At 66.4% G+C, this 57350-nt stretch carries 50 protein-coding genes and 1 tRNA gene (1 of these 51 running past the window's edge); 20 read left to right on the top strand and 31 right to left on the bottom strand.

Annotation, left to right across the window (positions count from 1 at the left end):
- Positions 1–433 precede the first annotated feature (433 nt).
- The 4 genes from AAF604_15345 to AAF604_15360 all read left to right on the top strand — a co-directional run bounded on the left by AAF604_15345 (position 434) and on the right by AAF604_15360 (position 6252).
- Positions 434–1558, top strand: a complete 1125-nt coding sequence (locus AAF604_15345; protein ID MEM7051044.1) for an aminopeptidase — start codon at positions 434–436, stop codon at positions 1556–1558.
- A 103-nt stretch (positions 1559–1661) separates the two neighbouring features.
- Complete coding sequence (locus AAF604_15350; GenBank protein MEM7051045.1) at positions 1662–2057, top strand: BlaI/MecI/CopY family transcriptional regulator; 396 nt, start codon at positions 1662–1664, stop codon at positions 2055–2057.
- Positions 2054–4318 carry an ankyrin repeat domain-containing protein gene (locus AAF604_15355; GenBank protein MEM7051046.1) on the top strand — a complete coding sequence of 755 codons (2265 nt, stop codon included), beginning with the start codon at positions 2054–2056 and terminating at the stop codon, positions 4316–4318. The genes AAF604_15350 and AAF604_15355 overlap by 4 nt, the downstream gene beginning before the upstream one ends.
- A 161-nt stretch (positions 4319–4479) precedes the next feature.
- Complete coding sequence (locus AAF604_15360; GenBank protein MEM7051047.1) at positions 4480–6252, top strand: serine hydrolase; 1773 nt, start codon at positions 4480–4482, stop codon at positions 6250–6252.
- Here AAF604_15360 and AAF604_15365 read toward each other — a convergent pair.
- Positions 6232–7674, bottom strand: coding sequence for a sulfatase-like hydrolase/transferase (locus tag AAF604_15365; GenBank protein ID MEM7051048.1), 1443 nt, complete (start codon positions 7672–7674; stop codon positions 6232–6234). The two genes, AAF604_15360 and AAF604_15365, sit on opposite strands and share 21 nt — an antisense overlap.
- A gap of 130 nt (positions 7675–7804) precedes the next feature.
- Here AAF604_15365 and AAF604_15370 point away from each other — a divergent pair, with 130 nt between their 5' ends.
- From AAF604_15370 to AAF604_15380, 3 genes are all read left to right on the top strand, one after another.
- A complete protein-coding gene (locus AAF604_15370; GenBank protein MEM7051049.1) occupies positions 7805–8797 on the top strand; it encodes an MBL fold metallo-hydrolase in 993 nt (330 codons plus the stop codon).
- Positions 8798–8960: 163 nt separating this feature from the next.
- Positions 8961–9389: a hypothetical protein gene (locus AAF604_15375; protein ID MEM7051050.1), complete on the top strand. Its 429-nt coding sequence runs from the start codon at positions 8961–8963 to the stop codon at positions 9387–9389.
- A complete protein-coding gene (locus AAF604_15380) occupies positions 9386–9607 on the top strand; it encodes a helix-turn-helix transcriptional regulator (GenBank protein ID MEM7051051.1) in 222 nt (73 codons plus the stop codon). Before AAF604_15375 ends, AAF604_15380 begins: the two co-directional genes overlap by 4 nt.
- A 41-nt stretch (positions 9608–9648) precedes the next feature.
- On the opposite strand, the gene AAF604_15385 is transcribed toward AAF604_15380, so the two are convergent.
- Positions 9649–10704 carry a CARDB domain-containing protein gene (locus AAF604_15385; GenBank protein ID MEM7051052.1) on the bottom strand — a complete coding sequence of 352 codons (1056 nt, stop codon included), beginning with the start codon at positions 10702–10704 and terminating at the stop codon, positions 9649–9651.
- On the opposite strand from AAF604_15385, the gene AAF604_15390 reads away from it, so the two are divergent.
- A complete protein-coding gene (locus tag AAF604_15390; GenBank protein MEM7051053.1) occupies positions 10597–11814 on the top strand; it encodes a hypothetical protein in 1218 nt (405 codons plus the stop codon). The two genes, AAF604_15385 and AAF604_15390, sit on opposite strands and share 108 nt — an antisense overlap.
- On the opposite strand, the gene AAF604_15395 is transcribed toward AAF604_15390, so the two are convergent.
- The 3 genes from AAF604_15395 to AAF604_15405 form a co-directional block, all read right to left on the bottom strand.
- Positions 11808–12770, bottom strand: a complete 963-nt coding sequence (locus tag AAF604_15395) for a hypothetical protein (protein ID MEM7051054.1) — start codon at positions 12768–12770, stop codon at positions 11808–11810. The two genes, AAF604_15390 and AAF604_15395, sit on opposite strands and share 7 nt — an antisense overlap.
- Positions 12771–13370: 600 nt before the next feature.
- Positions 13371–16919: an ABC transporter permease subunit gene (locus AAF604_15400; protein MEM7051055.1), complete on the bottom strand. Its 3549-nt coding sequence runs from the start codon at positions 16917–16919 to the stop codon at positions 13371–13373.
- A complete protein-coding gene (locus AAF604_15405; protein MEM7051056.1) occupies positions 16916–17830 on the bottom strand; it encodes an ABC transporter ATP-binding protein in 915 nt (304 codons plus the stop codon). The genes AAF604_15400 and AAF604_15405 overlap by 4 nt, the downstream gene beginning before the upstream one ends.
- Positions 17831–18142: 312 nt before the next feature.
- Here AAF604_15405 and AAF604_15410 point away from each other — a divergent pair, with 312 nt between their 5' ends.
- Complete coding sequence (locus AAF604_15410) at positions 18143–19585, top strand: hypothetical protein (GenBank protein ID MEM7051057.1); 1443 nt, start codon at positions 18143–18145, stop codon at positions 19583–19585.
- 21 nt (positions 19586–19606) lie between these two features.
- Here the strand turns inward: AAF604_15410 and AAF604_15415 are convergent, their stop codons facing one another.
- The 4 genes from AAF604_15415 to AAF604_15430 form a co-directional block, all read right to left on the bottom strand.
- A complete protein-coding gene (locus AAF604_15415) occupies positions 19607–20296 on the bottom strand; it encodes an aspartate/glutamate racemase family protein (protein MEM7051058.1) in 690 nt (229 codons plus the stop codon).
- 26 nt (positions 20297–20322) lie between these two features.
- Positions 20323–22431, bottom strand: a complete 2109-nt coding sequence (locus tag AAF604_15420) for a M3 family metallopeptidase (protein ID MEM7051059.1) — start codon at positions 22429–22431, stop codon at positions 20323–20325.
- 241 nt (positions 22432–22672) lie between these two features.
- The gene (locus AAF604_15425; protein ID MEM7051060.1) at positions 22673–23125 is read right to left on the bottom strand and encodes a TA system VapC family ribonuclease toxin; all 453 of its coding nucleotides are present in this window, start codon (positions 23123–23125) and stop codon (positions 22673–22675) included.
- On the bottom strand, positions 23122–23394 hold the full coding sequence (locus tag AAF604_15430) for an antitoxin (GenBank protein MEM7051061.1): 273 nt from the start codon (positions 23392–23394) through the stop codon (positions 23122–23124). Before AAF604_15430 ends, AAF604_15425 begins: the two co-directional genes overlap by 4 nt.
- Positions 23395–23499: 105 nt before the next feature.
- On the opposite strand from AAF604_15430, the gene AAF604_15435 reads away from it, so the two are divergent.
- Positions 23500–24885 carry a M28 family peptidase gene (locus AAF604_15435; protein MEM7051062.1) on the top strand — a complete coding sequence of 462 codons (1386 nt, stop codon included), beginning with the start codon at positions 23500–23502 and terminating at the stop codon, positions 24883–24885.
- Positions 24886–24928: 43 nt separating this feature from the next.
- On the opposite strand, the gene AAF604_15440 is transcribed toward AAF604_15435, so the two are convergent.
- The 9 genes from AAF604_15440 to AAF604_15480 all read right to left on the bottom strand — a co-directional run bounded on the left by AAF604_15440 (position 24929) and on the right by AAF604_15480 (position 34550).
- The gene (locus AAF604_15440; protein ID MEM7051063.1) at positions 24929–26260 is read right to left on the bottom strand and encodes a hypothetical protein; all 1332 of its coding nucleotides are present in this window, start codon (positions 26258–26260) and stop codon (positions 24929–24931) included.
- A gap of 104 nt (positions 26261–26364) precedes the next feature.
- Positions 26365–26628, bottom strand: a complete 264-nt coding sequence (locus AAF604_15445; protein MEM7051064.1) for a hypothetical protein — start codon at positions 26626–26628, stop codon at positions 26365–26367.
- A gap of 388 nt (positions 26629–27016) precedes the next feature.
- Positions 27017–29650: a CHAT domain-containing protein gene (locus AAF604_15450; protein MEM7051065.1), complete on the bottom strand. Its 2634-nt coding sequence runs from the start codon at positions 29648–29650 to the stop codon at positions 27017–27019.
- A gap of 211 nt (positions 29651–29861) precedes the next feature.
- Positions 29862–30527 carry a hypothetical protein gene (locus AAF604_15455; GenBank protein MEM7051066.1) on the bottom strand — a complete coding sequence of 222 codons (666 nt, stop codon included), beginning with the start codon at positions 30525–30527 and terminating at the stop codon, positions 29862–29864.
- Between the two features lie 68 nt (positions 30528–30595).
- Complete coding sequence (locus AAF604_15460; GenBank protein MEM7051067.1) at positions 30596–31333, bottom strand: hypothetical protein; 738 nt, start codon at positions 31331–31333, stop codon at positions 30596–30598.
- 359 nt (positions 31334–31692) lie between these two features.
- Entirely contained in the window at positions 31693–32196 is a 504-nt protein-coding gene (locus tag AAF604_15465; GenBank protein MEM7051068.1) for an RNA polymerase sigma factor, read from the bottom strand.
- Between the two features lie 309 nt (positions 32197–32505).
- The gene (locus AAF604_15470) at positions 32506–33402 is read right to left on the bottom strand and encodes a 5'/3'-nucleotidase SurE (GenBank protein MEM7051069.1); all 897 of its coding nucleotides are present in this window, start codon (positions 33400–33402) and stop codon (positions 32506–32508) included.
- A 78-nt stretch (positions 33403–33480) separates the two neighbouring features.
- Positions 33481–34365: a helix-turn-helix transcriptional regulator gene (locus tag AAF604_15475; protein MEM7051070.1), complete on the bottom strand. Its 885-nt coding sequence runs from the start codon at positions 34363–34365 to the stop codon at positions 33481–33483.
- Positions 34366–34474: 109 nt separating this feature from the next.
- Positions 34475–34550: transfer RNA gene (locus AAF604_15480), tRNA-Phe, on the bottom strand.
- A 130-nt stretch (positions 34551–34680) separates the two neighbouring features.
- Here AAF604_15480 and AAF604_15485 point away from each other — a divergent pair.
- Together AAF604_15485 and purH are read left to right on the top strand one after the other, a co-directional pair.
- Positions 34681–35457, top strand: coding sequence for a hypothetical protein (locus AAF604_15485; protein MEM7051071.1), 777 nt, complete (start codon positions 34681–34683; stop codon positions 35455–35457).
- 105 nt (positions 35458–35562) lie between these two features.
- On the top strand, positions 35563–37116 hold the full coding sequence (gene purH, locus AAF604_15490) for a bifunctional phosphoribosylaminoimidazolecarboxamide formyltransferase/IMP cyclohydrolase (GenBank protein MEM7051072.1): 1554 nt from the start codon (positions 35563–35565) through the stop codon (positions 37114–37116).
- Positions 37117–37227: 111 nt separating this feature from the next.
- On the opposite strand, the gene AAF604_15495 is transcribed toward purH, so the two are convergent.
- The 4 genes from AAF604_15495 to AAF604_15510 form a co-directional block, all read right to left on the bottom strand.
- Complete coding sequence (locus AAF604_15495; protein ID MEM7051073.1) at positions 37228–37710, bottom strand: SRPBCC domain-containing protein; 483 nt, start codon at positions 37708–37710, stop codon at positions 37228–37230.
- Positions 37707–38042 carry a metalloregulator ArsR/SmtB family transcription factor gene (locus AAF604_15500; GenBank protein ID MEM7051074.1) on the bottom strand — a complete coding sequence of 112 codons (336 nt, stop codon included), beginning with the start codon at positions 38040–38042 and terminating at the stop codon, positions 37707–37709. The genes AAF604_15495 and AAF604_15500 overlap by 4 nt, the downstream gene beginning before the upstream one ends.
- 273 nt (positions 38043–38315) lie before the next feature.
- Positions 38316–38957, bottom strand: coding sequence for a response regulator transcription factor (locus AAF604_15505; GenBank protein MEM7051075.1), 642 nt, complete (start codon positions 38955–38957; stop codon positions 38316–38318).
- Positions 38954–40063, bottom strand: a complete 1110-nt coding sequence (locus AAF604_15510) for a sensor histidine kinase (GenBank protein ID MEM7051076.1) — start codon at positions 40061–40063, stop codon at positions 38954–38956. The genes AAF604_15505 and AAF604_15510 overlap by 4 nt, the downstream gene beginning before the upstream one ends.
- A gap of 196 nt (positions 40064–40259) precedes the next feature.
- On the opposite strand from AAF604_15510, the gene AAF604_15515 reads away from it, so the two are divergent.
- Both AAF604_15515 and AAF604_15520 read left to right on the top strand, forming a co-directional pair.
- Positions 40260–40853 carry a hypothetical protein gene (locus AAF604_15515; GenBank protein MEM7051077.1) on the top strand — a complete coding sequence of 198 codons (594 nt, stop codon included), beginning with the start codon at positions 40260–40262 and terminating at the stop codon, positions 40851–40853.
- On the top strand, positions 40850–41722 hold the full coding sequence (locus AAF604_15520; protein ID MEM7051078.1) for a hypothetical protein: 873 nt from the start codon (positions 40850–40852) through the stop codon (positions 41720–41722). Before AAF604_15515 ends, AAF604_15520 begins: the two co-directional genes overlap by 4 nt.
- Positions 41723–41785: 63 nt before the next feature.
- Here AAF604_15520 and AAF604_15525 read toward each other — a convergent pair whose 3' ends face one another.
- From AAF604_15525 to AAF604_15545, 5 genes are all read right to left on the bottom strand, one after another.
- Positions 41786–42445, bottom strand: coding sequence for a GNAT family N-acetyltransferase (locus AAF604_15525; GenBank protein ID MEM7051079.1), 660 nt, complete (start codon positions 42443–42445; stop codon positions 41786–41788).
- On the bottom strand, positions 42442–43242 hold the full coding sequence (locus tag AAF604_15530) for a lysophospholipid acyltransferase family protein (protein ID MEM7051080.1): 801 nt from the start codon (positions 43240–43242) through the stop codon (positions 42442–42444). Before AAF604_15530 ends, AAF604_15525 begins: the two co-directional genes overlap by 4 nt.
- Before the next feature lie 229 nt (positions 43243–43471).
- Positions 43472–45235 (bottom strand): hypothetical protein, encoded by a 1764-nt coding sequence (locus tag AAF604_15535; GenBank protein ID MEM7051081.1) that lies wholly within the window; start codon positions 45233–45235, stop codon positions 43472–43474.
- 28 nt (positions 45236–45263) lie between these two features.
- Complete coding sequence (locus tag AAF604_15540) at positions 45264–45779, bottom strand: hypothetical protein (protein MEM7051082.1); 516 nt, start codon at positions 45777–45779, stop codon at positions 45264–45266.
- 62 nt (positions 45780–45841) lie between these two features.
- Positions 45842–46447, bottom strand: coding sequence for a sigma-70 family RNA polymerase sigma factor (locus tag AAF604_15545; GenBank protein MEM7051083.1), 606 nt, complete (start codon positions 46445–46447; stop codon positions 45842–45844).
- Positions 46448–46653: 206 nt separating this feature from the next.
- Between AAF604_15545 and AAF604_15550 the strand changes: the two genes are divergently transcribed.
- Positions 46654–47208: a chalcone isomerase family protein gene (locus tag AAF604_15550; protein MEM7051084.1), complete on the top strand. Its 555-nt coding sequence runs from the start codon at positions 46654–46656 to the stop codon at positions 47206–47208.
- A gap of 182 nt (positions 47209–47390) precedes the next feature.
- On the opposite strand, the gene AAF604_15555 is transcribed toward AAF604_15550, so the two are convergent.
- A complete protein-coding gene (locus AAF604_15555; GenBank protein ID MEM7051085.1) occupies positions 47391–49034 on the bottom strand; it encodes a hypothetical protein in 1644 nt (547 codons plus the stop codon).
- 7 nt (positions 49035–49041) lie between these two features.
- Complete coding sequence (locus AAF604_15560) at positions 49042–49845, bottom strand: undecaprenyl-diphosphate phosphatase (protein ID MEM7051086.1); 804 nt, start codon at positions 49843–49845, stop codon at positions 49042–49044.
- A 176-nt stretch (positions 49846–50021) separates the two neighbouring features.
- Between AAF604_15560 and rfbB the strand changes: the two genes are divergently transcribed.
- Genes rfbB through AAF604_15575 form a run of 3 tightly spaced genes read left to right on the top strand, consistent with a single transcriptional unit; the run spans position 50022 to position 53121 of the window.
- Positions 50022–51095, top strand: coding sequence for a dTDP-glucose 4,6-dehydratase (rfbB, locus tag AAF604_15565; GenBank protein ID MEM7051087.1), 1074 nt, complete (start codon positions 50022–50024; stop codon positions 51093–51095).
- Positions 51092–51667 carry a dTDP-4-dehydrorhamnose 3,5-epimerase gene (gene rfbC / locus AAF604_15570; GenBank protein MEM7051088.1) on the top strand — a complete coding sequence of 192 codons (576 nt, stop codon included), beginning with the start codon at positions 51092–51094 and terminating at the stop codon, positions 51665–51667. Before rfbB ends, rfbC begins: the two co-directional genes overlap by 4 nt.
- Positions 51664–53121 carry a DUF4301 family protein gene (locus AAF604_15575; GenBank protein MEM7051089.1) on the top strand — a complete coding sequence of 486 codons (1458 nt, stop codon included), beginning with the start codon at positions 51664–51666 and terminating at the stop codon, positions 53119–53121. The genes rfbC and AAF604_15575 overlap by 4 nt, the downstream gene beginning before the upstream one ends.
- A gap of 59 nt (positions 53122–53180) precedes the next feature.
- Here the strand turns inward: AAF604_15575 and glnA (AAF604_15580) are convergent, their stop codons facing one another.
- Complete coding sequence (gene glnA / locus AAF604_15580; protein ID MEM7051090.1) at positions 53181–54593, bottom strand: type I glutamate--ammonia ligase; 1413 nt, start codon at positions 54591–54593, stop codon at positions 53181–53183.
- 56 nt (positions 54594–54649) lie between these two features.
- Positions 54650–55978, bottom strand: coding sequence for a type I glutamate--ammonia ligase (glnA, locus tag AAF604_15585; GenBank protein MEM7051091.1), 1329 nt, complete (start codon positions 55976–55978; stop codon positions 54650–54652).
- A 275-nt stretch (positions 55979–56253) separates the two neighbouring features.
- On the opposite strand from glnA (AAF604_15585), the gene AAF604_15590 reads away from it, so the two are divergent.
- Positions 56254–56970 carry a TVP38/TMEM64 family protein gene (locus AAF604_15590; GenBank protein ID MEM7051092.1) on the top strand — a complete coding sequence of 239 codons (717 nt, stop codon included), beginning with the start codon at positions 56254–56256 and terminating at the stop codon, positions 56968–56970.
- Positions 56963–57350: the beginning of a mercuric reductase gene (locus AAF604_15595; GenBank protein MEM7051093.1), read on the top strand. It continues 1127 nt past the right edge of the window; only the first 388 of its 1515 coding nucleotides appear in the window; the start codon lies at positions 56963–56965; its stop codon lies beyond the right edge, outside the window. Before AAF604_15590 ends, AAF604_15595 begins: the two co-directional genes overlap by 8 nt.

Here is a 57350-nt window from a genome sequence, read left to right on the forward strand (position 1 = left end):
AGGGGGGCTAAAGGCGCCCCCCTCAGGCGCACGCACATGTCGTGCGCCTTCACCCCCGACCTCGGCGGCTTTGCCGCCGCCTCGCCCCTCGGGCTCGGGAGCTCTCTAGGACCAAAGATGTCCCGAGTCAAGACTTCTTCAGCAACCTGCTAGCTGTCTATTTCGAGAGGGGCTACGGGCCCCTGACTGCGCGTCCCGGGCTGAGCGCCCCTCTCCGGCCCAGGAAGCGTGGTTCTTGGGCCTCCTCTCCCGTCGCGGCGACTGAGCCGCCGCCGGGCCGGGAGCGCCCAGCCCTCTCGGGCCCGGAAGCAGGTTGCCGATAAGGTCCTCAGCAACCTGCTAGCAAGAGCACCGGCCGCGACGCCTTGCGGCCCGCCAAGGCTTGCAATAACCTGCCCGCTGCCCCATCCGCTCGAGCCCGACAGGAGACCCCATGACCGATCCGCGCTACCAGCAGCTGGCCAAGAACCTCGTCCACTACTCCTGTGCCCTCGAGCCCGGCGAGAAGGTCCTGATCGAGGCGATCGACATCCCCGAAGCCTTCACCCTCGAGCTCATCCGGACCGTCGGCGCGGCCGGCGCCATCCCCGTCGTCACCCTCAAGAGTCAGGCCGTCTGGCGAGCCCTGATGCTGGCCGCCAGCGCGGAGCAAATGCAGCTCATCGGCGAGACCGAGGCCCATCGCATGAAGCAGGTCCAGGCCTACATCGGGGTGCGCGGCAATCCCAACATCGCCGAATGGTCCGACGTGCCGAAGGACAAGATGAACCTTTACAACGACCTGTGCTGGCGGCCGGTGCACCTCGACATTCGCATCAAGGAGCATCGCTGGGTCGTGCTGCGCTGGCCGAGCCCGTCGATGGCACAGCTCGCCAACTGCTCGACGGAAGCTTTCGAGGACTTCTACTTCCGGGTCTGCAACCTCGACTACAGCCGCATGGCCAAGGCGATGGAGCCGCTGGTCGAGCTGATGGAACGCACCGACCGGGTGCGCCTGGTGGCCCCGGGGACGGACCTGCGCTTCAGCATCCGGGACATTCCCGCCATTCCGTGCGATGGCCGCGCCAACATCCCCGATGGCGAGGTGTTCACGGCCCCGGTGCGCGACAGCATCGCAGGCACCATCCAGTTCAACTCCCCGACCATCTACCAGGGCGTGGCTCACAACGACATCCGCCTGGAGTTCGAAAACGGCAGGATCGTCGCCGCCAGCAGCAACGACACCGCCCACCTCGAGCAGGTTCTCGACACCGACGAGGGATCGCGTTACGTCGGTGAATTCGCCATCGGCTTCAATCCCCACATCACCACCCCGATGCGCGACATCCTGTTCGACGAGAAGATCGCCGGCAGCATCCATCTCACCCCCGGCAACGCCTACGAAGAGGCATTCAACGGCAACCGCAGCCAGATCCACTGGGACTTGGTGTTGCGGATGGATCCGCAGGTGGGCGGCGGCGAGATCTGGTTCGACGACCGCCTGATCCGCAAGGACGGCCAGTTCGTCATCGACGAGCTCCTCGACCTCAACCCGGACCGTCTCCTAGCAGGCTGCTGAGAAGCCGCGTGGCGGCTTGTTGGGAAAGGAGGTCCTGTTTGGGTCCCCTTGCTATGAAACAAGCATGGTGCTATTTTCGTAGCACAACAGAGGAGGACGCCCGATGAGCGAACCGATCTACGACCAGTTGAGCCGCCGAGAGAGACAGATCATGGACATCCTGCTCGAGCTGCGCGAGGCCTCCGCCGAAACCGTCCGCGGCCGCCTCCCCGAGGCGCCGAGCTACTCGGCGGTGCGGGCGATGCTGGTCAAGCTCGAGGAGAAGGGCGTCATCGACCACATCGAGCGCGACCTGCGCTACGTCTATCGCCCGGCGGTGTCGCGCCGAGCGGCGCAGCGCTCGGCCGCTTCCCGCCTGCTGAGGGTCTTCTACGACAGCTCCCTGGCCCAGGCCGTCCGTGGGCTGCTCGACACCAGCGCCGATCGCCTCTCCGACGAAGAGCTCGATCAGGTCGCCCGCATGATCGATCGAGAACGCCAGCGCCGGAGGTCCGAATGAGCCTCATCCACCAACTCGGTCAGCTCTTCGCGGCCGAGCCCCTCGTCCGACTGCCGTTTCAAGCGTCCCTGCTCTTGATCGCCGCCTTCGCCGCGGCCTCGCTGCTGCGTCGACGCTCGGCGAGCACCCGCCACGGCCTTTGGCTCGCCACCGTTCTCGGTCTGTTGCTGCTGCCGGCAGCCACCCTCTGGTCACCATCCCTCGAGCTCGCGGTGCTACCGCCGGCGCAACCCAGCAAACCGATCGAGTGGGCGCCCGTCGAGCCACAAGCTCCACCGCCGCCCCGCGAAGCCGCCGGCGTCCGGACACCGGCACCCGAGGCCACGACGGCCAAAGGGCCAACGCGCCGGCCGGCCGGCGTCACCCTCGAGCAGGCCGCCCTCGCCCTCTACGGCGCCGGCGCCCTGGCGGTGGTTTTCTCCTTCGTCTTCGGCCTGGGCAGCGCCCGCCGCCTGGTGCGCCAGGCCAAAACGCCGGCAGCGGAGGCGGAGCTGGCGCTGCTCTTCGCCCAGCTCGCTGGACCGCGGGCGCGGGTCCGTTTGCTGATCAGCGAGCACCTCGAGGTGCCGATCACGGTGGGTCTCTGGCGACCCGCCATCCTCCTGCCAGCGGAAGCCGGGAGGTGGACGAAAGCGGCCCAGCGGCAGGCCCTGATCCACGAGCTGGCCCATATCGAACGGCGTGACTGGCTGGCCCAGGTGGTGGCGACCGTCGCCTGCGCCGCCTACTGGTTTCACCCCCTGGTCTGGCTCGCGGCGCGCCGCCTGAGCCTCGAGGCGGAGCACGCCGCCGACGATCGCGTTCTGCTCGGCGGTGCCGAGCCGACCCGCTACGCCGATCAGCTCGTCGCCCTGGCGCGGCGCCTTCGTCCCACCCCCGTCACCACCCTACCGATGGCCCGCCGCAGCCAACTTCCGGTGCGCGTGCGCTCCATCTTGGACTCGAAACAGAGGAGAACTCCCATGAATGAGCTCCGCAAGATCGCTCTCTCTTTGTTGTGCGTCGCCGTCGTCGGCCTGCTCGCCGGAGTGCGAGTCACCCCGGCGATCGCTTCCAGCGACGATTCCGGAATACTGCAAGCGGTGGCGTCCGGCGACGTCGCCGCCGCCGAAGCCCTGCTCGCCGAGGGAGCCGACGTCAACCTGCGGGTCGCCGGCCAGGGCACGCCGCTGATCGTCGCCGCCGTCGGCGGCAGCGAGGCCATGGTCGCCATGCTGCTCGATGCCGGCGCCGATGTCGGTCTCACCGAGACCGCCGGACCCCGCGGTCCGTGGCTGCAGCGCTCCGCCCTCACCACCGCCGCCGCCGCCGGCCATCTGGCGGTCGTCGACATGCTCCTCGAGGCCGGTGCCGAGGTCGATCTGGCGCCCCGCGGCGACGCCACCGCCCTGATCGAGTCGATCCGCTCGGGGCACCCGGACGTCGCCTATCGCTTGCTCGACGCCGGTGCCGATCCGGACAAGCGCATCGCCGGCGACGGCAGCCCCCTGATCGCCGCCGCCGCCCTCGGAGACCGAGATCTGGTCGCAGAGCTCCTGCGCCGCGGCGCCAAGCCCAACGGGAACGTGGCCGGCGACGGCAATCCCCTGATTCAAGCCGCTCGCCAGGGCAACTCCGAGGTCGTCGAGCTGCTGATCGCCTCCGGCGCCGAGGTCGAAGGTCTCAGTGACGGCGACGGCAGCCCCCTGATCCAAGCCGCGGCGCGCGGCGATCGCGCCCTCGTCGAGCAGCTCCTCGACGCCGGCGCCGACCCCAACCAGGCCGCCGAAGGCGACGGCAACCCGCTGATCCGGGCCGCGGCCGCCGGCGATATCGAGCTCGCCGAGGCGCTCCTCGATCGCGGTGCCGACATCGACCGCGGAGTCGACGGTGACGGCAATGCCATGATCCAGGCGGCGGCGCGCGGCGACCTCGCCATGCTCGAGGCACTGATCGCCCGCGGCGCCAACGTCAACCGCGGGGTGCGCGGCGACGGCAGTCCCTTGATCGCCGCCGCCGCCCGCGGTCACGTCGACGCCCTCGAGCTGCTGATCCGCTCCGGGGCCGAGGTCGACCAGGTGGTCAAGGGAGACGAAAACGCCCTGATCCAAGCCTCCGCCAGGGGTCATCTGGAGGCGGTTCAGTTTCTCCACTCGGCCGGCGCCGACGTCAACGCCCGAGTGCGCGCCGACGGCGAGATTCGCACCCCCCTCAACCGCGCCGAGCTCTTCGGCCACCAGGAGGTCGCGGCTTACCTCCGCTCGGCGGGAGCCCGTCCGTAAGGCCCACGCCCTCAACCCGAAGTCTCCAAATGCGTAAGCTTGTTCAGCGGTGGTGCGAGGGGGAGCCTCGTCCACCGCTGAGCTCCGCTTCGCTCACAGCTCGGTTCGCCGCCCGCCCGGTAGGGCGGGGTCGGCGAGGCACCACCGCTGGAGGACTTGCCATGGCCCGATGGCTGATCGCCGCGTTCCTGCTTTTCCCGTCCCTTCCTACACTGGCGTCGGACCGCGTACCCGGCGATCGCTGGATGGCCTACGCCAACCCCGCCGAGGCGGGCTTCGACGTCGCCGCCCTGGCCGCTGCCGAGGAACGCTGGCGGGAGCTCTCGTCGTCGGCCTTCATGGTGATCGCCGACGGTGCCGTGGTCGCCTCCTGGGGCGAGACCGATCGCCGCTTCATGTGCCACTCGGTGCGCAAGAGCTTCCTTTCGGCGCTCTACGGCATCTACTGGGATCGCGACCAGATGGAGCTCAACAAGACCCTCGCCGACGTCGGTATCGACGACCTCGGCGACGGCCTCCTGGAGAGCGAAAAACAGGCCCGGATCCTGGATCTGCTGAAAGCTCGCTCGGGCGTTTTCCACCCTGCCGCCTATGCCGGCCGCACCGACTCCCGGCCGCGCGGCAGCGAAGGTCCCGGACGCTACTTCGCCTACAACAACTGGGACTTCAACACCCTCGCGACGATCCTCGAGAAGGAGACCGGTGACACCGTCTTCGAAGCCTTCGACGAGCACTTCGCCAGGCCCCTCGCGATGGAAGACTGGCGCCTCAGCGACGGCTACTTCCACTACGAGCGAGACAAGTCCGAGCACCCCGCCTACCCCTTCCGCATGTCGGCCCGGGATGCCGCCCGCTTCGGGCTGCTGTTCGCCCGCGACGGACGCTGGGGGGATGAGCAGATCCTGTCGCGCCAGTGGGTGCGGCGCAGCACCGCCCTCTACTCGAAGGACAACGAGCAGTTCGGCTACGGCTTCATGTGGTGGGTGGCCCTCGAGCCGCGTTTCGCCGAGCACGGCTTCGTCGCCGCCCGCGGCGTCGGCCGCCAGATGATCGTGGCGCTGCCGGACATCGACATGGTGATCGTCAACCGGGCCAACACCTATCGCGGCGAGGGCACCGAGTACCAGGAGCTGCTCGACCTGATGGAGATGGTGATCGCGGCGCGCCGCGGCGAGGCCGCCGACAATCCGCGGCTGGTACCCCTCGGCGCGGCGAGCAAGGCGCTCGAATCAGCCCCCGGGCAGAGCTCCCTGGTCGCCGAGCTGGTCGGCGAGTACGCCTTCCCGCCGGCGCCCCTCGGTTTGCCGGAGCGCACCCGCGTCGAGGCCCGCAATCAGGACGGCCGGCTGATCATGCACTCCCCCGCCGCCGGCACCTTCGAGCACTTCCCGCAAGGCGGAGACTGGCTCCTCGAGGAAGACAGCTACGATCGCTACCGAGTGATCCGCGACGCTTCCGGGAAGATCGCCGGCGTCGCCGACGCCGACACCATCCTGCAGGGCGCCGTGATGGCGTCGGTACGCGGCGACGGCGCCACCGAGCGCCGCCTGAAGGCCCTGATCGCCGACGAGGAAGGCCTCGGGGTCGAGCTCGGCCGCACGCTCCTCGCCCTCTTCGAGCGCCCCAAGAAGACCGAGAAGGCGATTCGCGCCCTGATTACCGACCAGCGCCGGGGCGAGATCGAAGGGCGCATCAACGGCTTCGGCTACCGCTATCTCCAAGCCGACGCCCACCACAAGGCACGCCGAGTCTTCGAGCTCAATACCCGCCTGTTCCCGCAGGCCTACAACACTTGGGACAGCCTGGGTGAAGCCTGCATGATCCTCGGCGAGAAAGAAGAAGCGATCGCCAACTACCAGAAGTCCCTCGAGCTCAACCCGGAGAACGACAACGCCCGCGACCAGATCGCCAAGCTAAGGTCCGGCGACGGCTGAGCCCTCGTCGGCCAGCACGGGCCAGGCGAGGGCGGGATCGTCGTGTTGTTCCATCCAGGCGCGGAGCTGTTTCTCCAGACGCTCCGCCGTCGCCCGATGGGCCGGATCCCGGATCAAGTTGTCGCCTTCTCGCGGATCCGCCTCGAGGTTGTAGAGCTCGCGCCCGCGGGCCTCGTCGCGAAACAGGATCAGCTTGTGGCGCGGCGTGCGCACGGCACGAAAGACCCAGGGGAGGAAGCGTTCGGTAGCCTCGTCGGACCACTCCGCAAAGGCCTCCGAAAACCCTTCCACCCGCGGCTGTCGCAAGGCCGGCAGGGCATTGCGCCCGGGCCAATGGGTCGGGATCTCCGCCCCCGACAGGGCGACCATCGTCGGCGGCAGGTCGAGGCCCGAAAGGGCGGCCTGGGAGGTGCCCTGGAACCCCGCCTGGGATGGCGCACGCACGATCAGCGGCACCCGTAGGGAACCCTCATAGGGCACCACCTTGCCGGCGGCCCCACGCGAGCCGATGCCGCGCTCTCCCATCATGAAGCCGTTGTCGCCGAAAAACACCACCACCGTCGACTCGGCGAGGCCGGCCTCGTCGAGGGCCGCCAACACCCTTCCGACCTGCTCATCGAGGGCCGAAACGGCTTCGTAGTAGTGCAGCCAGTCGTTCATCTCGACATCCGTCGGGAAGCCCGCGGGCAATAGCTCGGCGATGGTCTTGGCGGCATAGAGCGCTTCGATGTGGGGCGGATTCGGCGCGAAGGGCCCGTGCGGCGCGGTGAAGGCCAGCCACAGCATGAAGGGCCCTTTCTGAGCCTGCTCACCGGTCAGAAAATCGATCGCCGAGTCGGCGAAGACCTCCTGGGTGAAGCCGGCGACCAGCTTGCGCTCGCGACTCTCGCCGTGGCAAAGGCGAGCCCCCTTGAATTTTTCGCCGCCGGTCGGCAACCACACCCGCGTCTGCGAAAACCCAACCTTCCAGGGGTCCGAAGCGAGGTGCCACTTGCCCACCAAAACGGTCTCGTAGCCTTGACCTCGGAGCAGCGACGGCACCGTCGGGAGGTCGCTGAAGGAATCGGGCCGGCGAGCCCGTGGCGCCTGGTTCTGATGGGCATAGGCCCCGTGCTGATGGGAGAGCAGGCCGGTGAGCAGCGAAGCGCGCACCGGCAAGCACTGCGAGACGCTGGTGGTCGCCTGCGGGAAATAGATGCCCTGCCGGGCCAGGCGGTCGAGATGGGGGGTATGCACCGCCGGGTTTCCCGCCGCCCCCAGGGCATCCCAACGGTGGTCATCGGAAGTGATGAAGAGGATGTTCGGCCGCTCGCTGGCAACCCGGTCCTCCCCTGCGTCCGCCTCGGCCCAGCCTCCCGAGTACACACAGGCGACGACCATCGCCCACACCGCCCAACCACGGGATCGCTCGCTCTGCACCATCGAATCACCTCCTGGACTTAGCCCGTCCTGCCATCGAGATTCCGCCCGGTGGTACGGCTTCGGAGAGGCCCTTGTCTAGGCCTCCAAGGCCCCGGCCTTCCCAGGCGGGGCTGATACCCTGGCTTCGGCGATGCAACGTTTTCAGCTGCCTTTTCCAATCCGCCGACTCGGCTCGCTCGTCGGTCTCGCCCTGGGTGCCGTCGCGCTGCTCGGCGGCTGCGCGATCCATCCTCCGGATCACCAGAACCAACAGGTCGTCAATCGCGGCGAGGGCAAAGACGAGTGGTGGCGATCGTTGCCGCGCCCCGCCTGGCAAGCCTTCGAGAAGATCGACCAGTCCCAGGACTGGTTCGAGGTCTATCGCGTGCGGCCGGGGGTGTTGGCGATCTACGAGCCGGGCCAGTTCGAGGAGGTCATCTCCTACCTCGTCCTCGGCGATGAGCGGGCCCTGCTCTTCGACACCGGCCTCGGCATCGGCGACATGGCTCGCCTGGTCGGCGAGCTGACGGACCTGCCGCTGACGGTGGTCAACTCCCACAGCCACTACGATCACATCGGCGGCAACCACGCCTTCGACACGGTGCTCAGCCCGGCCACCGACTACACCATCGCGCGCGCCGAAGGCCTGGCCCACGAGGAGGTCGCGGAGTTCGTCGGCCCCGGCTGGATCTGGAAGTCGACGCCGACCGGATTCGCGCCGGAGAGCTACGCCATTCGGCCCTTCTCCATCCGCCGAACCCTGACCGACGGCGAGCGCCTCGACCTCGGCGGCCGGGTTTTGGAGGTCCTCCTGACGCCCGGCCATGCGCCGGACGCGCTCTGTCTCCTGGACCGCGCCAACGGCTTGCTGTTCGTCGGCGACACCTTCTACCTCGCCCCCCTCTACACCCACCTCGAGGGCTCCGATTTCGACCGCTACCTCGAGACCACGCGCCGCCTCGCCACCCTCGAGCCGCAGGTCGAGTGGCTGCTGCCGGGGCACAACGTGCCGCTGGTGGAGAGTCACTACCTACTGCGCCTGCGCGACGCCTTCGAGCGCATCGCCGGCGGCATGGAGCCGAGCGTCATCAGCGATGGCAACCGCGAGTTTCGCTTCGACGGCTTCTCGGTGATCACGAAGTAGGGCCTTCGACGCGCTTGATTCAACCGCTTCCGACGCAGTGCGTCAGCCTTCGGGACGGGCGCCCGACGCTGAGACCATAAGACAAGCGTACTTGACAAGAAAGCCACTGCTCCATATCCTCCTTGATGTCAATGACACTTGACTTCAGAAGGAGTCGGAAGCAATGACCGAAGACCAAAAATCCTCTTGGTCGGACTGTGGCAGCACAACCACGGATCGCCGCAACGGCCGGGTCGTCAACCTCTGGATGTTCGCCTGGTTGCTTCCCTGGCTCGCCCTCAGCGTCGCAATCGAGAAAGAGTGGATCACTCACGGTTGGTGGGCGGCGGTCGCCGCCATCGCCACTGGCTTGGTGGGCCTGGGGACGGTGATGGCCTATCGACGTTTTCTGCGCGAGGCGGACGAGCTGCGCCGCAAGGTCGAGCTCGATGCCCTCGCCATCGCCATGGGCATCGGCCTGGTCGTCGGGATCACCAGCTGGCCTCTGGCGCGCGCTGGCCTCACCGATCTCGCCGAGGTCCCCAATCTGATCGTCGTGATGATGGTGACCTACAGCATCGCCGTCCTCGTGGGCATGCGGCGCTACTCGTGAAAAACCGCCTCAAGGTACTGCGGGCCGAGCGCAACTGGACCCAAGCCCGCCTGGCCCAGGAGCTCGGCGTCTCGCGCCAAACGGTCAACGCCATCGAAACCGGCAAGTTCGACCCCAGCCTGCCCCTGGCCTTCCGCATCGCCCGCCTCTTCGAGCTCGCCATCGAGGAGATCTTCGAGGATCGAGAGCCGAACCAACAGCGGTCGCTCGAGCGTTGAGCACTCGCTCGAGCGACCGAAGAGCTGAGGAACCAGCGTCCCTAAGGCGCGGTTCCCAAACCGGGGCAGATACCTACATTCCCACAAACGTCCGGGTGCCACCCCGGAGGTAGGCTCGCCGAATCGGGACAACGAGGCTGGTGAAATCCCCAACCGTTGGGATGATTACCGCTAGGCACGCAGGTTGAGCCATCCGCCCTGACCCCTCTGCAAATCCACTGCGCGCCAGCGGATGGCGGGAAAACCGGATTGCTGTGCTCCAAGCACAGGGTTGCTCCAACCTCGTTGTTGGGCGCACCGGAGGTGCAAGGCAAACAGAGCGCCTCTTCAGCAAAATCCACAGTCACAAAGAAAGAGTTGTTCTCTTCCCTCGATTCCGCGACTTCCTCTGTCGGATCCATGGTCACGACCAGAGAATAGAGACCCGGGGCCCAGCCCACGAAGGAAAACTCTTCTTCGCGACTCGTCATCGCTTCGAGAGCATCCACCGGAACGAGCTCATTGACCACATAGTTTCCTGTCGGGTCCAAGACTGCCAGCCGAACCTTCGTCTCCGATGCCGCCAGCGAACCACTGTTGACAGTGTCGAACGTCACCGTGACTCGTTCCCTTTCAACAGGGTGCTGCGGGCTGAAATCCAAATCTCGAATCCGGAAATCGATACCGGAAGTCGAAGCAGACACACCGATGAACGAGATTTCCTTATAGTTGTTGTCTTCTCGACCTTCGAGCAACTCGTCGTGAGAATCGACAGTCACCTCGATCCGATTCGAGCCAAGGGCGACGCCGAATCCGGAGTCGAGCGAACGGACCACGAAGCTACGCTCCGCTCCCGAAGCCAGACTGCCCACCCATAGAACTGACTCGCGAGTCACTCCACCTCCGCTGAAGCGGAGTCTGAAGCGGGTGTTCGGAGCGACTGCAGGACCCAGGTTTCTCACCCGAAGGGTCGCATCCACCGACTCACCGGCTTCCGGAGAAGCAGGGCTATGGCTGAGCTCTGTGATCACCAGGTCGGGATCCAGAGGACTCCCCTCGCAAGGAGTGATAAGGGTTCCGGAAACAGCACGGTGACAAGGCGGGAAGAGCCATTCCACATGGTGAAGAGGCACTTCTTCTTCGTTCACGAATGGCAGCTGGTTCCCAGCGTCATCCGTGCAAACTGCCCACCTCTCACCATCGGTACACATCCTGCGTTTCCATCCCCAAGGGGAACCGATCCTGGGATAACGTTCGGAACACTCCGTGGCATATCCATCATCGACCTGAACACACTCAACGATCGGAATTCCGTCAACTCGAAATCCGACGACGAAACAGTGCGTCAGATTCCGCGGTTCACGTCCAATGCACTCCCAGCAGAGATCGAACCCGCCAATGCCCTGCTGGCAGCGGCATTCGTCCGTCACGCATCGCGGTGGCGGAGGTGGAGGCGGGGGCGGCGGAGGTTCGCCACCACCGGCCACTCGTGTTTCACATCGATCGAGATGTCGATTGAACACTTGCGGATGAGGGCACTCGCAGACTCTCTTGGCTCGATTGTAAACCTGCCCCAACCGACAAGGCAACCGAGCCTCCGGAGTGAACGTCAGAACAGAGTCGCGGGGAAGCAGAGAGTTCCAGTCGATCGTGAGATCCTTGATCGGCTGAGGAACAAAGAGAAGGCTGAGCTTCGCCTCGAATGCACCGGTCACCCTGTAGCCGCCAGCTCGAAGGCCGGTCCAGGTATGGTCCACTTTGACGGTGCAATGATTCGGTCTTCCCCGAAATCTGGGCCCTGGCCTCACGGCGAAACAGACGTCGGAATCGTTCGGCTGAGTCAATCCATCCAGCAGCTCGAAGAAATCTCGATAGATGTCGCTAAGGACACCACTCTCCTCGGGCTCGCTCTTCATCGGTTCAACAAAACTATGGCTGGCACTGACCAAGAAAGCCCCGAGCTCCGGAGGATTGAGGAACACGATAAAGGGATAGATTCCCTCCAACGGTATGCTGGCCGAAGCTCTCTGATAGACGTCCCATTTTCCGTTCGTCTTGCCGTCGAAACCAAAGATCCCGTTGTCGAACGACTCGATCGGGCCCTCGGTGATCTGCATCACATACTGCGAGCGTGCAGTAGGGGGAGCGAAGAGCCACAACAAGACGACGAGCAACCCGATGGCCGGATGCGCAAACTTGGCGATTCGATGACCGAGGCGCATTACTGAAGCCCGTCCCAAGGGAGGTCCAGAGCCAAGCCTTGCCGAGCGATCTCGAGGAACTGTGCAGCGCCGACATCGGTGAGGTAAACCCGTGACACTCGCGAGCTGTGATGCCATTTCACCAGGAACTCGAGCAGACCCGAGCGCAGGGGCTCACCAAGCGAATCCACGATTGCCCTCGCGGCTGCATCGTCAATGTCCGTCGTCGCTCGCCGAGCCGCTGAGAGCGACTGCAACCAAGAGTCCTCGTCCAGAAGAACACTCCGCTCACCAAGGAAATCAGCTCTAAGAGCGACAATCGGAACCTCGACGGCCCCCCTGAAAGCTGCCGCATGGTCTTCGAGCTCTCGCTCGAGCACCAGCTCGAGTTCCGCCTGCAAGCTCATCAGCTCAGGTCCCGACAGACCATCCCGAGAGGGCTCAATGAGCCGAGCGAAGTACCCCTTCCTTTCCGCGTCGTCGGCTTCCAGATAGGCATCCGCAAACCGGATGATGGCGCCACTCAATGGGAAGAGATCGGGCCGCTTCGCAACATCGGCCGAGATGACCACCGACGTCAGGAGAGAGCCACCATCGACAGGCTGGATATGCTCCACCGTAAGCCCGTACGCAATCTCGGCTCCATCGAGAGCCGAAGCGAGGTCCTCAACTCGAGTCTCGCGAACAAGAGCAGCAATCTCCTGCTCCCGCGCCAACGCCACGGTCCCTCGTTCACTGCCAAGCCACCACTCAGGGTTCTCGGTTCTCCAGGAACGGACCTCCTCATGCTGCCAATCGGTCAAGGATCGTCCGTAGAGCGCATCGCGGGTACGCCGCAAGTCGTCCTCAGATTGAGGAGGCTCGCTTGGCGAGCTGTCCCCTCGCAGGTCCTCCGGAATTTCATAGTCCGAATCGAGCTGTCCCGAGGCGCTGGCCGAGAGTACTGAGAGCAGAAGAGCTGCCGCCAATACAGAAGTCTTCACAGTCGGATCTCCTATTCGTGATGAACCTGAACTGACGACCAACAAGTTGGTCGCCACCTTCAGTTCCAGCCCATCGACCGGGCACTGAAGGTGACCGACCTACACTGGTGAGGCGAGCAGCTTGATCTCGAAGGAGTCCCCAGAACGACAACCGCTACCTACTCAGGTCAGGCCGACCAGCATGAGTCTCGAGAACAGGCAGGTCGTTCGCAAGTTGTGGCACCTTGCGTGGCTATCGCAAGGCGCCCCGTGCCGACGCCGATTCCGCGAGCGGAGGCGAAAACGCTGGGCGAAGAGGGATTCGACGAAGCTCGAAGTCTTACCAGAGCGGGACCAAGACTTGCGAAGAATGGTTTTCGCCTTGCCTAGCCAGGGCATCGACCAAGGGTCTGAGTCTGACGGTCGGCTTCGTCGAAGTCGGTGGCTGGAGCGGCTCGATCGTGGCTCCGGGCATCTATCCGGTGACCTGCTTCCACAACGCCACCCACCAGGGCCGCACCTACTCGGCCGTCACCAGATCTTGTTCTCGACCCCAACCTTCTGAGCTTTCGAGGCCGGCGGGCCCGCAGCCACCAGGGCCCGCCGGTCGCCCACCAAACCTCAGAGGTCGATCATCGCCTTCGACCGCTGGAGCTGCAGCACCCGCGCCTCGGGATCGACCACCAACCGCTGCGGCTCGAAGGGTACGGTCCAGGACAGACGACGCCGTTCGCCGGCGCCGAGCTCGACCGCCGTCCGACCCTCGCGGAAGCCCTCCTCGGCGAAGCGTTCACCGACCTCGGCAGCGACCTCGACGGTGGCACGGCCGGTACCGACGTTCTCGAGCACGGCCTGCACCTGCCAGCTCCCGTCCTGAGCCACCACCTCGACCTCCTGGAGACGGTACTCGGGCAGCACCACCTCGAAAAACCACTGGTCGACGAGCGCCCGAAAGGCTTGCCTGTCGGCGGCATAGGGCTCCAAGAAGGCGAGGTAGTCGTGCAGGGCCGGATAGTCGCCGCTTTCGTGGTAGCGCTCCACGAAGGCGCGAATGCCGGCGAAGGAAGCTTCCGGACCGAGATGGTCGTGCAGCATCCAGAGCGCCCAGCCGCCCTTCTCGAAGATCACCGTCTCGTCGCCGGGCCAGTGCTCTTCCGTCTCCACCAGAGGCCGCTCCGAGTCGAGGCGCCGGTTTCTGACATAGCGCTCTTCGAAACGCTTGGCGGTCTCGATGCGCCCCTGCGGACCCCGGATGTCTTCGAGCAGAACCAACGCCGAGAAGTGCGCCATGCCCTCGATCAAGACGTCGGCCCCGGGTCCCTCCCCCGGCACCAGCAGGTTGAACCACCATTGGTGAGCGGCTTCGTGGGCCGTCACCAGAGAGGCCAAGCGGGAGTGGGGGTCGCTCTTGGTGAGAAAGCCGAGGCTCTCCGAGAACGGAATGTTGGTGGGAAAGCCCTGCGCGTTCTGAAGGTAGGCCGGGTACTCGCTGATCCGCAGCTCTTCCCAAGGGTAGGGGAAGAACCACTGCGAGAACTTTTCCCGCGCCTGCGCCAGGGTGTGCAGCATCTCGTCGACGTTGGCGTCGTGGGTCGGGTGATAGAAGATCGCCGCGCCGCCCTGCCGTCGCACCTCCCAGCGCCCGGCGATCAGGTTGAGGGTGCGCACCGGATAGTCGCTCTCCCACACCACCGTCGTCTGGCCATCCTCGGAGCGCGCCGCGGTCTTCACGCCCACCGAGTTGACCGTGTACTCGCTCGGCGCCGTCACCTCGACCCGGGTGGTGAAGGCCCGCGAGTTGCCGGAGATGGGCTCGAGCTCTTGACGCCAGAAGTCCTTCGGGACTTCGGCCGGCTCCGGCCGATTCTCACGATCGACCCCGATCCAAGACAGGTAGCCGGGTAAAGGGATGAAGTCCGTTCCGCGCACCGACAGCAGCACGCCGGACGGCAGAACGAACTGAGAGGCTCCGCCGCCGTTGCGGGAGACACCTCGCGGGAACACCGAGCGGAAAGAGAAGTCCAAACGCCCTTCGCCCCCGGGCTCCAGAGGCTGCGGCGGTGTCAAGACGTGCAGACCGGAGCGATCTTCGGAGGCAATCTCCTCGCCGTTCCAACGCCAAGCGATGTTCTCGAAGGACTGGCCGACGGTGAAGGCCAGCCGCTCCATCGCCTGCGGAGTGTCGTTGACCAGCGAATAGAACCCCTGCATGTCGACGGACCGACCCGCCGGATCGAGGTCGAGGTCGAGGTCGACATGGGAGACCGCCGGCGGCCGGTAGTCCTTCCAGGTGGCGTAGTTCTGGCGCCAGTACTGCTTGGCGAGCTTCTCCGCCTGCGGGCCCTGGTAGCCATTGCGAATCTCGTAGGCGAGCACGCCCGACGCCAACACGGGCAGGAGCGCAACAGGAGCCAGCCGCAGCACCCGCCGCCCGAGGGCCCGCGCGCGGCGCCGTTGCGCCACCTGGACGACGTCCGTCTGGCGGCGAGCGAAGAGCTCGACGGCGAGGGCGGTGAAGAGCAGCGCCAGGGAGACCATCAGCAAGCGGTTGAGCAACAGGCCCCGACCGTGGAATGCGAAGGGACCGAGATCGGTCCAGGGAATGGTGCCCCAGAGATCCCAATTGGTGAGCCAGGTCATCTTGCCGCTGACGTGGGCGAAGACGCTCGCCACCAGTGCCGAGATGCCGGCCGCGTAGGTCAAGTAGCGATTGCGCAGCAGGGCGAACAGCAGCACCACGAAGGCGTTCCAGACCAAGTAGGTGGGAAGGAGCACCGGCCCCCACACCACCAGCAGAGGCCAGAGCTCGAAGTGACCCCCTTCCTGAAAAGCGAGTATCGTGGCGCTGACCGCCAGGCAGCCGAGGATCAAGGCGACGGCGACCACGGCACCAGCCAGAGACCGTCCAACGAGCAGCGCAGCGGTGCCGACGGGCGAGCTGTAGAGCAGGGCGTCGAAGCGCGTCGTCTGGTCCCGCACCATCGCCTCGGTGGTGAAGAACAGCAGCACCAGGGCGAGCAGGAACCCCAGCATCTCGAGGGCGCCGACGGCGAGATTGCCGGCGGTCACCAACAGCGGCGCCCCCAACGGACCGCTGCGGCCGATGCCCTCTTCGAGCATCAAGGACATCACCAGCGGTAGCACCACGAAGACACCCGGCTGAGCGACCAGCTCGCGCAGCTCGCCGACCAGCACGCGCCACATCGAGCGCATGAATCCGGGAGCCGAAACGGTCATCCGCAGATCGGCCAGGGGCTGCTCCGAGATCTTCGGCGCCACCCCCTCAGAAGACCGCCGCCACCAGCGCAAAGAGAATCGCCGAGGGACCGCCACCGCCCCGTGACGGCGGCAATGGCGGATCGCAGCGACCACCGCCAGCAGCGGCACCGCCATCACCCACAGGCGATTGAGCCAGAAGGTGCTGTCGTAGGCGACGGCAGTGGTGTTGTAGAACTCTGCACCGCGATCCACCGTCAGGAGCGAGCCGCGCAGCCAGCGGAAGGCGGACGGGTCGAGCACCTGCAGCCAGCGGTCGACGGATGCCGGCAGCCAACTCGGATTGAAGCTCCAAAAGAAGAACAGACCGCTGAGGAACATCGCCGAAGGCACCAGAAAGGCCACCAAAGGCCGGCGAGTGCGCTCGCCGACGGCAAAGGAAAGAACCGCCACGAACCAGATCTGAGGAACCGCGAACAGCAGGGCCGGCACCAGGTAATTGGCCAAAGAGAAAGGTCCCCGCAGATCTTCACCATGGCCGAGCTGCAGAATCGCCATCGCGAAGGCCACCTGCAGGGTCAAGGCCAAGGCGAGGGCCGCCAGCGCCCCTCCGAGCTTGCCGAGGATGTACTCGCTGGCCCTCAGGGGCGTGCTGTGCAGAAGCTCCGAGAGCTTGGCCTCGTCGTCCCGCACCACCGCCAGCCCCGACAGGATGCCGGAGAACAGCAGATAGCCGAGAAAACCGGTGACGATGAAGAGGTAGGAAAGGGCGTACTGCGAGTTCATGAAGGGCTTGACCCCGCCGATCGCCGACGAGCCCGTACCCAACATCGCCGAGGTGTTGAGGCTGGCGGTGAGGAAGAAAACGAGCAGAAGCAGAATCCAGAAGATCGGTGCCGACAGGTGACGGCGCAGATCCTGCCTCAGGACGGCGAACAGGCGCTGGCCGCTCACGACGAAGCCTCCACCCGCCGGGGACCCGCCGTCTCGGCCTGCTCGGCCTGGCGCATGAGCACGAAGTAGGCGTCTTCGAGGGTCGCCTCGACCGGCTCGAAGCCCTCCGGAGGCTGCCCCGTGGGGAGATGCAAGCGCACCACGTTGCGCCCTTCGACGAGATGGGTTCGAGTCACCCGGAAGCGCTGTGCCAGCTCTTCGAGACGAGCCGCCGGCACCATCCCCTCGAAAACCCGCCCAGCGAGATCCTGCCGCGCTTGACCGGGAGTGGTTTGGAGCACCAGCCGGCCCTGCCGAATAACCGCCAGCCGCGGGCAGAGGACGGCGACGTCCTCGACGATGTGAGTCGACAGCAGCACCGTGCGCTCCTCGGCGAGCTCCGAGAGCAGGCGATAGAAGCGCACCCGCTCTTCCGGATCGAGTCCCGCCGTCGGCTCGTCGACGATCACCAGGTCCGGATCACCGGCGATCGCCTGGGCGATGCCGAGGCGCTGTCGCATGCCGCCGGAGTAGCCTTTGACCTTGCGCTCGGCGGCGTGGGTGAGATTGACCCGGGCCAACAGCTCGGTGCAGAGCTTCGCCAGGCCGGCCGGGGCCTCGACCCCTTTGAGGCGCAGCAGGTGGAGGAGCATCGCCTCACCGCTGAGGTGAGGATAAAAACCGAAATCCTGGGGCAGGTAGCCAAGGCGCGGCCAGATCAGCTCGGGACGGCCGGTGACCTCGACGCCATCCCAGAAAACCTGGCCGGAGGTGGGCTCGAGAAGACCGGCCAAGATCCTCATCAATGTGGTCTTGCCGGAGCCATTGGGACCGAGCAAACCGAACATCCCGCGCGGCAACTCCAGTCGAATTCCCTTCAGAGCCGTCACGGATCCTGGATACACCTTCACCAGATCTCGAATCTCGAGCATGAGTCCTCCCCTCGCAATGTCTGATTTGCCTTGAGCGGTACCCGGCGACCAGCGCCGAAATATCGATCTCTACCTGACAGACGTCGGCCCTGGAGGGGTATTACCGCCCGATTCGGGAGATTGCCCGCGAGCGGCCGAAAAAGTATTCTTGCGCAACGACTGAAGGCGAAATCGACCGGCGCCGGGGGAGGAACCACGCCATCGTGGTCACTCAAGCGAACCCAGGCGTCCCGCGGGCTGGCGGCAAATCACCAAGAGGTGGTCCGTCTGGCCTGGTACAGGATGGATCGACGAGCCACCAGGAGGAGCATCATGTCCAAACCCGTGATCTATGTTCCAGGACTTCCCGCCAGCCACCTTCACGAGCGCGCCACCGAGAAGCGGATCTTCCTCTCTCTCGGCTTCAACAATCCACAGCTCGAAGGTCCGAATGACCTCGGCGCCCACGATCCGGTGCGTGCCGGCGAACCGATCCGCCGGGTGGCCAAGTTCCTCTTCTTCGACCTCGCCAAGCAGGCCGAGTCGCTCTACGACTTACTGGGGCGCTTCGGCATCAAGGCGACCCCCTTCGGATGGGACTGGCGACGACCGGTTTGGGACCTGGCCCGGCCCGACAGCGTGCAGCGGAAGCTCGCCGCCAAGCTCGCCGAGCTGCACCCACCGTCGGGACCGCAGGTGACGGTGATCGTGCACTCGACCGGAGGCCTGGTACTGCGAGCCCTGCTCGAGCGGCAGCCCGATCTCTGCCGCCATATCGAGCGCGTCATCGCCTTCGGAGTGCCGTGGGCCGGCACCCTCAAGTCCCTGCGCTTCATCAACGGCCAGTCGGGCTTCGCCGGCATCGTTCCAGCGTCCCGAACCCAGAAAGTCCTGACCCGCTCGTGGGCCGCCTTCGACCTCCTTCCGCCGGATCCGACGCACCTGATCGACGGCAACGGTCCGCTGGCACTGACCTTTCGGCGAACGGCCCAGGGTGACCAACCGGCCAGCGCGCTGGTCGATCGAGACTGGATCAACAGCCTGCCTTCGGAGCTGCGAGCGGCGGCCGAGGAGCGCGCGGTTCGGGCTCACGGTCACCTGGGCGCGCGACGCCCGCAGATCGACACCGCCGGTGAGCCCCTCGAGATCGTCAACGTCGTCGGCTGGGGCGCGGATACGGACGTCAGCGCGGAGCTCATCGGCCAGGGCACCGGTGCCCGCCTGGAGATTCGTTCATCGAAAGGCGACGCCACCCACGACGGCGGCGACAAGACAGTGCCGCGGCGCTCCGCCGCCTGGCTCGCCTCCGGCGACCCGGTGAACGTCCGCACCTACCACGTTCCGGTCGGTCGCCTCCCCTCGACTCGCAACCAGCCCCACAGCAGCCTGTGGAGCAATCCCGGCGGCATCAACCTGCTCGAGCACCTGTGCGGCAATCAGCCAAGTCTCGCCCCCTTCTGCTACGCCGCCATCGATGGTGACGACGCCGTCGCCGGCCAACCTTCGGTGCGGGTGCGCCTGGTCGCCCTGGCAGCCGACGGCTCGCCCCTGCCGGGCGCCAAGGTACGCACCCGCGGCCTGATCGGCGGCGACTTCGGGCAAGACTTCCGGCCGGCCTTCGACGGCCGCCACATGATCACCCTCGAGCGGCAGAAGATCCCCCGCGTCGGCAACCCACCAGCGCCGTCGCGGGTGCGCCGCCTGCGCCTCCAGATCGGCTGGCAGGAAAACGGCCGGGACCGCTGGCAGGAGCGGCGCTTCCTGATTCCGGCCTAGCCCGACCTGATCACCAGGTTTCTAGGCGAGAGCCCAGTCGAGGGCCGCTTCGGCGTGCAGTCGAGCGGTATCGAAGAGCGGCAGGGACAAGTCGTCGGGACTGACCAGAAGGGTGATCTCGGTGCAGCCGGCGATGATCCCTTCGGCACCGCCCCGGGCGAGCCGGGCGATGACCTCGAGGTAGGCCTGCCGCGACTCTCGGCGCACTTTGCCGAGGCAGAGCTCGTCGTAGATCACCCGATGGATGAGCTCCCGGTCGGCGGCTTCGGGAACCATCACCTCGAGACCCCGAGCCGCCAAGCGGTCGCGATAGAAGGCCTGCTCCATGGTGAATCGGGTTCCCAGCAGCCCGACCCGTCGCAGTCCAGCCGCCTCGACCCGGTCGGCGGTGGCATCGGCGAGATGGAGCAGCGGAATCGAGATCTGCGCCGCCACCGCATCGGCGACCCGATGCATGGTGTTGGTGCAGAGAAGAAGAATCTCCGCCCCCGCCGCCTCGACTCGCGCTGCCGCAGCCGCCAGCAGCTCCCCGGCCTCTCGCCAGCGCCCGGCCACCTGCAGCCGCTCGACATCGTGAAAGTCGACGCTCACCAACACCAGGGAGGCGGAGTGGAGCCCTCCCAAGCGCGCCTTCACGCCTTGATTCAGAACCCGATAGTAGAGCTCCGTGCTCTCCCAGCTCATGCCGCCGAGGAGCCCGATGGTCTTCATGCCCTGGCGCTCCTGGCGGCCCTGACTCAGCCGGCGCTCGGCGCCGGGAAGCCGCGGTCGCGCATCAGCGCATCGATGCTGGCATCGCGACCACGGAACAGGCGATAGGCCTCCGCCGGGTCGATCGCGTTGCGCACCGCAAACAGGTGCTCCACCAGCTTCGCAGCCATCTCCGGATCGTAAAAACCGCCCGGTGCCTCGGCGAAGGCCTCGGCCGCATCCGCCGTCAGGACGTCGGCCCACATATAGCCGTAGTAGCCCGCCGAGTATCCCTCACCGGAAAAGACGTGGCCGAAGTGCGGCGACCGATGGCGCATCACGATCTCGTCGGGCATGCCGAGGGCCTGCAGCGTCTCGCGCTCGAAGGCATCGGCATCGAGGCCCGTCGGATCGGTGGTGTGGAAAGCCAGATCGACCAACGACGAGGCCAGATACTCGGTGGTGGCGAAACCCTGGTTGAAGGTCGCCGCCCGCTTGATCTTGGCCACCAGCTCGGCCGGAATGGGCTCGCCGGTCTCGGCGTGAACCAGATAGTTGTCGATCACCGCATCGGTCAACAACCAGCGCTCCAAGAGCTGGGACTGGAACTCGGTGTAGTCGCGCACGCCGCCGTTGAGGGTCGGGTAGGCGACGTTCGAAGAGAGGGCGTGGAGGGCGTGGCCGAACTCGTGGAAGTAGGTCTCGGCATCGTCCCAGGAAAGCAACACCGGCTCTCCTGGAGCGCCGGCGATGAAGTTCGAGTTGTTCGACGACAGCACCGTGACCTTGCCGTCGAAGGTCTCGTGACTGCGATAGCTGTTGGCCCAAGCTCCGGAACGCTTGCCCGAGCGGGCGAAGGGATCGAGGTACCAAAGACCGATGTGGTCGCCGCTCTCCCGGTCGGTCACCTCCCAGACCTTGACCTCGGGATGGAACACCGGCACGGAACCCTCCGCCACCGGCGTGAAAGCGAAGCCGAAGAGCTCACCGGCGACATAGAACATCGCCTCCCGCAGCTTGTCGAGCTGCAGATACTGCTTGACCTCGTCGGAGTCGAGGTCATAGCGGTCTTGGCGCACCTTCTCGGCGTAATAGCGGTAGTCCCAGGGCTCGATCGTGATGTCGGCTCCCGCCGCATCGGCGATCGCCTGCATGTCCGCCACCTCTTCCTCGACCCGCGCCAGGGCCGCCGGCCAGACCGCCTCGAGCAGAGCGCGAGCCTGCTCCGGAGTCTTCGCCATGCGGTTTTCGAGGCGCCAGGCGGCGTAGTTGTCGTAGCCCAACAGGCCGACGCGCTCATCCCGCAGCTCGAGGATCTTGGCGATCAGCGCGTTGTTGTCGTGATCGTCGCCGTTGTCGCCGCGGCTGTAGTAGGTGCGCCAGACCTGCTCCCGCAGATCGCGACGATCGGAGAAGGTGAGAAACGGATCCATCGACGAGCGGGTGTTCAGGATGGCGTAGCGCCCGGCCTCGCCTCGGCTCTCGGCCGCAGCGGCGGCCGCCTTCACCAGCGAGGCCGGCAAACCGCTCAGGTCCGCCTCGTCGAGATAGAGCACGTAGCCCTCTTCGTCCGCCAGTACATTGTTCGAGAAGCGGGTGTGAAGCTCGGCGAGCTCTGTTTGAATCGCCGCGAAGCGCTTTTTCGCAGCGCCTTTCAGGGTGGCACCGTTGCGCGCGAAGCTGTCATAGACCAGCTCCACCAACCGCCGCTGATCGGGCCGCAGATCGGACTCTTCGAGCCCTTCGTAGATCGCCGCCACGCGCTCGAAGAGATTCTGGTTCTGAATGATCGCCGAGCGGTGCTGGGACTGCTTGGGCGCCACCCGAGACTGGATCTCGCGCAGCTCCGGTGAGGACAGGTTCGAGCGCCAGACTCCGAAGTAGGCGCCGACCCGACCGAGCGTCTCGCCGGAGCGTTCGAGGGCTTCGATGGTGTTCTCGAAGGTCGCTGCCTCGGAGCTGTTGGCAATCGCCTCGATCTCTTCCAGGTTCTCGGCCATGGCGGCATCGAAAGCGGGCTCGAAGTCGTCCAGCTCGACTTCATCGAAGGCGGGCACACCGCCGTAGGGACCGGTCCATTCCGCTAGGAGTGGATTCGACGAGGAGTCCTTCAACGCATCTCCTTGGTGTGAGCTCTGCTCGGCACAGCCGAGCATCGAGGTGAGTAGACAAGCGCTGACGAGACCGGCGAGTTTACGTCGTTCCACGGCATTCTCCTGCAGTCTGGGCGGAAGGTGAATGGACCTGAGCTGCTGTCAGAGGCTAACAGCTTCCGGCTGGCGTAGGAGCCAACTCAGCGAGCAATGCCTCGAAGTACGTGACGGGAGGCGCTCGAGTTTGGTAGCGGCGGACAAAACACCGCCTTCGGCGGCCGGGCGACGGTCGCTCAGGATCGGGCTAGCGCTCCCCCGTCGCCCCCTGCGACCGCAGAGGATTGAGCCAACGCACCCCGGCGAAGCGGCCGAAGTCAGGATCCGCCGTGTGGACCACCCCCCGGCAGCGCCGGGCGATGGCAGCGATCTGAGCATCGGTGGTCAGGTTGCCGCCGGTGCCGGCCGCCTCGAGCCAGGCCAAGGCCCGGCGCAGATCGGCTGCCTCGGCCGGCAGGAAGACGCTCACGGAGCGCTCGAGCCAACGCTGCACATGATGCTGCGCCTCGCCGATGGTGAGCGGCCGGGCGAAGACCCGCTGGCTGGTCGCCAGCCGCACGAAGGCGAAGACCACCACCGCACACAGCCCCACCGGCTGTCGACCCGAAAGACAGCTCTGCCACCAACGCGCCGCAGCGCCATGGAAGGGACCGTCGGCGTCATAGGCATAGAGCAACAAATTGGCGTCGGGAACGATCACTCGCCATCCCCGCGCAGTCGGCGAGTGAGAGCGAGAAAGCGCTCTTCTTCGAGCTCACCGGCGAGGTCGCTCAAGCGGGCGGGATCGAGACCTGCCCGCAAACCCATCGGTCGGGCCTCGACGACGAAGGCGTCTTCGTCATCTCGCGGACCCCGCAAACCGCGACGCAGAGCGTCGTTGAGGGCCTGCTTGAAGCTCACCTTGCTCTGCGCCATCGTTTCCCGGAGACGCTGGGCGACATCTTCTTCGAGGGTCACGGTCGTTCTCATGATTGTCATCATGTCATCAAATTTACTGACCATCAAGTAATCACAGAGCGCGCGCGACTCCTCTCGATCCTGGTAAGGTGTTCTGGGGGCCATGGAGAGCAATCCATGCATCGTTCGAAGTTCCTTTCCGGTTTCGTTGTCGTTCTGACCCTCGGCCTGGCAGGCGGCGCGACCGCATCGGCCGAGCGCCTCGCCGTGCTCGATATCGATGGCATCGGCCACCAGCGCCTCGAGGACCTCAAACAAGAAGACGGAATTCGCTGGTGGGTAGAGCTCGATCAAGAGCTCTTGGTCGCCGTCGAGGGTGACGATCTGCGGGTGTCGAGCAAGGCGTCCTTCGACATCGAGGGGCCGCTGTTCCTGGTGCGCACCGGTCACGGCCACCAGCTCGACGACCTCGCCGGTACCCAGCGTCTGACCTCCGGCGGCGGCTGGGCGGTGGTCAGTGCCGCCGGTCGCGGCGAGTTGGAGGCTCATCTGCTCCATGAAGGCCACGCCGGCTGCGCCCGCCATCCGGGCGTTTTTCCACTTCGCCCCAACACGGTGCTCGCCCGCCAAGCCGCCAACGATCCACCGCGACTGGGAACGGTCTTCGATCCCGGCCTGCAAGACCTGGTCGATGAGGTCGATGCCGATCGCTGGTTCAACGATGCCTCGACCCTCGCTGCCTTCAACCGCTGGACCCGCGGTGGTGAGATCTTGCAGGCGCGGGACTGGCTGGTCGATCAGTTCGAGGCCGTCGCCGGTTTGGCTGTCACTACCGAAAGCTTCGCCGTCGGTGCCGACACCGGTTTCAACGTCATTGCGACTCTGCCGGGCACCAGCCAGCCAGACGACTGGCTGATCATCGGCGCCCACTACGATTCCGTCAGCCAGAACCCGAGCTCGGCCGCCCCCGGCGCCGAGGACAACGCCTCGGGCTGCTCCGGCGTGCTCCAACTGGCGCGCATCCTGAGCCGCCGCTCTCCCGCCGCGACGCTGATCTTCATCTGCTATGCGGGCGAAGAGCAGGGCCTCTTCGGCAGCACCGATCACGCCTCCAAGCTGGTCAACAGCGGCAACAACTCGAAGGTGCAGGGCGTCTTGATCATGGACATGATCGGCTTCACCGCCGACAGCGATCTCGACAGCCTGCTCGAGGCCAACAGCGGCAGCCAATCGTTGATCCAGCTCTTCGCCGACGCCGGCAATGCCTTCAGCGATCTCCGGATCGTGACCTCCCTGAACCCCTTCGGCTCAGACCACGTCCCCTACCTCAACCGCGGCATGAGAGCTCTGCTGGTGATCGAGAACGACTGGGACCAGTACCCCGGCTACCACCGCACCTCGGATTTGCCAGCCAACCTCGACCGCGACATGGGGGGCGAGACCCTCAAGATGAACGTCGCCGCCATCGCCCACCTCGCGGGAGTGAACGCGACCAGCACGACGATCTTCGAGGACGGCTTCGAGAGCGGCAACCTCGGCGCCTGGACCGAGAGTGCGCCCTAGGGCCAGCAGGGTTTGTAGGCAGGCCGTAGAGACGGCCGAAACGCTAGGCCGACTGCTGGAAGGCGAGCTGGGGATCTCGCCGGGCGCGCTCGAGATACTGCGTCAAGTCGGCCAGCAGGCCCGTGGTGACGGCCTCTTCTTGCGCCGCTTGCTGGAGTAGCAGCAGCGCCGCGAGCGCTTCGCGATGAACCGCCTGCACCTCGAAGATGCCGCGGATCTCCTCGGCGACCTCCACCACCTCACGCCGCCGACCTTGGCGCATCAGCACCGCCGCCAGCTCGAGGGAGACCAGGGCGGCATCGAAGGCTTTGCCTTCCGCGACGAAACCATCGCGGGTGGCGCGAAAACCTTCGGTCGCCTCGGCGAGCCGGTCGAAGCCGGCCGCGACCTTGGATTCGAGCCAGCTGAGGCGAAGTTGGGTCCACGGTTCCGGAAACTCCCGGTAGCGATGGCGGACCGCCGCGAGACCTTCTCGGGCTTCACCAAACTGCCCACCTTCGGCGAGATAGAACAGGCGATTGTGAATCGCGCAGAGGGAAAGGAACGGCTCCTGCAAGCCCTCGAGACAGCGCTCCGCCCTCTCGACGGCCGCGATCGCGCCTTCGAGATCACCGGTTTCCTTGTAGACGGTGCTCGCCGACAGCAGCGTCCGCGCCACACTCACCGGATCTTCGGCGAGCTGATAGAGCACTGCAGAACGACTGAAGAGAGCCTCACTGGCGGAGAACCGACGCTGATCACAGGCCAGAATCGCCTCCAGCCAGTCGAGCTCGGCGAGGGCGAGGGAATCGACCAGCTGCTGCTGACGGGCCATGGCGCGAGCGGCATCGAGTCGGCGCCGTGCCTGCCGAAGCTCCCCATCGGCTCGCAGCGCATTACCGAGATGGGCCAGGGAAAGCACCATCAACTCTCCCTGGAATGGCGCCGGAATGCGGAGGGAAACCTCATAGGCGAGCTCTGAGAAATGACGGGCCTCGGCCGCGGCCCCCGGCAGGGCCGCCCGACAGTCGCGCAGCAGAGCCTCCGCCAGAAACGGACTGCGGAAGCGTCTTCGGGCCCGCTGGACGCGACCCAAGCGATCTCCCGGACCGAGCCGAAGCAACGTCTGGTAGTCCTCCCTCGACCGCTGACGTTCGTCGGACAGCTCCCGATGAAGGTCCGCCGAACGGCGGCGGACGCGAGCAAAAACATCGTCCATCGCGGCACCGTCGTCGGCGACCTCGGTCGGCTCGCGTTGGAATCGCAACAGTTCCTCGCGACAGGTCGGACAGATCTGAGAGAGGTGGCTCAGCACCCACTGAGTCACGCTCTCCGCATCGACCTTGCCAGAATCAAGGGCGCGCAAGATTTCGGCGGTGATATGGATATCCGTCACAAGTCCTCCCGATCGGTGTCCCCTGATATTGGGTGTGAGGAACTTCGAGTTTTCGTGACAAAAAGATCGCGCCGGCGCACCTCGAGCGACGCACCGGCGCTGTTTCAACGGGCCGCCACACCTCCCCCAGGATCCATCTGACCTCCACCGTCATCTCCTTCATGGGTCGGCTCGCCGTTCCCCGTCGTCTCCTCCGGAGTCGAGCTCGAGCCCGCCCCGAAGGACTCCAGGAGGTTCGACCAGAACAAGGCGAGACGACTCGACGGTGTCCTCGCTTCGAGCTCCGGAGCGCCGTAGAGCGAAAGCCCCAACGACGCCATGCAGACAATCAAGACGAGGAGAACGAGGTTGCGTGCACTTCTTCGCATAGTCCACTCCCCCTATGGACGGGTCGAAATGGGGGCTTCGATGCCCCTATCGCCCGCCGCCACTTAGAAGAGTGCCTCAAAGCGTAACGATTGCGTCAAGAAGCAAAAAAATCATCGGCCAACGACAGGCCGAGGGCGGCTTCTCGAGGCGATCCCATCTCGCGGAAGCCCCGATCCGCTTGCAGGCAGCTAGCAGGTTGCTGAGAAGCCTGCGACCGAGCACGCAAGGGCTCGGCGGCGAAGCCGCAAGACGGGGTGAGCCCCTGCGCGAGCCGCCGAAACCGCACTTTTTCGGGCCGGACCGCGCAGGCGAGGAGGCGCTCAGCCCCTTTGATAAACGGCAAGCAGCGCTGAAAAGCTCGCGAAGCGCGACTTTCTCAGCAGCCTGCTAGCGCAGCCAGCGGCGGCCGAGCAAGTAGGCGAGCAGCAGCACGAAGAGGAGAATCGTAATCATGATCGATCTCTGGTGACAGGCCCACCAACGGCGAGCCGGCGGTTGCTCGAAGGGCACGAACTCACCGTCTCCAAGCACCATGATGCCGGCCCAGGCCTCGACCGGCAGCCCCTCGCGACGCAGCGCATCCTGGGTCTTGCCGAGGGCCTGGGCAACGGAGACGCCTTGCACCAGCTCGCGATAGAAAGAGGTAAAGAAATACTCCGCATGCGCATCCTGCAGGGACCAGTAACTACCGATGACCACACGCGCTCCCGCCTCGAAGAAGGCGCGCGCCAGGCCGAGGGGCCCCTCCCCCTGCAGGATGCGTCCGGTCGCACCGCGGCAGGCCGACAAGACCACCATGTGCTGATCGAGATCGAGATCGACGATCTCGGGAATCGAGAGCCGCCCATCGTCGTCACCGGTCCCGGAGGTCAAGAGCACCGCCGAGCGCTCCGGCTGATCGCGATCGGTCATCGCATGGGTGGCGAAGTGAAGGATCTGGAAGTCCGAAGGCGGCGTTTGCTTCAGCCGCCCTTCGGTGGCCTCGGCTCCCATCCAGGCGCGGCTGCCACCACCCAGCACGCAGACGATCTCGCGACCCTCCCGCCGAGCATGGGGCAACGGACCGAGGTCCTTGCGCGCCAACACGCGCTCGAGCCTTTCCACCTGGACCGGCTCATCGCTGAGATCGGCAACCTGTAGCGGCACCGGATCGGCAAAGACCAGGGCTGGCGTCGCGAAGGGCGGCTCGGCCCGGGCTCGAGTCTGGCGCTGCTCGAACCAAAGGGTCGCCGAGGGCACCACCGAGAGGCTGAAGCGCTCGGTGATGGATCGCCCGTCGCCGAGCTCGACGAGGGCGAAGGGGAAGCGGTGGAGATTGCCATCGGGCACGATGGTGAGCTTGGTCACCTCCGGCGGCAAGGCCGCGATCGGCCCTGCGAAAAGCGACTCGGTCAGCGCCGAGAGAGGTCGCGGCAGCAATGGGTCGGCCGGCAAGTTGCGCTCGAAGAGATTGAGGAACATCCTCACTTGGTCCTCCACCTCGTCGCCGGACGGCAGACGGAAGATCTCGACGCTTTTTGGACGCAGAACCAAAGCCCAGGAGCCGCCGGCGAAGGATCCGTTGGCATAGCGATCCCGCGCCATCTGGAAGGTGAGCAGTGCTTCATCCGGCGCCATTCGCGCCTGCACCTGCCGGAGGTCCGGAATCAGTGCTTCCCAAGAGTCGTCCTGGCGGCGAGCCACGGGCCCCAACAGCTCCAGCAGATTCCGCGCCCTGACCCGTTCGGCGAGAACGAAAGCCTCCTCGACCGCCGCCGACGGCTCCAGCTCGGAGGTCGCCTGTGCGAGGAGGCGACCACTGACGGTGGCGTAAAGGCGACGCCAGACAGCGAACACTTCGGCTCGGCTGCCGCGGCTCTGCTGTTGCCGTCGAAGCTCTTCGATCTCCTGCAGATAGGCCTGCGACTTCGTCAGGGCATCCTCGAGGCCGCCCATTCTTGGTTCTTCCCAAACGACCTCGAGGGCATCCTCCAGCATGTTCAAGCGCACGCTGCCGCGCTGCCCGGCGAGCAAGGCCTCCACCTCGGCAGTACTGGCCTCGCCAGCCCTCGCCGCCAGCAGCGAGCTTCGGCAGTAGAGCGCCTCGGTCCTCGGCCGGTCGGCGGCGAGCTCGAGGCAACGCTCGAAGTCGGCTCGTCCGTCCTCCTTGCCACGCAAGCGCCCGAGCTCATTCCAAGCCAACATCTCGAGACCGACGGATCCGGTCGCTTCGGCCAGCTCGACGATGCGCGCGAGCTTGGCTTCGAGATCGCCGATTTCTCCCTGCAGCACCCGGAACACCACCTGGTCGTAGAGACTGCGAGCCTCGGTGCTGAGAGCGCCGTGCTCGCGCGCCCAATCGGCGAGCTCGCGCAGCACACCTTGCGCCGCCGCGTAGCGCCCCATCTCACCCAGCGCCTTGGCCAGAACGCTCAGGCTGGTGCGATAGACGTCGCGATCCAGGCCCGTCCGCGGCGCGACCGCGCGGATCCGCTCACAGGTTTCCTGCACACCCCTAAGGTCCTCACCGAGGCGGAATTGGCGCTCCGCCCGGAGTAAATCGAGCCGCAGGCAAGGCACGTCCGTCGAGCCGGCCTCGGGACACCTTTCTCCCAGAAAGCTCGCCAGCTGGCGCTCCCGCTGCTCCGCCTGGTCGAACCGACCGCGCGCCAGCTCGAGGCGCGCCAAGACGATGTGGCAGGAAACCACTCCCTCGAGATCATCGGCGGCGCGGAACTCCGGCAGCAGGTCCAGGATGGCCGCGATCGTCCCAGCCCGGTCCGATCCATAGGTCAACAAGGCACGAAAGTACCGAGTCCATCGTGAGCTCGGCTCGGCGGCGAGTCGTGTGAGATAGAGCCGGCGGGCCTCCGGCCCGGAACGGGAGGCGCGGAACAGGCAGATCAAGCGCTCGCGACCGCCGGCCGCGTGGGCGTCACAGGAGGCCAAGGCATCGACCGCCGACGGCGCTTCGGCCTCGGCGGCCGCGGGCCTCGAGACCACCGAGGAGGCGGCGACCGCCAGGACCAGCCATCCGACCATGGTCGCGACTCGGAGACGACGCCAGGCGCCGAGCAAGCTGCGTCGGGCCGGCCTGCGCCCGCCCTGCGCCGCGGCGACGGACCGGCGCCCCTCGCCCTCCGAGGCGGCGTCCGCGAACCAGCTCCCGTCCCTCCCTGTCACTCCCATTCAGCTCCCTTCCCGCCTCGGCGAGAGTCGTTCGGTTCGTCCTTGGCGAGCCCTGGCGATCGGCCTAACTCACCTCCGAGGGCTGCCCTCCGAAGCGCTCCAACAGCTCGCCGAGGCGCGGCTCCGCATAACCCTTGAGCGGCCTGTAGTCGGGGTCTTCCTCGACCCTCTTGGCCTCGGCGAGAAAGCGCCTTTTGTCGTCGACAGCGCCGTCTCGCCAGCAGGCTTCGGCACGCAGCAGCCAGTAGGCGAGGATGAGGTCCTGATCGCTCTTGGAGACCGCCCCCAGGTCCTGCTCCTCGAGCCTCTCGATCAGCGGTCGCAGGTCTTCCCCTCCACACAGCGCAATCTCGAGATCGGCCAGCAAGAGTCGGCGAGTCTGGTCCTCGGCCAAGGCGTACTTCATCTTCGCCGCCTGAGAGAGCTGCTCCCGAGCTGCGTCGTGCCTCTCGCCACGCGCCAACATGCGAGCCCTCGCGACCTGACATCGGAAGGACTCCTGGGGATGGCGTTCTTGGTAGCCCGCACCGATGGCATAGAGCTGTTCCGAGAGCAGAAACTTCTCGATTCGATAGCAGTGATCGGCGACGTGCAAGAGGCACTCGAGGTGAAGGTCCGACGCCTCCACCACGACATGGGGCTCTTCCTCGTCAATCGTCACCCGCGCCGGTTTTCCGGTCGATTGGTGCGTTCCGGTCTTGTTATCGGTAGTGTCCTCGAGATTCGTCATCGCAGCTCCCTTCCCTGATTCAACCGATGAGACCGCCCTGCAAGTCCATCCCTCCACAGAGCCGATCCCTACTTCGAAAGACCTTCGACGGTCTCCCCCTGGTTCTCACAGCAGGGAGAAGGTCCGAAGGTGAGATAAAACGTCGGCGATTCGATCACTTCACCAGCGGGCGTCTCCGCGACGACCCGCCACAAGAGCATCTCTCCGAGCACCAGCGCAGGAAGCTCGTCGAGACCCACGGTCAGCCGTGGCACCGTCAAACCGGACTCGCTGATCACCGGCGCGAGGTCCTCGCGCTTGATCCAAACGCTGTAGAGAGAGCCCTCGGGAGCCCCCTCCCAACACAGCACGAAGGGCTGATGCAGCGGCATCGTCTCGCCGTCGAGAGGTGAGGAGATCTCGGGCTCCTCGCCGCGACTGACCACGTGATCAGGCCCCGGGCGCAGGTCATCCTGCGAGAAGAAGATGCCACTCAGAACCAGAACCAATCCCGCGGCGAGGGCCGCCGGCTTCAACCACTTCCGCCAACCCGGCCGAACCGGCTGCTGCGCCGCCTTGATCGCCTGCAGGTGGCCGGCGCAGCGCGGACATCTCAGAAGATGAGCCAAGACCTCGCGGGTTTCCTCGGGCGTTGTTTCGAGACGAGCCAGGCGCCAGAGAGTCTCGGCCCCAGGGCAAGAGGAAGCGACGCCCCCCTCTTCGCTCTCGGCACCGAGATCTAGCTTCGGATAGCGGTCATCGAGGCACTCGTGAAGGAAGTGTCGATAGGCCCGAGTCAGATCTTGCTGGGAAAGTCGCTTCGACATGGATTACAACGTCCTTCGTGAGATTAGTGAGCGCCGGGGCCTGCGGGATCGGAGAAACCACTTCTTGGGTCTTTCGGCCGGGGACCGAGGCGGCTGGGCCTTGCGTAAGCCCGATTGCGAAGTTCTTGACGTCTGGCGGCCAGGATTCCCTCGGGTCGATATCTCTCCGAGCTCCGGGAAAGCCCGTCGAACGGAGTGTGGCGCCCAGGGCGCAGAGTGCCCGACCTCGCCGGCAACCGGACCGCCGATCGGAGTCCGGAAGGCGAGGTTCCGCGGCGGCGCCGAGCGGCCCCGAGGGCACCGCAAGGCAGCGTCCGCCGTCGACCGACGGCACGCCGTAAAGCCTCGATAGGTAGCTCTCATGAGGGGCCGAAACCCTTCTCATGAAGACACTCCCGAAGCAGCTTTCGACCCGCCGTCAGGCGATTGTCGACCACCCGCTGGCCGAGACCGAGAACCTGGCGAATCTCCCTCTGTTTGAAGCCCAGGATGTCGAGCTGCAGGACGTCGACCAGCTTGGGCCGACGCTGTGCGATCGCTGCCAGACATTCGTGGATCGCCCGGCCCAGGTCGCCCCGGGTCGGCGGCACGCGAATGCCCGGCGGCTCGATCGCGGGATCCAGCTCGGCTTCCCATCGACCCTTGCGCCGCCGGTCGATGACTTCGTTCTTGACCGTGGTGATGAGGTAGGCATCCGGGAGACGGCGGCGCTCGCGATCGTCGGAGTAGCGGCGGTGGATGCGCAGCCACGAGCTCTGCACCACATCTTCACGGTCGGATTCGGCGACCCCGAGCTTGGGCAGCAACCAGCGACCGATTCCGGTGAGCCGGCGGTAGGTCGAGCCGGCGGAGAGATCCGTCACGGCACCCGAACCTCTCTTTGGAGGTGCGGTGGACCGACCTTCCTTTTCAGCCCGGCTCGATGGCGCAGTCCGCGACTCCTCGCCACTTGCCCTCCCCAGGGTCATCCGTCAGAGCCTCCTCACCACTACTAACGGCGGAGAGCACCGAATCCCTATTCACGAATGCCGCAAGACAGTCGCAACCAGGGTTGGGCGCCGGCAGAGCGATCGCCTCTCTGATCTTCGAATGACCCGAAAATACCGCATGGCTCGGTCCAGAGGGGATCCCGAACCGAGCCGCCGGGCCCACGATCCGACCGGGGAACCGGCTCATCGCTGCTGAGCCGCGGTCCGCCAAGCCGGCAGCTCGGGATCGTCCCGCAGCCAGTCGAGCAGGCGAGCGCCGTCGACCTCGTCGACGCGCATCGGCACGACCACGATCTTGCCGTCCGAGTGCAAACTCTCGTCGGCCAGCGGCGACAACGACACCTCCCGCTCCACCATCGCGGCGACCTTCCAGATACCGGAGGCCTCGTCGGCCTCGAAGCGCGGTCCGCGTCGAAGCGGCGCGCGGTCCGCGATCTCGACCCCGTGTACCTCGTCCGGCGCCACCCGCGGGAGGCTGACGGTGAGGTACTCTCCCGGCTTCAGATCCTGCACCACGCGGTGCTCCGTCAGCCGCACCACCCAATCGACGGACGCCTCGACGGCACCGGGGAGGTCGTCATCGAGGCCCGAGACGGCGATCGCCGGAATCCCCACCAGGGCCGCGATGCGCGCCGCCCCGATGGTGCCCGAAAACATCCAAGTGCCCCCCAGGTTGGGACCGCCGTTGATGCCGGAGATCACCAGCGTCGGCGGCCGATCGCGCAGCATGCCCGCCAGGGCCACCACCACGCAATCTCCCGGGAAACCGTCGACGGCGAAGGCCTCGATTCCGCTGCCGAGATCTCGCCGCTCCACGGCCAAGGCGCCGGTGCGCGGAAAGCTCAGCGACGCACCGGTCCCGCTACGGTCCTCGGCCGGTGCCACCACCCAGGTTTCGGCCCGCGGCGCAAAGGCGCGAGCGAGGGCGATCAGCTTGGGATCGTCAATGCCGTTGTCATTGGTGATCAAGACTCGCGGCCGGACGGCCTCTTCGGCGGGCGCCGCCGCCAGCGGCCAAGCGGCCGTCATCGAAACCAGGGCGATAGACAGGACTCTCACTGTTCGGATGATTCGAGACATGGGCTCCTCCAGAAAGTTGATGGCAGAAGCCTCGAACCTCGTTCCGCCTGGGTCAATCGCCCAAACGGGTGATTCGCCTCATCCTTCCGGGTGTTTCGCCCCCGAAGATCGGCTCATCCGCGAGATCAGCTCGAAACGGGAGCGCACGCCGGCCTTTTCGAAAATCGTTCGCAAATGGGTCTTCACCGTGTTCGGCGAGATGTGCAGCGTGGTGGCGATGTCCTTATTGCTGAGGCCGCGCGCCACCTGGTCGGCGACCTCGGCCTCGCGAGCGCTCAGCCCCCAGCCATCGGCCGCCTGCGGGCTCACGATCTCCTCCCCTCGCACCAGGGTCGAGACCATGACGACGCTGGTCAGGCAGTACCACAGCGGATACCAGCGCAAGCCCCAGCCCTCGCTCAAGAAAAGATCGTAGACAAACCCTGGCACGCCGATCAGCAGCAGGAGGGAAATGCGGTCGGCGAGGGGTCGTTCGGCTTCAGCGGATCGCCAGCGCGTCACCACCAACCACAGGGAGTAAGCCACGATGGCGAGCAGCACGCCGTCCTCGAGCCAGTCGCCCCGCTCGTCCCAGGGCGTCGAGCCCAAGACGTACTCGGTGAGGTGCTGCAGCACCAGAGTCGCCACCACCACACCGACCAAAACCCGCTCCCGGCGCGGCTCTCGGACCCGAAAAACCCGATGCAGCAGGAGTGGCAGCGTCAGCATGACGCCATAGAGGCCCACGATCGACTCGAGGTATCGGAAGACCTGCTGCGCCGCCGCCGAGATCACGCCTGGTGCCGTCTCACCGAAAGCCGACAACAGCGACGCCGTCACCATCACGCTGAGTGCGCCATAAAGCGCCAGAAAGCACCGCGATACGGCATCCCGCCGCCGCCAGGCCACGGCCAGGGCAACCCCGAAGCACGCGACGCCGATCGCAAAGGACACGAACAGATAGCCCAGCCAATAGCCTTGCACGGTCCCCGATGATAGCGCCGGGCGATGAGGCCAGCAGAGGACGAAGCTTGGGCAGCCCGAGTACAGGCCTCGAGGCTCCTGAGATGCTTTGATTCTGTGACTTAGGAAATGGTGCCCAGGGGCGGAATCGAACCACCGACACCATGATTTTCAGTCATGTGCTCTACCAACTGAGCTACCTGGGCACTCGGGGCTGGCGCCCCGCGAACCCGCTTTCTACCAGGGTGCATCGGGCGAGTCAAGGGTTGCCGCCGCCGGGTGTCGGGCGGCTCGGACGGTCGTTCCGGACCGCTCCTGACAAGCTAGAATCGCGCCATGACCCGGTGGAGCCTCATTGCCGCTTTGACCCTCTTCGCGCTGCTCGCCGTCGCCCTGCCGGCTGCAGCCTGGACGCCCGACACGCAGGTGGTGATTGCTCGTGAGGCGGCGCGGCTGGCACCGCCGGATCTCGCCCGCCAGATCGCCAAGCACCCGCAGAAGCTGCGCGAAGGCGCCCTCGCGCCGTTTCAGGACGGCGATCCCCAGCGGCACGTCGCCAATCAGGACGGCAGCGGCCGCCTCGACGAGGTCATCGCGCAGGAGGTGGCGACGGCCATCGAGGCGATCGAGCGCCACGCCGCCTTCGAGGAAATCGTCTATCAGCTCGGCATTGTGGCCCATTACATGGCCGACGCCAACAACCCGCTCAACAGCTCCACCGCCGATCCTCAGGAAGGTCGCTACTTCGCCGATTTCGCCCGCTACCTGGAGAGCGCCGAGCCCCGCCTGCCGGTGATCTTCTACGGCTTCCGGCCGGGCCTCGAAAAGGAGCCGGACGCCACCGGCCTGGCGCGCACCGCCCTGGGCCGTAGCCGCAACCTCTACCCGATGGTGGGACGCGAGTACCGCCGGATCTCGTTCGGCTCCGGTCGCAAGTCCTTCGACGACCGCTCGACCGCCTTCGGCGTCGCGTCCCTGGCCTTCAGCCACGCCGTTGACGATGCCGCCCGGGTGATGCGCTACATCTGGCTAAAGGCCGGTGGCGGCGACTTTCGGCGCGGTCTGCCGGAAGGCGGCAAGCGACTTCTCCGCCTGCCGCGGGAGACGCGCTGACGCCGAACGGGATTCGGCGATATTCTTGAACGACGATTTCCGTTCGACCCCAACTCCCGGGCCGGTGAGGCACCACGCCGCCGGTTCCGGACGAGGAGAGCCGACATGCTACCCGTGCGCCGTGCGCTGATTTCCGTATCCGACAAGCAGGGCTTGGCCGAGTTCGCCGCCGGCCTCCACCGGCTAGGGGTCGAGATCGTCTCGACCGGCGGCACCGCCGCGTTTCTGGAAGAGCATGAGATTCCGGTGATTCGAGTCTCGACGGTGACCGGCTTTCCGGAGATTCTCGGCGGCCGGGTCAAGACCCTGCACCCGAAGATCCACGGCGGCATTCTCGCCAATCGCAATCGCTCGGCCGATGCCGGCGAGCTCTCCGAGCATGGCATCACGCCCATCGACTTGGTAGCGGTCAACCTCTATCCCTTTCGCGAAACCGCCGCCGCCGAGGACGTCCGCTTCGAGCAGGTCATCGAGATGATCGACATCGGCGGCCCCTGCATGGTGCGCGCCGCGGCCAAGAACTTCCAGTCGGTGGCGCCGGTGGTCGACCCAGAGGACTATCCCCAGGTGCTCGCCGCCCTCGAGCAGTCGGGCGCCGTGCCGGAGGCGCTGCGTCGCCGACTCGCGATCAAGGCCTTCCGCCACACCCAGGGCTACGATGCCGCCATCGCCGAGTGGATGGAGCGCCAGGTCGAGGAAGAGACCGAGGCGCCGCGCTTCCCGGCCCACCTCTTTCTCGACACCACCCGCGAGCTCGAGCCGCGCTATGGCGAGAATCCGCACCAGAAGGCGGCGGTCTACAGCGCCCTCGGCGGGCCCGGCCTGTTCGGCGGCATGGACCAGCTGCAGGGCAAGGAGCTGTCCTACAACAACCTCCTCGACGCCGACGCGGCGCGCAAGATGGTGGCCCTTTTCGACGAGCCGACGGTGGTCATCCTGAAGCACAACAACCCCTGCGGCGTCGGCCGCGGCACCAGCATCGCCGAGGCCTACGGGCGCGCCCTCGAAACCGACCCGGTGTCGGCCTTCGGCTCGATCGTCGCCCTCAACCGGCCCGCCAATCAGGAGCTCGCCGAGCAGATGGCGGACCTCTTCGTCGAGGTGGTGGTGGCGCCGAAGTTCGGCGACGGGGCGCGCGAGGTCTTCGCCGCCAAGAAGAACCTGCGCCTCCTCGAGTGCCCTCTCTACGAGCCCCACCCCACCGGCATCGAGCTGCGCTCGATCGACGGCGGCCTGCTGGCCCAGATGCCGGACGGCCTGCGCGAAGATCCGGAGCAGTGGACCTGCGCCGCCACTCGCCTACCGACCGCCGACGAGGCCGAGGCCCTGGCCTTTGCCTGGAACGTCTGCCGCTACGTCAAGTCGAACGCCATCGTCCTCACCGGTCGCGACCAGACCGTCGGCATCGGCGCCGGCCAGATGAGCCGCGTCGACTCCTGCCGCCTGGCGATCGAGAAAGCAAACCTTCCCACCAGCGGCACCGTCGCCGCCTCGGACGCCTTCTTTCCCTTCCGCGACGGTCTCGACCTGCTCGCCGAAGCCGGCGTCACGGCGGTGATCCAGCCCGGCGGCAGCAAGCGCGACGAAGAGGTCATCGCCGCCGCCGACGAGCACGGCATGACCATGCTGTTCACCGGCCAGCGCCACTTCCGACACTAGGTCGTCCTTCTCACCGGATCTTTCGGCGAAGAGTCGCTGGACTGCAGCCGTTCGATACTCAGCAGGACAGAGAGCTGCGGCGGCACAGCGGAAGTTGGTGCGAAGTCCGCGCTAGGTCTCGGAGAGGGCCGAGTCGAGCTTGTCGTAGCTCGCGTTCATGCCACTTTCCATGTCCGATTCGAGCATCGTTCGGCGCGTCTCGGCATCGGGCAGGGTCATGCGCAGGGTCACGAGGGTGCCTCCCTCGACTGCCTCGAAGCGGGTTTCGACCCGGTTGTCCGGCGTCGGATCCGGCAGGTGCATGCGCTCGACGTGCACGATCTTGGAGAACGGAACGAGCTCGAGATACTCCCCGGTGAGCGAGAAGTCACCGCCCTGGCCGTCGCTCCACTCGAAGTGGATCCGCCCCCCGACCACCGGGTCGCTGATGCAGACCGTCATCGACCAGCCATCGGGCCCCAGCAGCCATTGGCGAATCAGCTCGACCTCGAGGTGAGCTCGGTAAACCGCCTCCGGCGGAGCAGAGAATCGCCGGGTGATCAGAAGTCCCTGATCACCTTCCAGGGCCAAGGTCAGTTTTGATTCCGTGGTCAAAGGCTGTCTCCTTTTTCCCCAGCCAGATTGCCGGCCAGAAGCTCGTCCAACCGGTCGTAGTTCGCGGCGAAGGCGCTCCGTAGGGTTTCGAGCCACTCGTGAACCGGTGCCAGGCCGTTCGGAGCCAGCCGGCACGGTCGCCTGGCGCCATCGACCCGGCGAACGATCAGGCCGGCCGTTTCCAAGACCTTGAGGTGCCGCGAAATGGCGGGTTGGCTCATGGCGAAGGGTTCGGCCAGCTCCATCACGCCGACCTCACCGGCAGCCAGCCGCGCCAGGATCGCCCGCCGCGTCGGATCGGCCAGGGCAGAGAAGGTTGCGTCGATGTCCATGACATAACTCCCAAGTTATATAACGCATAATTTATCTCTCGACAGGAACCCCTGTCAACGCGTACTGCCAGAGAACCCGACAGGACTTTCGGACTAGCCCGGCCTTCCCACGAGGTTGCCTGGCGAGAGGCCGTAGGTTCTTGAAGATGCAACGCATCCGTCGCTGACACGCCGCCGCCGTACTCGACGTACTGCGAGGAGAGCAGGCGACGAAAAACGAAGCAGATTCGGGGACAAACGGACTCGCAGCGAAAAGCTGGTGAGAAGGCCGGGCTAGATCAGGCCCAGCTCGAGGCCCTTGAGCACGGCTCGAGTGCGGTCGCGCACGCCGAGCTTCGAGAGGATGTTCGAGAGGTGGTTCTTGACCGTGCCTTCGGCGACGCCGAGGGCATCGGCAATCTCTTTGTTGCTGTAGCCACCACACAGGAAGCGCAGCACTTCGATTTCACGCTCGGTCAAGGGGTCCGGCGGGTCGAGGCTCGGAAAGCTCCAGTCGGCATCGCCGGCGGTGCGCAGGATGCGCTCGGTGAGGGCTGGCTGAATCAGGGTGCCGCCGCCGGCGACGGTGCGAATCGCTTCCGCCAGACGCTCGAGGGAGATGTCTTTGAGCAGGAAGGCGCGGGCGCCACGGCGGATGGCCTCGAGGGCGGCGGCATCGTCGTCGAAGGTGGTGAGCACGAGAGTCGGTGGGAGAAGCTCGGCGGCCCGCAGATCGGCGAGGACGTCGAGACCGTCCTTGCCGGGCATCCGCAGATCGAGCAGCAGGACATCCGGCGCCTGCTCTCGGATCAGCTCGACGGCACCTTCACCGTCCTCGCCCTCGGCCACCACCTCGATGTCGTCGAGGAAGCCGAGAAGCGTTCGGATGCCCTCCCGCACCAGGGTCTGGTCGTCGATCAGGCAGACCCGAATCACCCGGTCACCGGCATCGAAACCCGGAGATCGAAGCCTGCCCCCGGGGAGGTGGCGGCTTCGAGGCGGCCACCGAGGGTCCCGAGGCGCTCTCGCATACCGGCCAGGCCGTGTCCCTCGCTCACCGCTCGGGCGCCACGACCATCGTCCCGCACCCGCAGCTCGACCTCGTCGGCGCGCGGCTCGAGGGTCAGCCAAACGTTGCGCGCCCGGGCGTGGCGCAAGCAGTTGGTCAGGGCCTCCTGGGCGCAGCGCAGCAGGGTGTGGGCCCGCTCCGGATCGTCCATGGTGAAGCCCTCCGGCACCTGGCGGTGGATGGCGGGCTGATCGATGCCCTCGCCGAGGGCGGCGAGCGCGCGCGAGAAATCGACCGTCGGCTCCTGGCGTAGGGTCGTCACCACCCGCCGCACGTCTCCGAGCAGCTGCTTGGCCTGACTCTGGGCCTTGGCGAGCTGCTCCGGCGCCGCCGCCGGCGTGCTGTGGCGTGCCGCCTCCAGGTTGAGGCTGAGGGCGGTCAGGCGGTGCCCCATGACGTCGTGCAGCTCGCGAGAGATGCGCAGGCGCTCGGCGGCCCGGCTGGTGTCCCCGAGCAGGCGGCGGGTCGAGAGCAGCTCGCCGTGGGCGCGCACCAGCTCCTCCCGCGCCTGACGCTCGCGCAGGGCGACCAGGGTCGAGTGGAGGGCGAACAGCTCGAAGCCGAGAAAGGCCCCGAACACCGTGGCCGTCTCGACCGGCCCCTGACTGGGCAACAAAATGGCCGCCATCAGCGCCGTCTGTCCGAAAAGCCAGGTCAGCGCCCAGCGCAAGGGCAGGACCTCCGCCGCAACCGCAGCGATGATCACCAGCAGCACACCGTGCAGCGAATTGGCCACCGCCACCGTCATGCCGAGGGCCGAGGCGGTCTGGATCGCCAGCAGAGTCCAGGCGATCCACTTGCTGCGACGCTCCACCCAGCAGGAGGAAACCAGCCAGAAACTGCCCACGTTGACCAACACCAGCGCGATCCACAGCAGGATGTTGGGCTCCGTGAGGTGCTCCGGATGACGCACCAGAACGGCCCAGACGGGCAAGCCAGCCACCACGCAGGTCAACAGGCCGGTCAACCGCATCAAGGGGCTCTCGGGATGGCGCGCGTCTCCGGGCATGGCCGGAGTATAGGTCCCGCCGAAGACGCCGACCATGTGCCAAAGGTCATGGCTCCGGCAGGCGACTTCCGGCACATGTGCTCGCCGCCCGGACTCTCTAGGCTTGCCCTCGACGTCGCCGCCGATACCGGCGCCGACGAGTCATCAAAGGAGACACTCCATGAATCGCCTCTTCGGCTTCGGCCTTTCCGCCTGCATCGTCTTCAGCCTCTCGATCGACGCTCAGCCGCCTCAGCTCGCCGAGATCGCCGCCTCCCTGCCACCCCTGGAGCGCACCGTCGAGGGCGTGATCCTACCCACCGACGGCACCGAGCCCTTCCGCTGGCACGACATCGCCGAAGGCGTCGAAGCCACTTCCAAGGATCAAAATCTCGAGGTCAGCTTTGCGATCCAGCCGGGCCAGGCGGCGGGCGCCTCCCTGATCGTGCCGGCCGGGACCCTCGAAGGACTCGACCATCTCGCCGTGACCACCCACGCCAGCCGAACCAGCACCCTGCAGATCACGCTGCAGGACGGCGACGGCTTGGTCTACGCCTTTCCGCCCTTCCAGGTGCGCATCGGCAAGGGTCGCACCAGCCGCCTGGCCTTCGAAGAGCTGAGCCATTTCCCGCACCAAACCGAGGTGCCGGACTCGGGCTCCTTCGAACCCGCCGACGCCGTCATGCTGACGGTGGTCGACCTTTCCGGCTTCCTCGGCGGCGCCGCCGGCGACATCACCTGGACCATCGAGCGGCTGGCGGGGGTGGCTCCGTGAATGATCGCCGCTTCGGCGCCGCGATGCTCGCCACCTTCCTGCTGACGACCGCCCTGGCCTTTCCGGCCGGCGGCAAGGACGAGACGCGATCCAAGCTCGCCGCCAGCGCCGAGGAAGCCTTCTTCACCGCCTTCGTTCAGCGTCCGGAGAAGCCCGAAGCGGCACTGCCGACGCTGACGCTGGCCTGGCTGCGAGATCGCGACGATGGCCGCACCCAGCTCCTCCTCGGCCTCAACCACCTCTGGCTGGCGGCCGAAGGGAGCCGCGCCGACCCACGCACCATCGAGCATCTGCTGCTCGCCGAGCGCTTTCTCGCGATGGCCGCCGAGAGCCTGCCGGAGGATCGCCGCATCCCGAGCTGGCTGGTACCGGCGCGCCTTTTCCTCGCCACCGGCGACGAGCAGAAGGCCCTGGTCGGCGAGCTCGAGGCGGCCTATCGGGAGGATCCGGTCTTTCATTCCTTCACGATGGCGCTGCTCGGCTTCGATCAGCCGGTGTCGAGCCCGGCCTTCCAACGCGGGCTCGAGGCCCTCCGCCTGGCCGGCCAACGGGCCGACCTCGATGGCGACGACCCGAGCGCCCAAAACCGGCCCCACTGGCCGCACAACGTCGAGGGGTTTCTGACCTTCTGGGCCGACTACGAGCTCAAGGCGGGCCATCAGGAGCGCTCGCATGAGCTGCTCTTGACCACCCGCGCCACCGAGTCCTTCGAGCGCTGGCCCTATCGCGAGGAGGTCGAAGATCGCCTCGCCAACCTAGAGCTCTACGGCCGCCTCTACGCCAACGACGATCCTGCCGACGATCCGCCGGGACTATTTGGCAACGGCAGCCAGGACATCTCCTGCCAGGCCTGCCATCGCGGCTCATGAAGGCCGCCCCGGCAAAGGGGTGCAGCGGCTCCCCGAGGCGGAGCCGCTGTCAGCCCCTCGGACCTACAACGCCGGGGCGACGGGCAGAGCTTCGAAGCTCTCTTGCATGCCAGCGACCACCTGGCGAAAGACCCGATCACGCCGGCGCGCCAGGCGGTGGTAGGCGCGCGCCAGATCGAGCACCAGGATGATCCGCACGCTGCTGCAGTCGAGCTCGCCATAGCGATGGGTACCGATGCGCTCGAAGCCGAGCACCCGCGTATGGAAGTCGAGGGGACAGTGGGGATCGCTCTCGAAGACATCGGTGATGAAGTGGGTATAGCCGCGCTCGACGGTCTCCGCCACCGCTACCTTCATCAGTTGCAGAGCCACCTCGATGCGCCGCCGGTACTTGGGAAGGATCATGAAGCGACCGATGTCGGCGAACCGTCGTCCCTCGAGCACCCGATCGAAGTCGATATCGCGTTCGAACTTGAAGTCGAGCTCCGGCGGCGCCTCGAGGGGCGGATCGTAGAACAACCGGATCACCCCCGCCGGCTCATCTCCGACGCGGCACAGAAACCACGACGACCGGACATTGCTCTCGAGGTCGCGCGGGATCTCGTCGTCGGCGCGGCGAATCCACTGCTTCTCCTGCTGAAAGACCTGCTCCACCACGGCCACGGCGTCCGCCCGATCGGACGGGTTGAGGATCTTGACCACCGAGACTTCTCGACGACTCATGATGACCTCCCTGGATTGGGATCGCAGATGGTTTCGCGGAACGGATCCGCGAAGGGATAGCTTTTCGAGCTCAGGTCCGCCAGTCGGTCCATAACGCGATGCACCACGGCACGGGTCAGGGAGCTGGCCGGTTTGTCGGCCCCAGCAACCCGACGCCGCTCTTCAGCGAAGTCCAGAGGAGCGCCGATCCGAACCTGAAGGCGACCGACCTTGGGCATCCGGCCGAGACGACGGGCAGCCGGAAACTCGAGACCGACCGGGACAACCGGGTTTGCGGTCTGCAGAATGAGGTGGGCGATGCCGGGGCGGCCCCGTCGCAGGGCCCGCGGATTGCGATTGCGGGTGCCTTCAGGGAACAGTCCGACGGATGCCCCCGACGCCAGCCTCCGCCGACAGCTTTCCACCACCGAGTCGTGACGATGAGCCTGCCGGTACTCTTCCCAGAGTCCCCAGCGCGCCCGCTTGCCGTAGACGGGCACCGGATCGCCTTGCCGCAGCAGCCAGCCGAGCACCGGAATCTGCAGGAACATCCAATCGACCACGAAGTGCACCGACCTACCGCGACGCAGCTTGAGCAGCGCCGCCGACACCGCCAACGTCTCGAAGCTGTTGTTGTGGTTGAAGACGAAGATCGCCGGCCCGGTGACGCCGTTCAGACGCTCGGCACCTTCGACCTCGATGCGCCGACCGAAGAGAGACAAGACCAGACGCGCCAGCACCCGGCGGCGCCGCGGCTCGAGAAGGGGAAGGGGCACCTTCCAACCGTGCCACCCGCGCTGAAGAATCTTTTCGGCCATCGCACCGTTCCCGTTCGGGTTCCAACTTCGCCGATGCCCGGAAACATCAGGTGGCGGCGCCACGGCAAGTCGGTGACCGCCGGCCGAGATGACCCTCGACGTCGAGTTTCAGCCCAACAAAAAAAGAGCCGCGCGTAGCGCGGCTCTTTTGATCCTCCAACTACCGAAGGCCGAGGCCGCCGATTCGGCGACCTACGACCTGGCAGCAGCGAGCGGGTGGGAGGTTGCCCTAGTCGGAACGGCGATCGTCGCCCTCTTCCTCCGCGGGCTCGCCATCTCCAGGTGACGGATCGGCCTCCGAGCCTTCGGCCCCGGAAGTCCCGTCGTCGGGGTCTCCCTTCTCCGGCGGGTCGTCGCCGCCCGAGCCGAGGTCCGTTTCACCCACCGCCGTGGACTCCGACCCGTCGTCGGACGGCTCGGCCCGAGGCGGCGGTTCGTCCGATGGCGGATCGTCGTCCGGGTCATCGTCGCCTCTATCGCCTTCGGAAGTGCTGAACAGGTCGTCCTCCGGTGGCGCGATCGGTGACAGGGGCTCGAAGGGCGGCGGCACGGGCGGAATCGGCGGTGCGGTGACCGCCGTCGAAGCCTTCGGTCCGGCGCCAAAGCGGGTCAGGATGACGGCCCCGAGGCCGGCGGTCACGGCGATGTACTGCACCACCGCTCCGAAGAAGATCAAGATGATGCCGAAGAACTCTGCCGGACCTCCCAGGAAGGAGAGGAAGGTCCCCAGGATCATCCAGATGTGCAGGGCTCCGACCCCCACCAGACAGGCCTTGAAGCCACTGCCCAGGCTCCAGCCGAAGCGCTCGGCGAGACGATCTGCGAGCCAGCGCGCCGACGCGGCGTAGCCGAACAGCATGCCGATGGCGAACAGGAAACCGACCACCGGCAGCAAGACCAACAGCGGGATTCCGATCACCGAGATCACCAAGATCAGGGCCGCCACCACCGCCAGGGGCACGATCAGGATCTCCGCCAGGAAACCGGCCAGGGCCGACTGTCCGGGCTCGGTGCGCAACTTCTGCTCGACCCGCTCGAGAGGTCGTGAGGCGACGATGCCGCAGATCCAGACCAAGATGGTGACGAAGAAGGCCCACAGCACCTGGCCGAAGAAGTCCCCGAAGCGCCGCGAACGACCGCTGTAGCTGTGACGGCGCTCTTCGCGGTCGAAGTCGGTCGAGAAGCCGCTGCCGCCGAAGAAGCGCGCCATCGAGACCTCGGAGACCACGCCGCCGACCTGCGAGCCGCTCTCGCGCCGCACCCGGCCACCGACACTGGTGACGTTGCCCTCGACATCGGCATCGGAGCCAAGATAGACCGAGCCGCCGACGGACACCACTTCGCCGCCGACCTGGCCGTCGACGTGGACCGAGCCACCCACGGCGAGGACATCCTGCTCGACCTCACCATCGACGGTGACCTTGCCACCGATCGCGATGGCTTGCTCGGCATACTCTTCGGCGCGCACCTTGACGCCGCTGCCCAGGCTCACTCGCTGGCCGAGGTCGACTCGGGACGAGCGCCGCGAACCTTCTCGATCGCGATCCCGCACCACCGCATCGCGATCGCTCTCGGACGTTTCGTCGACAACCGGTTCGTCGGCGGCGGCGACCTCCTCTTCGTCCGCCTCGACCGGCACCGCGGCCGCTTCAGCCAACGGCTCCGGCGCCGGCGGCGACTCGAGGCCAAGGGTCACTCGCCGTTCGCGCGGCGACTGGCCGAGGAGCTCGAGGACCGGCGCGGCGAGGGGACCGAGACGCTCTTCGAGCTCGTCGCGATCGACATCCTCGCCATCGATCGCCACCTGGTCGCCGATGATCTCGATGGCGCGCACCGAGGCGTCGTCGGCGCGCGGCCGCAGCAGCAGCCCCGAGCGGGTCGGTAGGGCCTCGAAGACCTCGACCGTCGCGGCACCGGAGAGCGGCGCCTCGACCGCCTGCGATTGCGCCGAGAGCGAGGCCGCCAGGGCGAACAGCAACAAAAAGCACGACAACGTCCGCACTCCTCGGTGCGGAACGGAACTATGCAGTACCGACATGAGACCAACTCCTCTCATTGGCAATCAGAGTGGCGAGCATGCGGAGCGCAACGGCCGCCAACACCAACATCGCGACCAGAGCCGCCGCCACCGGCGGCGCCTCGGTCAAGGCGACGATGGCGCTCGAGAATCCTGCCGCCGCCTCCCACAGGTCGACGGCACTTGCCACCCAACGGGCCATGGAAACCACCAAAGCGCTGAAACCGTCGACCACACCGGCCAAGGTGACCCGGGTCGAAACCTGCTTCAGCACGGCGGGCAAGAGCCCGGTGCCGAGTCCCAAGAGCACCAGACAAGCGACCAGCGGCAGGTGCCAGCGCACCCGCCGGGGAACCGCCGCCGCCAACACCCGGTCGGTGAACCCCGGCGGTGGCGCCAGCATCGGCAACGCCGCGAAGACCTCGAAGAAGGCTTCGTCGGCCTGCCCGCGGCGATCGGCGGCCTCGTGGGCCAGCCAGCGCTCGAGAGCGTCCGGTGCTGGAGTGTGTCGTCTCGTCATCGCTCTTCAGTCCTCTCCACCGAGCCCTACGGGTGCGCCGGGACGCGGGTTTCGCCGGAAGCTCACGAGACGATGCCCTCGTGCCCCCAACCCTGCCCTTGGAGGATCGCCATCAGCTCCTTGCGCGCCCGATGGAGATGGGTTTTCACCGTCCCCATGGGAAGCCCGGTGATCTCCGCGATCTCCTGATAGGCCAGCCCCTCCTGGTAGCGCAAAACGACGATCTCGCGATACTCCGAACGCAACGCCCCGACCGCCGATTCCAACGCCTGGGCGAGATCCCCGCGCTGCGCCAGCTCGTCCGGCGCCCGCTGACTGTCGTCGACCAAAACGCTCGCCAGATCGGCTTCGTCCGGTGACGGGTTCTCCAACGCCACCAGCGCCAGGCTCCGCCGGCGCATGTGGTCGAGGGTGGTGTTGTGCGCAACCTTGAACAGCCAACTCGAGAACTTTCTCTGCGGATCGTATCGGTCGAGCTTGCGGAATGCCTTGACGAAGGTCTCCTGCGCTAGATCTTCCGCCAACACCGGGTCCCGCACCATGCGAGCGATCAGGCTGTAGACCGGACGCTGAAAACGCAGCAGGAGCTGCCGGTAGGCCTCCTGCGATCCTGCGCGGGCGGCCGCCACCAGCTCGGCATCTTCGTTCCAAGGGCTCTGTTCGTTCACTCCCGGGGCTCCGGCGCATTCTACGTCGGACGGCGTGCCGAGTTCGTCGCCACCGAGGCCCGGTTAAACTCAGACTTCACCCGGCCGGGGTGCAGCGGCGACGATCCGCGCCCCAGCGCCGCTTCGATCATGGTCCCGAACCCTCACCGCGAGGGTCGCGGGCTGTCGGGCCGCTCGCCCCGCGCGACCGCCCAGGAGGAAGCCTCATGCGTCGTGCTTTCCTTTGCGCCCTCATCGCCCTCACCCTCGCCCTGCCGGCCCAGGCCGGCAAGCTCGCCGGCGTGACCCTGCCGGAGACCGTCCAGGTGGAAGGCGAGACCCTCGATCTGAACGGCATGGGCCTGCGCACCCGGCTGTTCATCAAGGTCTATGTCGCGGGGCTCTATCTCGCCGAGAAGAGCTCTTCGGCCGAGCAGATTTTGGCGACCGACGGCGCCCGCCGCCTCGACATGCACTTCCTGCGCAGTGTCGGCTCGGGCTCCATCTGCGGCGCCTGGAACGACAGCCTGGCGGCCAACAACAGCAACCCTTCGGCCGAGCTGAAGGGTCAGTTCGAGGACCTTTGCCAGTGGATGGAAGACGTCGAAAAGGGCGACACCATGGTGTTTTCCTACTCGCCGAGCAACGGCACCCGCATCGAGGTCAAGGGTCAGGAGAAGGGAGTGGTGGCCGGCAAGACCTTCGCCGACGCCCTGTTCGCGAGCTGGATCGGCGCCGAGCCGCCGAGCGCCGACTTCAAGAGCAGCCTACTCGGCAAGTAGGGACGGTCTCAGGCTCTTCGAGGACAAAAAAAGAGAGGAGCGCCTTGTGCGCTCCTCGTTGGGAGGGATGAGAGGAGGGTTACCTCCCCGTCGAGAAGAACAGTACCAGAATGAATAGCAACGTGTCAATATAGAAAAATCACAGACCTGCTGAAAGGATCATCCCCGAAACTCCACTTTCTTCACTCCAGAGCCAACTGCAGGCGCCGGAATCGAACCGTCCAGAGCTCGCCTTCGGGCAGACGCCGACCGAGGCGGAAGATCAGCTCGTTGCGGCCCGGTCGGGTTTCCAGCTCCAGCACCTGCTGAAGCCGATCACCGACGGCCAGGTAGCGCCCGGCCATCACCTTCTCGTCGTTGAAGACAAGGCGCACGGGCAGCTCCGGCCGCAGACTCTCGAGGTCGAACTCGAGCTTCAGCGGGCGCTCGCCGTCGGCCTCGAAGACCACCCGCATGTCTGGCGCCCCACCGTAGTGCTCAGCGCGCCGCCAGAGGTTCCACAGTCGCCGGGCCGCCAGGGGATGGGCCTCTGGACTGAGTAGATCGACCTTCCAAGGGACCGCGGAAGGAGGCGCCGCGGTGGTGAGCTCGGCCCGCCGCAGGGACTCGAGCAGCAGGCTCGCCACCGCCCGATGGCCCTGACTGTTGAAGTGGCGGTCCCGCACCCGGTTGGGCGGATAGTAGTAATCGCGCGGCGCCAGCTCACCGGCCAGGATCTCGTCGCGCAACGCGATCACCTCGGCCCCCAAGCTGCGCAGCTCCCGCTCCACCCGGCGAGTGCCGTAGTCGGGCACCAGCTCGACGCCGTCGCGAGCCTGGGGCCAGTCTCCGGCAGCCCCCTTGCGATCGAGCCAGACGGTCTCGAAGGTTCCCGGAAAGGGAACGACGACGGCATAAAAGGGAATGTCTCGCTCGGCGAGCAGCTCCGCCATGCGCTCGAAGATCGCCTCCGTCACCCGCCAGCCCTCGCGCACCGCCTTGGGCTGCCGCGCCTCGGGGATCAGGGAATACAGGTTGCTCTGGAACTCGAGCCCGGAGCCGGCGGCCCAGACCTCTTCCAGGGAGCGCCGGCGCCGACCATCGCCGAGTTGCGGATCGAACACCCCCAGCCGCGCCTCGGGACCGCGCAGCCACTGGTTTTCGACCAAGCCGAAGAGCCGCGAGGCGCGGCGTAGGGACGCCCGCCTAGGGTTGGCCCAGCTGCGACCCAGACGACCGTCGCCACGATGGACCAGATAGGGACGGTGGAAATCCTGCCGGCCGCAGGTGTAGATCTGCCGCAGATTGTTGTTGCACAGGTCGTTGAAGGGCAGCACCTGGAGCACGACGATGTCCGGCTCGAGAGCCAGCACCTGATGCTCGAGCACCAACAGCTGCTGCGCCGTCCCCCAGCCGGAGACGCCGTAGTTGAGCACCTCCCAGTCTTCGCCCGAGTCCCTCAGCCAGGTGGACAGCAGGCCGGCGAAGGTCTGATGTCGCGGATAGGCCGCCCCGAGGGCGTAGGAATCCCCCAGAATGGCGAGCCGCCGGCTGCCCGGCGCCTTGGCTCGGGCCGGCGCCGCCGCAGTGCCTTCGGGGCTCGCCGCCTCGCCCCGGTCGGGATGGCGAAAGCCGTCCGCCGCCACGCCATCGATGCAGTCGTCGTCGCGGCAGCGGGTCGCCGCGTCGAGGGTCCAGCCGTAGCGCGAGTGGTAGCGAAAGTGGGGGCTGGGATTGAGATCGAAGGCGGTCAGCCGCAGACCCAACTCGGCGACTCCCAGGGAAGCCGCCAGGGAGCCGAGGAGCAACAGCAGCCGCGCCCGCCAGCTCACCGGTTTTCGAGTCATCGGCGGCTCACAGCAAGACCACGGCAATGATCCCACCGAGCACCAGGCGATAGATCACGAACAGCGACAGGTTCTGGCGCTCGACCCAGCGCAGCAGCCAGCCGATGGTGAGATAAGCCGACCCGGCAGCGACCAGGAGGCCCAAACCCAAGCTCGGAAGGTCCGCCAGGGGGACCTCGCCCTGGACGATCTTGAGGCCGTCCCAGGCCGCCGCCAGAATGCCCACCGGAATCGCCATCAGAAAGGCGAAGCGTGCCGCCGCCGGCCGTCGGAAGCCCAGCAGAAGGGCCATCGAGAGGGTGATGCCGGAGCGCGAGGTTCCCGGAATCAGGGCGATCGCCTGGGCCAGCCCGATCCACCAGGCGTCGACCAGAGCGAGGCTGGCGAGGCGGCGATCGCGACGGCCGATGCGGTCGGCCAGGGCCAGGACCAGCCCGAAGCCGACAGTCGTCGCCAGGATCACCCGCGGGTCCCTCGCCACCGTCGCCACCTGATCCGCGAGCAGGAAGCCGGCGATCGCGACCGGCGCCGTCGCCAGCGCCCAGGCGAGCAGAAAATGACGCGCCGGCAGACCTTCGACATCGCCCCCCCCTTCGGCCAGCAAGCCCCGCACCAGTTGCGCCAGGTCGCGGCGGAAATACAGCACGACGGCCAGCAACGTACCGGTATTGGTAGCGACATCGAACGACAGCCCCTGGTCCGCCCAGTCGAGAAACAAGGGCACCAGGATGAGATGCGCCGAGGAGCTGATGGGCAGAAACTCGGTGATTCCCTGGACCAGGGCGAGGAGGATGACTTGCAGCAGGCTCAAGGGATTTCTTCCGCGGCTCGTGGCGGCGCAGGGTGGCGGGCAGATTGTACGTCAGGCGCCGTCGTCGGTGGTGCGGCGGGCCCAACCGAAGGCGCCGCCGGTTCGATCGCTCGCTATACTACGCCCCGCTCGAAAGAGACCTTTCCAAGATCCCCAGCCGGAGGACTTTAGACACTATGCGAACCATGATCGTGACCGGAGGGGCCGGCTTCATCGGCTCCAATTTCGTCCGGCGCGTCCTCGACCGCGGCGACTGGCGCGTGGTCGTCTTCGACAAGCTGACCTACGCCGGCAACCTGGCCAATCTCGAGGCTTGCGACGAAAGCCCGAACTACACCTTCTTCGAGGGTGACATCGCCGACCGCGCCACGGTGGGCCAAATCATCGCCGACTACCGGCCGACGGCGATTCTGAATTTCGCCGCCGAAAGCCACGTCGACCGCTCCATCGACGACGCCAGCGACTTCATCCAGACCAACATCGTCGGCGCCTTCGAGCTCCTCGAAGGGGCCCGTCGGTACCACCGGGAAGGCGCCCCCGAGGATTTCCGCTTTCTGCACGTCTCGACCGACGAGGTCTACGGCAGCCTCGGCCCCACCGGCCTGTTCTCGGAGACCACGCCCTACGCCCCCAACTCGCCCTACGCCGCCTCGAAGGCTTCCGCCGATCACCTGGTGCGGGCCTACCACGAGACCCACGGGCTGCCGGCGCTGATCACCAACTGCTCGAACAACTACGGCCCCTATCAGTTCCCCGAGAAGCTCATCCCGCTGATGATCCTCAACGCCCTCGAAGGCAAGGATCTGCCGATCTACGGCGACGGCAGCAACGTGCGCGACTGGATCTACGTCGACGACCACTGCGATGGCGTGCTGGCCGCCCTCGAAAAGGGCCAGCCGGGCGAGAAGTACAACCTCGGCGGGCGCAGCGAGCGCACCAATCTCGAGATTGTCGACGGCATCTGCCAGGCTCTCGAGCGCTACGCACCGGCCGCCGACAACGCCGCCCTCGAGGCGCGTGGGGTGTCGGCCTACCTCGACCTCAAGACTTTCGTCCAGGACCGGCCGGGCCACGACCAGCGCTACGCCATCGACGACGACAAGGCGCGCCGCGAGCTCGGCTGGAGCACCCACTACGACCTCGACCGCGGCCTCGACGCCACCGTACGCTGGTACCTCGACCACCGCCCCTGGTGCGAGGACATCCAGTCCGGCAATTACCGCCGCCAGCGCTTGGGAACGGGCGCATGAAGGTACGCACCACCAACCTCGAGGGGGTTCTGCTCTTCGAGCCCGTCGTCCACGGCGACGAACGCGGCTTCTTCCTCGAGACCTACCACCAGGGCAAGTACGCCGAGGCCGGCCTCGACGCCACCTTCGTCCAGGACAACCACTCGCGCTCCGGTGCCAGCATCCTGCGCGGCCTCCACGCTCAGCGCTGCCATCCGCAGGGCAAGCTGGTGCGGGCCGTCGAGGGAGCGATCTTCGACGTCGCGGTCGACATCCGCCGCGGCTCACCGACCTTCGCCCACTGGTACGGCACCGTACTGAGCGACAAGAACTTCCGCCAGCTCTACGTTCCGCCGGGCTTTGCCCACGGCTTCTGCGTCATCGGCGAGTCGGCCCAGGTCGAGTACAAGTGCACCGACCTCTATCGGCCGGACGACGAGATCAGCATCCGCTGGGACGACCCGGAGATCGCCATCGACTGGCCGATTCGCGAACCGCGCCTGTCGCAGAAGGACGACGCCGGCGCCCAAACTCTGGCCGAGCTCGCCGAGCGACTACCGATCTACCCGAACGCCGCCGCCACGCCCACATGATGGACCTCGAGCTGACCGCCGGCGACCGCGAACAGCTCGCTGCGGCCGGCATCTCCGAGGACGAAGCGCGCCGTCAGGTGGGGTTGCTACGGCAACCGCCACCGGCGATCCGCCTGGCCCGCCCGTGCACCCTTGGCGACGGCATCGAACGCCTCGCCGAGGCCGACCAGGGCCGCTACCTGAGGCTCGCCTCGCAGGCCGCGGCGGCCGGCCGGGTGACCAAGCTGGTGCCGGCGTCCGGCGCCGCCAGCCGCATGTTTCAAGGTCTCCAGAAGCTGCGCGAGGGCGGCGGCGCCAGCGCCGACGACGAGCGGTTCTTCACACAGTTGCCGAGTCTCCCCCTGGCGGGCGAGGTGTTCTCGAGGGTCGACCCTCGGGCCGACCGCCGGCAGATCCTCGATGCACTGCTCGGCGAGAGCGGCCTCGACCTCGGCCGTCAGCCGAAGGCCCTGATTCCCTTCCATCCCGGGGAGAGTGGCCCGGCCACGGCCTTCGAAGAGCACCTCGCGGAGGCTCTCGCCTACGCTCTCGACGAAGGCGGCCGGGCGCGGGTTCACTTCACCGTCCAGGCGGACCACCAGGAGGCCTTCGAAAACCTCCTCGCAGGGGCCCGTGATCGCTGGGAAGCCAGCGGTCAGTCGATCGAGGTGAGCTTCTCCCAGCAGCATCCCGCCACCGATACCCTCGCCCTCGACGACAGCGGCCAGCCCTTCCGCCAGGCCGATGGCCGCCTGCTGCTGCGCCCGGGCGGCCACGGCGCCCTGATCGTCAACCTCGCCGACCTCGGTGGCGACCTGGTGTCGATCAAGAACATCGACAACGTCGTGCCGGCAAAGCAGAGCGGCCTGGTGGTGCATTGGAAGCGCCTCCTGCTCGGCCGCCTGGCCGAGCTCCAGGAGAGGGCCTTCGGCGCCCTCGAAGCCCTCGACGCAGGCGATCATCGCCTCGCCACGGAGGTCGTGGCGCACGATCTCGGGCAGCAAGCGCCGGCCGATCCGGAAGCCATGCGACAGCGGCTCGACCGGCCGCTGCGGGTCTGCGGCGTGGTGCGCAACCAGGGCGAGCCCGGAGGCGGTCCCTACTGGGTCCAAGGTTCCGACGGCCACACGTCCCTGCAACTCGTCGAAGCCTCCCAGGTGGCGGACGATCAGAAGCACCTGATCGCCGAAGGCACCCACTTCAACCCCGTCGACCTGGCCTGCGCCGTGCGCGACCGCCACGGCCGGCCCTTCGACCTCGAGCGCTTCATCGATCCCGCCACCGCCTTCGTCGCTCCCAAGAGCCACCAGGGCCGGACCCTCACCGCCCTCGAACGCCCCGGCCTGTGGAACGGCGCCATGGCCGGCTGGAACACGATCTTCGTGGAGGTCCCGCTAAAGACCTTCGCCCCGGTCAAAACGGTCTACGACCTGCTGCGGCCCGAGCACTCGGGGAGTCGCGCCGAGGCACCCTGAGACGACAAAGGCCGGCCTCGGTTTCCCGAAGCCGGCCTCGAATCCTCGCCCAAGAAGGATTAGCTGTCGTAGTAGAGCTCGAACTCGTAGGGATGCGGCCGCAGGCGAAGCGGATCGACTTCGTGCTCGCGCTTGTAGCTGATCCAGGTCTCGACCACGTCCTCGGTGAATACACCGCCCTTGAGTAGGAAGTCGTGGTCCCTTTCGAGGGCGTCGAGGGAGTCCTCCAGACTTTCCGGCGTCTTGCGGAAGGTCGCCAGCTCCTCCGGCGTCATCTCGTAGATGTCCTGGTCGAGGGGCTCGCCGGGATCGATCTTGTTCTCGATGCCGTCGAGGGTCGCCATCAGCAGGGCCGCGAACAGCAAGTAGCCGTTGGCCGTCGGGTCCGGGCAGCGGAACTCGAAGCGCCGCGACTTGGGGGTTTTGCTGTACATCGGGATGCGCACTGCCGCCGAGCGGTTGCGCGCCGACATCACCAGGTTCACCGGCGCCTCGAAGCCCGGCACCAGGCGGCGGTAGGAGTTCGAAGTCGGCGCCGCGAAGGCGAGCAGGGCGTCGGCGTGCTTGAGCACGCCACCGATGCCATGGAGCGCCATGTCGCTCAAACCCGCGTAGCCCTTGCCGGCGAACAGCGGCTTGCCCTTCTTCCACAACGACAGGTGGGTGTGCATGCCACTGCCGTTGTCCTCGAAGATCGGCTTGGGCATGAAGGTGACCGTCTTGCCGGCCGCCTTGGCCACGTTCTTGATGACGTACTTGAACCACATCATCTGATCCGCCATGTCGAGCAGCGGCAGCGCCTTCATGTCGATCTCGCTCTGACCGGCGGTGCCGACCTCGTGGTGATGGGCCTCGACGATCATGCCGAGGTCACGCATCTTGTAGACCATCTCGCCGCGCAGGTCGTGGTAGGTGTCCGTCGGGCTGACCGGGAAGTAGCCACCCTTGAAGCTCGGCTTGTAGCCCAGGTTCGGCTCCTCGATGCGGGCCGTGTTCCAGGCCCCCTCGACGGAGTCGATCTGGTACATGCCCATGTGCTGGCTCTGCTGGTAGCGCACCTCGTCGAAGATGAAGAACTCCGGCTCCGGGCCGATATAGCAAGTGTCGGCGAGGCCGATCTTCTTGAGGTAGTCGAGGCTCTTGCGGGCCACGAAGCGGGGATCGCGGGTGTACTGCTCACCGCTCACCGGATCGACGATGTTGGCCAGCACGCTGATCGTGGGCCGGGCGAAGAAGGGGTCGATCTTGGCGGTCTCGGCCACCGGCACGGCGAGCATGTCGGAGACGTTGATCGCCTGCCAGCCACGGATCGACGAGCCGTCGAAGCCGACGCCGTCCTTGAAGGTGTCGTCGTCCCAGGTCTCGATCGGGAACGAGCAGTGCTGCCAGGTCCCGAGAAAGTCGGTGAACTTGAGATCGATCATCTCGGCGCCGTGTTTCTTCGCCATCTCGAAGAAGGCCTTGGTGCTCATGCCGCGCTCTCCTCTCAACTTCTCTCGTCAAAAAGTCCTCGGGGACCCGCGCCCCCTCAAGAAACTTCCAGATAACGCTCCCGCTCCCAGGGATGGACGTGGGAGATGTATTCCTGCCACTCGCGGCGCTTCGCCGCCAGATACTGTTCTGCGATGTGGCCGCCCAAGGAGTCCTTCATCACCACGCTCTTGTCGAGCGCATCGAGGGCCTCCGAGAGATTCGCCGGCAGCACGTCGATCTTGAGACGGCGCTTCTCGCGGTGGCTCATGGTGAAGATGTTCTTGTTGACCGGCGGCCCCGGATCGAGCTCCTGCTCGAGGCCGTCGAGGCCGGCGGCGAGCATCACCGCCAGGGCGAGATAGGCATTGCATGCCGAGTCCGGCATGCGCACCTCGCAGCGCGTCGAGGGGCCGCGACGGGCCGGCACCCGCACCAAGGGGCTGCGGTTGCGGTCCGACCAGGCGATATTGACCGGCGCCTCGAAGCCCGGCACAAGGCGCTTGTAGGAGTTGACCAGGGGGTTGGTGATCGCCACCATCGCCCCGGCGTGGCGCAGGATGCCGGCAATGTAGCTCCGCGCCACGGTCGAGAGCTGGCCTTCCGCCTGCGAATCGAAGAAGGCATTCTCGCCAGCCTCGTCGAGCAGGCTCTGGTGCATGTGCATGCCCGAGCCGTTGATGCCGTAGATCGGCTTGGGCATGAAGGTGGCGTGGAGGTCGTGGTCGAGGGCGACCTTTTTGACCACGAAGCGGAAGTTGGCGATGCGATCGGCGCAGGCCACCGCGTCGGTGTGCTGGAAGGCGATCTCGTGCTGTCCCGGCGCCACCTCGTGATGGGCCGCTTCGATCTCGAAGCCCATCGTCTCGAGCTCGCCGACAATGGCCCGCCGACAGCGCTCGCCACGATCGACCGGAGTGAGGTCGAAGTAGCCGCCGACGTCCGGCGTCTCCACCAACGTCCGACCGGCGTCGTCGCGCGGGAAGAGAAAGAACTCCGCCTCGGGGCCGCAAACCAGGCGCAGCCCGCGCGCCGCAGCGCGCTCCACCTGGCGCTTCAAGGTCCAGCGTGGGCAACCCTCGAAGGGCGAGCCGTCGGGTAGACGCACGTCGCAAATCACCCGCGCGACGCGCGATCCGTCCTCGCTTTCCCAGGGATTGAGCTTGAGGGTGGAGAGGTCCGGCAACAGCAGCATGTCCGATTCTTCGAGGCGGCTGAAGCCGAGAATCGATGAACCGTCGAAGGTGATCTCACCGGCGAAAGCCTTGGCGAACTGACGGCTCGGCACCTCGACATTCTTGAGGGTGCCCATGATGTCCGTGAACTGCAGACGGAGGAATCGGACGCCCTCTTCCTCACAAAGCTGAATTGCCTCTCGAATTTGCACATCAACCTCCGCCAAACGATCAACGCGCAGAGAATAGTCCTGAAATGAATCCAAATCAAGAGAAAAAATGCATATTGACTCGAGATCAGAGATCACTCTGCAGAAAATTGCAGAATCTCGAGAATTCTCGAAGCATCTCCGGAAAAGCCGCGATAGGGTGGCGACAAGCCCGCTACGATGGGTGGCCAGCAGATCCAGCGTCTGGAAAAGGCCGTAGGTACGGGGGAAGTCCGCGAGCGCTCGCCCGCGGGCTCTCCAGAGAGGAGATTGAACTGATGTCGAATTCGGAGATCGAATCGGTCCCGGCTGCAGCCCCTGCGCGCTGGAAGACCGTTGGGAAGGGAATACTCGCCCTCGGCGCCGTCGCCGCCATCGTCTGGCTGGCGCGCGACGGCGAGGCCTACATCACGCAGTTCCGCAGCTGGGTCGAAACCCTCGGCGTTTGGGGGCCGGTGGTCTTCATCCTAGGCTACGCCGTGGCCACCGTCGCCTTCCTCCCGGGCTGGCTGTTGACGGTATCCGCTGGCGCTATTTTCGGGCTGACCCGCGGCACCCTGTTCGCCTTCAGCGGCGCCGTCCTGGGATCGTCCCTGTCGTTCCTGATCGCCCGCTACCTGGCGCGCGGCTGGGTCGAGAAGAAAATCGCCCAATGGCCCCGCTTCCAGGCCGTCGACCGCGCCATCGGCCGCGAGGGCGGCAAGATCGTCGCCCTGCTACGCCTGTCGCCGGTCTTCCCCTTCAGCCTCGGCAACTACGCCCTCGGCTTGACCAAGGTCAAGTTCCCGTCCTACCTGCTGGCTTCGCTGGCGATGCTCCCCGGCTCCCTGCTCTACGTCTACTACGGCAAAGTCTTCGGCGCCGTCGCCGAAGAGAAGGGGCTCACCGAGTGGTTGCTCCTGGGCGTCGGACTGGTCGCCACCATCGCGGTGACCGCAATCATCACCAAGAAGGCCAAGCAGGCCCTGGCGGAGGAGGTCGAGGGCGATGAGTAAGACCATTGAAATGGCCCCCGGCGACCAGCATACGGAACGCCTGATCGGCCATGTCCATCCGCCCAACTGGAAGAATCCGCAGCCCAAGGACCGCTATCACCTGGTGGTGATCGGCGCCGGCACGGCGGGCCTGGTGTCGGCCATCGGCGCCGCCGGTCTGGGGGCCCGGGTGGCCCTCATCGAGCGCCATCTGATGGGCGGCGACTGCCTCAACGTCGGCTGCGTGCCCTCCAAGGGTGTGATCAGCGCCGCCCGCGCTTGGCACCAGGTGCGCACCGCCGCCGAGCGCTTCGGCGCTCCCGCCATCGACGGCTCCGGCGACTTCGCCCAGGCGATGGAGCGCATGCGGCGGATTCGCGCCGACATCTCGAAGATCGACG

This window comes from Acidobacteriota bacterium, assembly GCA_039028635.1.
In the GTDB taxonomy this organism is placed as follows: Bacteria; Acidobacteriota; Thermoanaerobaculia; order Multivoradales; family JBCCEF01; genus JBCCEF01.

What these genes read in the sequence shown, in the direction of transcription:
- purH (MEM7051072.1), top strand. Translation starts at nt 35,563, where the DNA reads ATGCTACCCGTGCGCCGTGCGCTGATTTCCGTATCCGACAAGCAGGGC.
- AAF604_15540 (MEM7051082.1), bottom strand. Translation starts at nt 45,779, where the DNA reads ATGACGAGACGACACACTCCAGCACCGGACGCTCTCGAGCGCTGGCTG.
- AAF604_15405 (MEM7051056.1), bottom strand. Translation starts at nt 17,830, where the DNA reads ATGCTCGAGATTCGAGATCTGGTGAAGGTGTATCCAGGATCCGTGACG.
- AAF604_15435 (MEM7051062.1), top strand. Translation starts at nt 23,500, where the DNA reads ATGCATCGTTCGAAGTTCCTTTCCGGTTTCGTTGTCGTTCTGACCCTC.
- AAF604_15590 (MEM7051092.1), top strand. Translation starts at nt 56,254, where the DNA reads ATGTCGAATTCGGAGATCGAATCGGTCCCGGCTGCAGCCCCTGCGCGC.
- AAF604_15420 (MEM7051059.1), bottom strand. Translation starts at nt 22,431, where the DNA reads ATGCTCGGCTGTGCCGAGCAGAGCTCACACCAAGGAGATGCGTTGAAG.
- AAF604_15525 (MEM7051079.1), bottom strand. Translation starts at nt 42,445, where the DNA reads ATGAGTCGTCGAGAAGTCTCGGTGGTCAAGATCCTCAACCCGTCCGAT.
- AAF604_15575 (MEM7051089.1), top strand. Translation starts at nt 51,664, where the DNA reads ATGATGGACCTCGAGCTGACCGCCGGCGACCGCGAACAGCTCGCTGCG.
- AAF604_15410 (MEM7051057.1), top strand. Translation starts at nt 18,143, where the DNA reads ATGTCCAAACCCGTGATCTATGTTCCAGGACTTCCCGCCAGCCACCTT.
- AAF604_15415 (MEM7051058.1), bottom strand. Translation starts at nt 20,296, where the DNA reads ATGAAGACCATCGGGCTCCTCGGCGGCATGAGCTGGGAGAGCACGGAG.
- AAF604_15350 (MEM7051045.1), top strand. Translation starts at nt 1,662, where the DNA reads ATGAGCGAACCGATCTACGACCAGTTGAGCCGCCGAGAGAGACAGATC.
- AAF604_15390 (MEM7051053.1), top strand. Translation starts at nt 10,597, where the DNA reads ATGGCTGAGCTCTGTGATCACCAGGTCGGGATCCAGAGGACTCCCCTC.
- AAF604_15455 (MEM7051066.1), bottom strand. Translation starts at nt 30,527, where the DNA reads ATGACGAATCTCGAGGACACTACCGATAACAAGACCGGAACGCACCAA.
- AAF604_15430 (MEM7051061.1), bottom strand. Translation starts at nt 23,394, where the DNA reads ATGAGAACGACCGTGACCCTCGAAGAAGATGTCGCCCAGCGTCTCCGG.
- AAF604_15500 (MEM7051074.1), bottom strand. Translation starts at nt 38,042, where the DNA reads ATGGACATCGACGCAACCTTCTCTGCCCTGGCCGATCCGACGCGGCGG.
- rfbB (MEM7051087.1), top strand. Translation starts at nt 50,022, where the DNA reads ATGCGAACCATGATCGTGACCGGAGGGGCCGGCTTCATCGGCTCCAAT.
- AAF604_15450 (MEM7051065.1), bottom strand. Translation starts at nt 29,650, where the DNA reads ATGGTCGGATGGCTGGTCCTGGCGGTCGCCGCCTCCTCGGTGGTCTCG.
- AAF604_15515 (MEM7051077.1), top strand. Translation starts at nt 40,260, where the DNA reads ATGAATCGCCTCTTCGGCTTCGGCCTTTCCGCCTGCATCGTCTTCAGC.
- AAF604_15375 (MEM7051050.1), top strand. Translation starts at nt 8,961, where the DNA reads ATGACCGAAGACCAAAAATCCTCTTGGTCGGACTGTGGCAGCACAACC.
- AAF604_15360 (MEM7051047.1), top strand. Translation starts at nt 4,480, where the DNA reads ATGGCCCGATGGCTGATCGCCGCGTTCCTGCTTTTCCCGTCCCTTCCT.
- AAF604_15355 (MEM7051046.1), top strand. Translation starts at nt 2,054, where the DNA reads ATGAGCCTCATCCACCAACTCGGTCAGCTCTTCGCGGCCGAGCCCCTC.
- AAF604_15470 (MEM7051069.1), bottom strand. Translation starts at nt 33,402, where the DNA reads ATGTCTCGAATCATCCGAACAGTGAGAGTCCTGTCTATCGCCCTGGTT.
- AAF604_15555 (MEM7051085.1), bottom strand. Translation starts at nt 49,034, where the DNA reads ATGACTCGAAAACCGGTGAGCTGGCGGGCGCGGCTGCTGTTGCTCCTC.
- rfbC (MEM7051088.1), top strand. Translation starts at nt 51,092, where the DNA reads ATGAAGGTACGCACCACCAACCTCGAGGGGGTTCTGCTCTTCGAGCCC.
- AAF604_15345 (MEM7051044.1), top strand. Translation starts at nt 434, where the DNA reads ATGACCGATCCGCGCTACCAGCAGCTGGCCAAGAACCTCGTCCACTAC.
- glnA (MEM7051090.1), bottom strand. Translation starts at nt 54,593, where the DNA reads ATGAGCACCAAGGCCTTCTTCGAGATGGCGAAGAAACACGGCGCCGAG.
- AAF604_15460 (MEM7051067.1), bottom strand. Translation starts at nt 31,333, where the DNA reads ATGTCGAAGCGACTTTCCCAGCAAGATCTGACTCGGGCCTATCGACAC.
- AAF604_15370 (MEM7051049.1), top strand. Translation starts at nt 7,805, where the DNA reads ATGCAACGTTTTCAGCTGCCTTTTCCAATCCGCCGACTCGGCTCGCTC.
- AAF604_15550 (MEM7051084.1), top strand. Translation starts at nt 46,654, where the DNA reads ATGCGTCGTGCTTTCCTTTGCGCCCTCATCGCCCTCACCCTCGCCCTG.
- AAF604_15485 (MEM7051071.1), top strand. Translation starts at nt 34,681, where the DNA reads ATGACCCGGTGGAGCCTCATTGCCGCTTTGACCCTCTTCGCGCTGCTC.
- AAF604_15365 (MEM7051048.1), bottom strand. Translation starts at nt 7,674, where the DNA reads ATGGTGCAGAGCGAGCGATCCCGTGGTTGGGCGGTGTGGGCGATGGTC.
- AAF604_15530 (MEM7051080.1), bottom strand. Translation starts at nt 43,242, where the DNA reads ATGGCCGAAAAGATTCTTCAGCGCGGGTGGCACGGTTGGAAGGTGCCC.
- AAF604_15510 (MEM7051076.1), bottom strand. Translation starts at nt 40,063, where the DNA reads ATGCGGTTGACCGGCCTGTTGACCTGCGTGGTGGCTGGCTTGCCCGTC.
- AAF604_15445 (MEM7051064.1), bottom strand. Translation starts at nt 26,628, where the DNA reads ATGCGAAGAAGTGCACGCAACCTCGTTCTCCTCGTCTTGATTGTCTGC.